Annotated in this window: 54 protein-coding genes and 1 tRNA gene (2 of these 55 running past the window's edge); 34 read left to right on the top strand and 21 right to left on the bottom strand. The window is 58.3% G+C overall.

Going from position 1 to position 57,671, the window contains the following annotated elements; all coding sequences use genetic code 11:
• From acpS to EUU25_RS13140, 14 genes are all read left to right on the top strand, one after another.
• A protein-coding gene (gene acpS / locus EUU25_RS13205; RefSeq protein WP_158901685.1) for a holo-ACP synthase crosses the window boundary here: on the top strand, positions 1–99 show its 3' end. It extends 312 nt beyond the left edge of the window; the window shows 99 of its 411 coding nt (coding positions 313–411); its start codon lies beyond the left edge, outside the window; it ends in the stop codon at positions 97–99.
• Entirely contained in the window at positions 96–1,040 is a 945-nt protein-coding gene (gene lepB / locus EUU25_RS13200; RefSeq protein WP_158901683.1) for a signal peptidase I, read from the top strand. Before acpS ends, lepB begins: the two co-directional genes overlap by 4 nt.
• Positions 1,033–2,157 (top strand): AI-2E family transporter, encoded by a 1,125-nt coding sequence (locus tag EUU25_RS13195; RefSeq protein WP_158901681.1) that lies wholly within the window; start codon positions 1,033–1,035, stop codon positions 2,155–2,157. Before lepB ends, EUU25_RS13195 begins: the two co-directional genes overlap by 8 nt.
• Positions 2,158–2,167: 10 nt before the next feature.
• Positions 2,168–2,437, top strand: a complete 270-nt coding sequence (locus EUU25_RS13190; RefSeq protein WP_158901679.1) for a hypothetical protein — start codon at positions 2,168–2,170, stop codon at positions 2,435–2,437.
• 49 nt (positions 2,438–2,486) lie between these two features.
• On the top strand, positions 2,487–4,298 hold the full coding sequence (locus EUU25_RS13185) for an ABCB family ABC transporter ATP-binding protein/permease (protein ID WP_425505185.1): 1,812 nt from the start codon (positions 2,487–2,489) through the stop codon (positions 4,296–4,298).
• Positions 4,299–4,475: 177 nt separating this feature from the next.
• Positions 4,476–6,254, top strand: coding sequence for a DNA helicase RecQ (gene recQ / locus EUU25_RS13180; RefSeq protein WP_158903418.1), 1,779 nt, complete (start codon positions 4,476–4,478; stop codon positions 6,252–6,254).
• 46 nt (positions 6,255–6,300) lie between these two features.
• Positions 6,301–6,732 carry a protein tyrosine phosphatase family protein gene (locus EUU25_RS13175; protein ID WP_158901675.1) on the top strand — a complete coding sequence of 144 codons (432 nt, stop codon included), beginning with the start codon at positions 6,301–6,303 and terminating at the stop codon, positions 6,730–6,732.
• Positions 6,729–7,139, top strand: coding sequence for a hypothetical protein (locus EUU25_RS13170; RefSeq protein WP_158901673.1), 411 nt, complete (start codon positions 6,729–6,731; stop codon positions 7,137–7,139). Before EUU25_RS13175 ends, EUU25_RS13170 begins: the two co-directional genes overlap by 4 nt.
• Positions 7,136–8,038 carry a sterol desaturase family protein gene (locus EUU25_RS13165; RefSeq protein ID WP_158901671.1) on the top strand — a complete coding sequence of 301 codons (903 nt, stop codon included), beginning with the start codon at positions 7,136–7,138 and terminating at the stop codon, positions 8,036–8,038. Before EUU25_RS13170 ends, EUU25_RS13165 begins: the two co-directional genes overlap by 4 nt.
• Before the next feature lie 64 nt (positions 8,039–8,102).
• Positions 8,103–9,689 (top strand): GMC family oxidoreductase, encoded by a 1,587-nt coding sequence (locus tag EUU25_RS13160; protein ID WP_158901669.1) that lies wholly within the window; start codon positions 8,103–8,105, stop codon positions 9,687–9,689.
• A gap of 41 nt (positions 9,690–9,730) precedes the next feature.
• Positions 9,731–11,137, top strand: coding sequence for a threonine synthase (thrC, locus tag EUU25_RS13155; protein WP_158901667.1), 1,407 nt, complete (start codon positions 9,731–9,733; stop codon positions 11,135–11,137).
• A 31-nt stretch (positions 11,138–11,168) separates the two neighbouring features.
• Positions 11,169–12,047, top strand: coding sequence for a class I SAM-dependent methyltransferase (locus EUU25_RS13150; RefSeq protein WP_158901665.1), 879 nt, complete (start codon positions 11,169–11,171; stop codon positions 12,045–12,047).
• An 8-nt stretch (positions 12,048–12,055) separates the two neighbouring features.
• A complete protein-coding gene (locus EUU25_RS13145; protein WP_158901663.1) occupies positions 12,056–12,424 on the top strand; it encodes a dihydroneopterin aldolase in 369 nt (122 codons plus the stop codon).
• The gene (locus EUU25_RS13140; protein ID WP_158901661.1) at positions 12,421–13,182 is read left to right on the top strand and encodes an SDR family oxidoreductase; all 762 of its coding nucleotides are present in this window, start codon (positions 12,421–12,423) and stop codon (positions 13,180–13,182) included. The genes EUU25_RS13145 and EUU25_RS13140 overlap by 4 nt, the downstream gene beginning before the upstream one ends.
• A gap of 11 nt (positions 13,183–13,193) precedes the next feature.
• On the opposite strand, the gene EUU25_RS13135 is transcribed toward EUU25_RS13140, so the two are convergent.
• From EUU25_RS13135 to EUU25_RS13120, 4 genes are read right to left on the bottom strand one after another with little or no spacing between them, the layout of a single operon-like run.
• On the bottom strand, positions 13,194–14,969 hold the full coding sequence (locus EUU25_RS13135) for a hypothetical protein (protein ID WP_158901659.1): 1,776 nt from the start codon (positions 14,967–14,969) through the stop codon (positions 13,194–13,196).
• A 20-nt stretch (positions 14,970–14,989) separates the two neighbouring features.
• Complete coding sequence (locus EUU25_RS13130) at positions 14,990–16,372, bottom strand: sulfatase-like hydrolase/transferase (protein WP_158901657.1); 1,383 nt, start codon at positions 16,370–16,372, stop codon at positions 14,990–14,992.
• Positions 16,369–16,779, bottom strand: coding sequence for a GtrA family protein (locus EUU25_RS13125; protein WP_158901655.1), 411 nt, complete (start codon positions 16,777–16,779; stop codon positions 16,369–16,371). The genes EUU25_RS13130 and EUU25_RS13125 overlap by 4 nt, the downstream gene beginning before the upstream one ends.
• A 5-nt stretch (positions 16,780–16,784) precedes the next feature.
• Positions 16,785–18,377 (bottom strand): NAD(P)/FAD-dependent oxidoreductase, encoded by a 1,593-nt coding sequence (locus tag EUU25_RS13120; protein ID WP_425505184.1) that lies wholly within the window; start codon positions 18,375–18,377, stop codon positions 16,785–16,787.
• A gap of 399 nt (positions 18,378–18,776) precedes the next feature.
• Between EUU25_RS13120 and EUU25_RS13115 the strand changes: the two genes are divergently transcribed.
• Positions 18,777–20,318 carry a DEAD/DEAH box helicase gene (locus EUU25_RS13115; RefSeq protein ID WP_158901653.1) on the top strand — a complete coding sequence of 514 codons (1,542 nt, stop codon included), beginning with the start codon at positions 18,777–18,779 and terminating at the stop codon, positions 20,316–20,318.
• 75 nt (positions 20,319–20,393) lie between these two features.
• Here the strand turns inward: EUU25_RS13115 and purH are convergent, their stop codons facing one another.
• The 6 genes from purH to htpX form a co-directional block, all read right to left on the bottom strand.
• Positions 20,394–21,983 (bottom strand): bifunctional phosphoribosylaminoimidazolecarboxamide formyltransferase/IMP cyclohydrolase, encoded by a 1,590-nt coding sequence (gene purH / locus EUU25_RS13110; protein ID WP_158901651.1) that lies wholly within the window; start codon positions 21,981–21,983, stop codon positions 20,394–20,396.
• A gap of 4 nt (positions 21,984–21,987) precedes the next feature.
• Positions 21,988–23,706 (bottom strand): heparinase II/III family protein, encoded by a 1,719-nt coding sequence (locus EUU25_RS13105; RefSeq protein ID WP_158901649.1) that lies wholly within the window; start codon positions 23,704–23,706, stop codon positions 21,988–21,990.
• Positions 23,703–24,365, bottom strand: a complete 663-nt coding sequence (rpe, locus tag EUU25_RS13100) for a ribulose-phosphate 3-epimerase (protein ID WP_158901647.1) — start codon at positions 24,363–24,365, stop codon at positions 23,703–23,705. The genes EUU25_RS13105 and rpe overlap by 4 nt, the downstream gene beginning before the upstream one ends.
• A 60-nt stretch (positions 24,366–24,425) precedes the next feature.
• Positions 24,426–24,959 (bottom strand): GNAT family N-acetyltransferase, encoded by a 534-nt coding sequence (locus EUU25_RS13095; protein WP_158901645.1) that lies wholly within the window; start codon positions 24,957–24,959, stop codon positions 24,426–24,428.
• 5 nt (positions 24,960–24,964) lie between these two features.
• Positions 24,965–26,236, bottom strand: a complete 1,272-nt coding sequence (locus EUU25_RS13090) for an RsmB/NOP family class I SAM-dependent RNA methyltransferase (RefSeq protein ID WP_158901644.1) — start codon at positions 26,234–26,236, stop codon at positions 24,965–24,967.
• A 73-nt stretch (positions 26,237–26,309) separates the two neighbouring features.
• Positions 26,310–27,194, bottom strand: a complete 885-nt coding sequence (gene htpX / locus EUU25_RS13085) for a zinc metalloprotease HtpX (protein WP_158901643.1) — start codon at positions 27,192–27,194, stop codon at positions 26,310–26,312.
• A gap of 65 nt (positions 27,195–27,259) precedes the next feature.
• Here htpX and EUU25_RS13080 point away from each other — a divergent pair, with 65 nt between their 5' ends.
• The 5 genes from EUU25_RS13080 (at position 27,260) to EUU25_RS13060 (ending at position 31,736) form a co-directional block, all read left to right on the top strand.
• A complete protein-coding gene (locus EUU25_RS13080) occupies positions 27,260–27,424 on the top strand; it encodes a DUF1674 domain-containing protein (RefSeq protein WP_158901641.1) in 165 nt (54 codons plus the stop codon).
• Positions 27,425–27,776: 352 nt separating this feature from the next.
• Positions 27,777–29,207 carry a circularly permuted type 2 ATP-grasp protein gene (locus tag EUU25_RS13075; RefSeq protein ID WP_158901639.1) on the top strand — a complete coding sequence of 477 codons (1,431 nt, stop codon included), beginning with the start codon at positions 27,777–27,779 and terminating at the stop codon, positions 29,205–29,207.
• A 3-nt stretch (positions 29,208–29,210) separates the two neighbouring features.
• The gene (locus tag EUU25_RS13070; protein ID WP_158901637.1) at positions 29,211–30,152 is read left to right on the top strand and encodes an alpha-E domain-containing protein; all 942 of its coding nucleotides are present in this window, start codon (positions 29,211–29,213) and stop codon (positions 30,150–30,152) included.
• The gene (locus EUU25_RS13065) at positions 30,152–30,952 is read left to right on the top strand and encodes a transglutaminase family protein (protein ID WP_158901635.1); all 801 of its coding nucleotides are present in this window, start codon (positions 30,152–30,154) and stop codon (positions 30,950–30,952) included. The genes EUU25_RS13070 and EUU25_RS13065 overlap by 1 nt, the downstream gene beginning before the upstream one ends.
• Before the next feature lie 37 nt (positions 30,953–30,989).
• Positions 30,990–31,736 (top strand): proteasome-type protease, encoded by a 747-nt coding sequence (locus tag EUU25_RS13060; protein ID WP_158901633.1) that lies wholly within the window; start codon positions 30,990–30,992, stop codon positions 31,734–31,736.
• On the opposite strand, the gene EUU25_RS13055 is transcribed toward EUU25_RS13060, so the two are convergent.
• Both EUU25_RS13055 and EUU25_RS13050 read right to left on the bottom strand, forming a co-directional pair.
• The gene (locus EUU25_RS13055; protein ID WP_158901632.1) at positions 31,718–32,128 is read right to left on the bottom strand and encodes an acyl-CoA thioesterase; all 411 of its coding nucleotides are present in this window, start codon (positions 32,126–32,128) and stop codon (positions 31,718–31,720) included. The genes EUU25_RS13060 and EUU25_RS13055 overlap by 19 nt on opposite strands.
• On the bottom strand, positions 32,125–34,209 hold the full coding sequence (locus EUU25_RS13050) for a S9 family peptidase (RefSeq protein WP_158903414.1): 2,085 nt from the start codon (positions 34,207–34,209) through the stop codon (positions 32,125–32,127). Before EUU25_RS13050 ends, EUU25_RS13055 begins: the two co-directional genes overlap by 4 nt.
• A gap of 126 nt (positions 34,210–34,335) precedes the next feature.
• Between EUU25_RS13050 and EUU25_RS13045 the strand changes: the two genes are divergently transcribed.
• Positions 34,336–36,144, top strand: coding sequence for an aminopeptidase P family protein (locus tag EUU25_RS13045; protein WP_158901630.1), 1,809 nt, complete (start codon positions 34,336–34,338; stop codon positions 36,142–36,144).
• 476 nt (positions 36,145–36,620) lie between these two features.
• On the opposite strand, the gene EUU25_RS13040 is transcribed toward EUU25_RS13045, so the two are convergent.
• Complete coding sequence (locus tag EUU25_RS13040; protein WP_158901628.1) at positions 36,621–37,301, bottom strand: crotonase/enoyl-CoA hydratase family protein; 681 nt, start codon at positions 37,299–37,301, stop codon at positions 36,621–36,623.
• A gap of 157 nt (positions 37,302–37,458) precedes the next feature.
• On the opposite strand from EUU25_RS13040, the gene yghU reads away from it, so the two are divergent.
• The 3 genes from yghU to EUU25_RS13025 are packed head-to-tail and all read left to right on the top strand — an operon-like array spanning position 37,459 to position 39,190.
• Positions 37,459–38,337, top strand: a complete 879-nt coding sequence (gene yghU / locus EUU25_RS13035; RefSeq protein WP_158901626.1) for a glutathione-dependent disulfide-bond oxidoreductase — start codon at positions 37,459–37,461, stop codon at positions 38,335–38,337.
• 55 nt (positions 38,338–38,392) lie between these two features.
• On the top strand, positions 38,393–38,761 hold the full coding sequence (locus EUU25_RS13030) for a VOC family protein (protein ID WP_158901624.1): 369 nt from the start codon (positions 38,393–38,395) through the stop codon (positions 38,759–38,761).
• Positions 38,762–38,788: 27 nt separating this feature from the next.
• A complete protein-coding gene (locus EUU25_RS13025) occupies positions 38,789–39,190 on the top strand; it encodes a cupin domain-containing protein (protein WP_158901621.1) in 402 nt (133 codons plus the stop codon).
• Between the two features lie 22 nt (positions 39,191–39,212).
• On the opposite strand, the gene EUU25_RS13020 is transcribed toward EUU25_RS13025, so the two are convergent.
• The gene (locus tag EUU25_RS13020; RefSeq protein ID WP_158901620.1) at positions 39,213–40,481 is read right to left on the bottom strand and encodes a hypothetical protein; all 1,269 of its coding nucleotides are present in this window, start codon (positions 40,479–40,481) and stop codon (positions 39,213–39,215) included.
• Between the two features lie 38 nt (positions 40,482–40,519).
• Positions 40,520–40,612 (bottom strand) — tRNA-Ser (locus EUU25_RS13015).
• A gap of 233 nt (positions 40,613–40,845) precedes the next feature.
• Between EUU25_RS13015 and EUU25_RS13010 the strand changes: the two genes are divergently transcribed.
• Positions 40,846–41,559 (top strand): DUF1134 domain-containing protein, encoded by a 714-nt coding sequence (locus EUU25_RS13010; protein WP_246162732.1) that lies wholly within the window; start codon positions 40,846–40,848, stop codon positions 41,557–41,559.
• Here the strand turns inward: EUU25_RS13010 and EUU25_RS13005 are convergent.
• The 5 genes from EUU25_RS13005 to EUU25_RS12985 form a co-directional block, all read right to left on the bottom strand.
• Complete coding sequence (locus EUU25_RS13005) at positions 41,556–42,164, bottom strand: riboflavin synthase (RefSeq protein WP_158901618.1); 609 nt, start codon at positions 42,162–42,164, stop codon at positions 41,556–41,558. The genes EUU25_RS13010 and EUU25_RS13005 overlap by 4 nt on opposite strands.
• Before the next feature lie 18 nt (positions 42,165–42,182).
• Positions 42,183–43,127, bottom strand: coding sequence for a bifunctional diaminohydroxyphosphoribosylaminopyrimidine deaminase/5-amino-6-(5-phosphoribosylamino)uracil reductase RibD (ribD, locus tag EUU25_RS13000; RefSeq protein ID WP_158901616.1), 945 nt, complete (start codon positions 43,125–43,127; stop codon positions 42,183–42,185).
• A 23-nt stretch (positions 43,128–43,150) separates the two neighbouring features.
• A complete protein-coding gene (locus EUU25_RS12995) occupies positions 43,151–43,558 on the bottom strand; it encodes a hypothetical protein (protein WP_158901614.1) in 408 nt (135 codons plus the stop codon).
• A gap of 59 nt (positions 43,559–43,617) precedes the next feature.
• The gene (locus tag EUU25_RS12990; protein ID WP_158901612.1) at positions 43,618–44,277 is read right to left on the bottom strand and encodes an energy transducer TonB; all 660 of its coding nucleotides are present in this window, start codon (positions 44,275–44,277) and stop codon (positions 43,618–43,620) included.
• Positions 44,278–44,428: 151 nt separating this feature from the next.
• Positions 44,429–46,084: an NAD+ synthase gene (locus tag EUU25_RS12985; RefSeq protein ID WP_158901610.1), complete on the bottom strand. Its 1,656-nt coding sequence runs from the start codon at positions 46,082–46,084 to the stop codon at positions 44,429–44,431.
• A gap of 109 nt (positions 46,085–46,193) precedes the next feature.
• Here EUU25_RS12985 and EUU25_RS12980 point away from each other — a divergent pair, with 109 nt between their 5' ends.
• The 7 genes from EUU25_RS12980 (at position 46,194) to pheT (ending at position 53,065) form a co-directional block, all read left to right on the top strand.
• A complete protein-coding gene (locus EUU25_RS12980) occupies positions 46,194–47,129 on the top strand; it encodes a ribose-phosphate pyrophosphokinase (RefSeq protein WP_158901608.1) in 936 nt (311 codons plus the stop codon).
• The gene (locus tag EUU25_RS12975) at positions 47,129–47,908 is read left to right on the top strand and encodes an inositol monophosphatase family protein (RefSeq protein WP_158901606.1); all 780 of its coding nucleotides are present in this window, start codon (positions 47,129–47,131) and stop codon (positions 47,906–47,908) included. The genes EUU25_RS12980 and EUU25_RS12975 overlap by 1 nt, the downstream gene beginning before the upstream one ends.
• Positions 47,896–48,783, top strand: a complete 888-nt coding sequence (locus tag EUU25_RS12970; RefSeq protein ID WP_158901604.1) for a helix-turn-helix domain-containing protein — start codon at positions 47,896–47,898, stop codon at positions 48,781–48,783. The genes EUU25_RS12975 and EUU25_RS12970 overlap by 13 nt, the downstream gene beginning before the upstream one ends.
• 142 nt (positions 48,784–48,925) lie before the next feature.
• Entirely contained in the window at positions 48,926–49,126 is a 201-nt protein-coding gene (rpmI, locus tag EUU25_RS12965; RefSeq protein ID WP_143777146.1) for a 50S ribosomal protein L35, read from the top strand.
• Positions 49,127–49,160: 34 nt separating this feature from the next.
• Entirely contained in the window at positions 49,161–49,526 is a 366-nt protein-coding gene (gene rplT, locus EUU25_RS12960; protein ID WP_158901602.1) for a 50S ribosomal protein L20, read from the top strand.
• Positions 49,527–49,607: 81 nt separating this feature from the next.
• Positions 49,608–50,684, top strand: a complete 1,077-nt coding sequence (pheS, locus tag EUU25_RS12955) for a phenylalanine--tRNA ligase subunit alpha (RefSeq protein WP_158901599.1) — start codon at positions 49,608–49,610, stop codon at positions 50,682–50,684.
• On the top strand, positions 50,681–53,065 hold the full coding sequence (pheT, locus tag EUU25_RS12950; RefSeq protein ID WP_158901597.1) for a phenylalanine--tRNA ligase subunit beta: 2,385 nt from the start codon (positions 50,681–50,683) through the stop codon (positions 53,063–53,065). Before pheS ends, pheT begins: the two co-directional genes overlap by 4 nt.
• 59 nt (positions 53,066–53,124) lie before the next feature.
• Here pheT and EUU25_RS12945 read toward each other — a convergent pair whose 3' ends face one another.
• Positions 53,125–55,479 (bottom strand): TonB-dependent receptor, encoded by a 2,355-nt coding sequence (locus EUU25_RS12945; RefSeq protein ID WP_158901595.1) that lies wholly within the window; start codon positions 55,477–55,479, stop codon positions 53,125–53,127.
• 102 nt (positions 55,480–55,581) lie between these two features.
• Between EUU25_RS12945 and EUU25_RS12940 the strand changes: the two genes are divergently transcribed.
• Both EUU25_RS12940 and EUU25_RS12935 read left to right on the top strand, forming a co-directional pair.
• Positions 55,582–56,205 carry a TetR/AcrR family transcriptional regulator gene (locus tag EUU25_RS12940; RefSeq protein WP_246162730.1) on the top strand — a complete coding sequence of 208 codons (624 nt, stop codon included), beginning with the start codon at positions 55,582–55,584 and terminating at the stop codon, positions 56,203–56,205.
• A gap of 64 nt (positions 56,206–56,269) precedes the next feature.
• On the top strand, positions 56,270–57,671 hold the 5' portion of the coding sequence (locus EUU25_RS12935; RefSeq protein ID WP_158901593.1) for a peptide chain release factor 3. 161 nt of this gene lie beyond the right edge of the window; the window shows 1,402 of its 1,563 coding nt (coding positions 1–1,402); its start codon is at positions 56,270–56,272; its stop codon lies beyond the right edge, outside the window.

The following is a 57,671-nucleotide window of genomic DNA, read 5'->3' as shown; positions in this document are numbered from 1 at the left end:
AGCGGCTATGAAGCGCATATTCATCTGACGCTCACCGATGACCATCCATGGGCGCAGGCATTTGTAATCATAGAGGCGCTTCCAGCACAAAAGGTATGAGCAGTTTGACAACCGAAAACAGCAATCCCGCCACTCCACCCGCTTCGACACCAGAGAAGCGGAGCTGGGCGGCATCGCTTTGGGCCGAAATCAAGGGTATGTTCTGGCTTCTTATCGCGGTACTCGCTTTCCACAGCTTCATCGCCAAGCCTTTTTACATTCCGTCGATTTCGATGATGCCGACATTGCTTGTGGGCGATCGCCTGTTCGTGTCGAAATATCCCTATGGCTGGAGCCATGTTTCCCCGACTATTCCCAACCCCGTTGCTATATTTCGCTGGCTTGTGCTGCGTGAAGAGGTCGAGGCGCTTGCCGTTCCCCTCCCTGAGAGCAACACACGGGTTTGGGGCAAGTTGCCTGAACGCGGTGATATCGTCATCCTCACCCCCAAGGGCAAATATCAGGACTGGATCAAGCGGGTCATCGGCCTGCCGGGCGATGTGGTCGAGCTGCGTGAGGGGCAAATTTTTCTGAATGGAAAGCCCGTCAAACAGGACACCCAGCCCAATCTGATATTACCGGTGGACGCCAACAGCCCCTGCAATGATTATGATTTTCCCGGCAGACTGACCCGTGAAGCCGATGGCAAAATGACATGTCATCTGCCGATCATTCGCGAAACGCTGCCCAATGGTGTCCAGTATGACACGATCGATGCCCGCCGCCGCGATACGGACAATATGGGGCCGGTTAAGGTTCCGGCGGGTCATGTATTCCTGATGGGTGACAACCGTGACAACAGCTCGGACAGCCGCGTCGCCTCTGAACTGGGGGGTTTAGGCGGCCCTGTTTCCTGGGACCGTCTGGGTGGCCGGGCTGAAATCATCACCTTCTCGGTCGATGGTAGCACCACACTCAATCCCGCGACATGGGTGAGTTCACTTCGGGGCGATCGCGCCGGAACCAGCCTGCGTCCGCAAAAGGCAAAACCGAATGAATGACGCTGTCGCCGCAAAGCCGCGCAAAGCCCGCGCGCCGCGCAAGGCGGAAGCACCAGCCACCGACACCTTTCGCGAAGAGGTCGGGCCAACCGAACTATATGATCCGCTCGTCCGCAGCGAGTTGAAGAAGGCAGCCGTGTGGATCGGCATGGCAACTTTGGTTGTCGCGCTGATCTGGCTGGCACAGCCCATATTGCTGATTATCGGCGGGCTTGTTTTGGCCGCCATGTTTGATGGCGGCGCGCGGCTGTTAGGCCGGGTTCTGCCTATTCCGCGCGGTTTTCGCCTGACAATCGTCGTGCTCGCCGTATTCGGCTTCATTTACTGGACCTTTGTTTTCACGGGGTCCGAACTGGCATCGCAAGCGGCCAGTCTCCAGGCGATTGTCGAAAAGCAAATCGAGACCATCGGCAACCAGATTGCAGCGGCAGGCTTCAACATCTCGGCCGACGATGTCAAAGGTTTCGGCACGCAGATTTTGAACTCGGTCGGGCGCGTGACGGCCGCCGTATCTTCGGTTGTCGGTACGCTGACCAACATGGCCATGATGCTGGTGCTCGCCATCTTTATTGCTGCGGAGCCTCGGATGTACGAACGCGGTGTAGCGTGGATGTTGCCACTTGCCGAACGCGAGCATTTCTATGGGACTGCCGAGAAGATCGGGCGTGTGCTGCGCCGGCTGATGGCCGGACGCTTGCTCGGCATGGCGGTCGAAGGTTTCGGCACGTGGATCCTGTTAAGCCTCGGCGGCGTGCCTATGGCCGCGTTGCTGGGCATACTTACCGGCTTGCTGGCGTTTCTTCCGAATATCGGTGCCATCGTATCGGGCGCCCTCATCATACTCGTCGGCTTTTCCGCAGGGGTTGATGTCGGCCTTTATGCCATTTTCGTCTATTTCGTGGTGCAGATGGTGGATGGATATCTGATTGTCCCGATGGTCGCCAAGCGTGCGGTCGATCTTGCGCCGGCGCTGGTATTGGGAGCCCAGATATTGTTCGGTGCCTTATTCGGCGTGTTGGGACTCGCACTTGCCGATCCTATCATCGCGATGATTAAGGTTGCGCTCGAACGGCAATCGGAACGGAACGAGGCGCGGGCTATCCGCCAAGGGCCGTGAAGCCGTACCCATGTTGCTGATCATCGGTTTTCTCTTGGGCGTCGCAAATTTTGCGATGCACAAGGCTGTGGTGGAATCGGGACATCCCTTTGTCGAGGATACCAAGCGCTATTTTGGCAAGCATATCGGTCCCTATGGCAGCTATGCCATTGAACTGGCGTTGCTGATCGGGGCGTTATGGCTGGCGAACGAGGGATCCGTACTAATCACCCTTTTTTACGCCGCCTATACGGGCATGAATGTGATCGCGACCTGGCTGTTGCTGACGGGCAGGGGCTAAGGCACCAAAGACCCTTTGTTATTGGCCGCCGCCTGCCTATATGGCGCGGGTGCCGCCTTTAGAAACTCCGACCGATACCAAACCCGATTTCGCCGTCATGCGGCGGTTCCTGCCCTATTTATGGCCAAAGGACCAATTCGGGCTGCGTGTACGCATCGTCGGCGCTCTTCTTCTAGTCGTTCTTTCCAAGCTTGTGCAGCTGAGCATGGCGTGGCTTTATGGCGCTGCGGTCGACCGCATGGTTCCGGGCATGGAAGATGGCGTTGCCATCGCCATTGCTCTGGTCGCGGCCTATGCAGGGGCGCGTTTTAGCGGCGTATTATTCGACAATTTACGCAATGTCGTTTTCGAACGCGTCGGGCAGGACGCCACGCGCCGACTTGCCGAAAATGTCTTTGGCCATTTGCATAATCTGTCGATGCGGTTCCATATGAACCGGCGGACAGGAGCCGTCACCAAAGTCATTGAGCGCGGTACCAAGAGCATCGATATCATGCTCTATTTCCTGTTGTTCAATATTGCTCCGACGCTGCTCGAGTTGATTCTTGTGTCCGCTTATTTCCAGATTGAATTTGGCTGGGGCCTTGTCGCGGCGACATGGGTGATGGTGGTCGCCTATATCAGTTTTACCGCGGTCATCACGAACTGGCGCAACAAATTGCGCGAGGAGATGAATGAACTGGATACCCAGACGGTCGCCAAATCAGTTGACAGCCTATTGAACTATGAAACCGTCAAATATTTCAACGCTGAAAAGCGTGAGGCCGCCCGCTACAACCAGGTTGTCAGCCAATGGGCCGATGCGGCGGTAAAATCGGAAAATTCGCTGGCTATCCTGAATATCGGCCAATCGCTGATTACAAATCTGATGATGGCAGGTGCCATGGGCTATGTCGTTTGGGGCTGGTCACAGGGGCAGTTTACAACTGGTCATGTTGTGACGGTCAACACGCTGCTCGCGCAACTTTTCCGGCCGCTGGATATGCTCGGAATGGTGTATCGCACCATCCGCCAGGGCCTGACCGATATGGCGGCGATGTTTGATCTGATCGATACAGCGCCGGAAATAGTCGATGCCCCGGGTGCTCCATCGCTGGTCATCAGGGGCGGCGCACTCGCCTTTGAAAATGTGCAATTCGGCTATGAGGCAAATCGCCCGATCCTGAAAGGTGTGAGCTTCGAAATTCCGCCGGGTGGCCGGCTTGCCGTTGTTGGACCATCGGGCGCGGGAAAATCGACGATCGCGCGGCTGATCTATCGCTTTTACGACGTCACCGGTGGACGGATCACGATTGATGGTCAGGACATCCGGCAGATTACGCAAAGCTCGTTGCGTTCCCAAATCGGAATTGTGCCGCAGGACACTGTGCTGTTCAACGACACTATAGGCTATAATATCGGTTATGGCCGCGAAGGAGCCGATCAACCGGCCATCGAGGAGGCCGCCCGCGGTGCCGCGATCCACAGCTTTATCAACTCCCTGCCCGAAGGTTACGAGGCCAAGGTTGGCGAGCGTGGGCTAAAATTGTCCGGGGGCGAAAAGCAGCGTGTGGCTATCGCCCGAACACTCCTCAAAAATCCGCCGATCCTGATCCTCGACGAAGCAACCAGCGCCCTGGACAGCCGGACCGAGGCAGAAATCCAGTCGACGCTCGACCGTATATCGGTACGCCGCACCACGATCATCATCGCACACAGGCTTTCTACAATTGTGGATGCAGACCGCATACTTGTTCTGGAAGCGGGGCAAGTTGCCGAACAAGGCACCCATTTCGAGCTGTTGGCCAAGGGTGGGCTCTATGCCGAGATGTGGGCACGGCAGCAGAATGAGGTCGAAGAGGAAGCGGTTACAGCCAGCTAGACCTCTCAACGCGCCTTTATCGACCGATGGTCAGAAAACCCAATCACGCACTCAATCATTTACAAAAGCAGTTCGCCCATTATTTCTTCTACCGCGACCCAACTATCCACAGCGGAGTCGCCTATGGTCGAAGCACGGTCTATCCTGGGCGAGATATCGGGGTTAGAGCCTAGCGCGATGGCCACCGCCCCTGCACCGATCAAAGCTGCCGATATATTGCACCGAGTGTTCGGCTTTCCCGCCTTTCGCGGGGTTCAGGAAGACGTCGTCGCCCGCGTGCTTGACGGTCGGAACAGTCTGGCCGTGATGCCGACGGGTGCAGGCAAGTCGCTCTGCTATCAATTGCCGGCGGTGATCATGGACGGCACAACCATCGTTATTTCCCCGCTCATCGCCCTTATGCATGACCAGATGCGGGCGGCCGATGCGGTTGGTATAAGGGCAGCGACGCTGACTTCGGCGGACGATAATCGCGCCGAAACGATGGACCGCTTCCGGCACGGGCGGCTCGACCTTTTATATGTCGCGCCGGAACGGGCGAACAGCTTCGAATTCCGGGGGCTGCTCCGTGAAAGCAAAATCGCGCTTTTCGCGATTGATGAAGCGCATTGCGTGTCCGAATGGGGGCATGATTTCCGTCCCGACTACCGGCTCTTGCGGCCGTTGATGGATGATTTTCCGAATGTTCCCCGCCTCGCCCTGACCGCGACAGCCGATGCCCATACGCGTGAAGACATTGCCGAACAGCTTGGCATTGCGCCCGACGGGATCATCGTCTCCGGCTTTGACCGGCCCAATATCCGCTATGCCATGAACGGCGGGGGCAAGGGCGGGGTCGCGTCGCTTGTGCGCTCCCTGAATGGTGCGGGCATTGTCTATGCGCAAACGCGGGACCGGACAGAAAAGATTGCAGCGCAGATCGCAGCGACCGGACGAACCGCGCGCTTCTACCATGCAGGAATGGAGCCGCGCGTGCGGGCAAAAGCGCAGGCCGATTTCGTCGCGTCCGAAGATATGATCATGGTCGCCACGGTTGCGTTCGGCATGGGCATCGACAAGCCCGACGTCCGCTTTGTCGTTCATGCAGGGCTGCCGAAATCGATCGAATCCTATTATCAGGAAAGCGGACGTGCCGGGCGTGATGGCGACCCGGCGGTTGCGCATATGCTGTGGTCTGCAGGCGATTTTACGCGCGCGCGCGAACGCCTGGCAGAGCTACCCGAAGAGCGGCGCGATGCGGAGCGGGTGCGTATCGATGCCCTGTCGCGCCTCGTCGAAACCCATGGCTGCCGACGCGCGATCTTGCTGCGGCATTTTGGCGAAGATCCGCCGGAGACCTGCGGCAATTGTGACAATTGTCTGGAGGCTCCCGCTGTCAAAGACGCGACGGAGCTGGCGCAAAAGCTGCTATCTGCTGTCTTTCGTACAGGGCAATTGTTTGGCGTCGGCCATTTGGAAAAGGTGCTGACCGGCAAAAGTGATGAGCGGGTTCTGAAATTCGCGCATGACCAATTGTCTGTGTTCGGCATCGTCGATGACCAGGAAGCAACGTCGCTCAAGCCGTTGGCGCGGGCGTTGCAGGCGCGGGGTAGCCTTGTTGCCAATGAACATGGCGGGCTCAAGCTGGCGGGTGATGCACGCCAGATCATGCGCGGCGAAAAAAAGGTCGAGATTGCGCTTGTGCCAACCGGACGTAAGCGGCGTGAACGCGGTGGCGGCAACCCGCTCGGCGATCCGCTGTTCGACGCGCTGCGCGCAAAGCGGCGGGAACTGGCTGAAGAGGCGGGTGTGCCGCCCTATGTCATATTCCACGATAGCACGTTGCGCGATATGGCGATGCTGAAACCGCGCAACCGGTCGGACATGGCGCTGGTCAACGGAGTCGGCGCACGCAAGCTGGATGCCTATGGCGACGCGTTTCTGGATGTGGTGCGCGAGTTCGCGGCGATCGCATGATGCAGGCCGCTTGTGCTAAATGCGCGATTAAAATATGGATCGAACCATGTTCAGAAAATTGACCGATATAATCTATGTAGCCCCGCAAATTGGCGTCGCCGACGTCAGCGAAGCGGCGGCTTTGGGCGTTACCCTTATCATCAACAACCGGCCGGAGGATGAGTCTGCCGACCAGACACCCGGTGCCGACGTCGAAGCCGCTGCCAATGCGGCAGGGCTTGCCTATGTAGCGATCCCGGTGACACATGCAGGTTTTGCCGAATGGCAGGTCACCGCCATGGCGGATGCGCTGGAAAAGGCCGAAGGCAAGGTGCTTGCTTATTGCCGGTCCGGCACGCGTTCAACTTTGCTATGGGCCCTCGCCCGGGCGTCCCGCGGCGACCATCCCGCCGTCTTGAGCGAACAGGCGGCGGATGCAGGATATGATCTGTCGCCCGTGACGGCGATGATGGATATGGTCCGCGGTCGCGCTTCATGACACCGGCAGTCGTCGAGATATTGAAGTTGGCAGGGTCAGTCGCAGCCATCCTGTTTCTGGCCTGGTTCGCGCGGAAATTGGGGCTCGGCGGCGATGTCCGTATCCGCAGCGAAGAGCAGGCCCGCGCCATCGCCGATGAAATCATCTGCGGATTTGATCCGGTCGATATCGCCATCGACAAGGCAGGAATCGGCGCATTGATGCGCGATGCCCAAGGCCGCCATTTGCTGGTCCGCCGCCATGGTGCACATTTTGCGGGCCGCTTGCTCGACAACCATAGCGAGACACGGCTGGACCAGAATTTCCTGACCGTCGGCACCGGCGAACGGACATTTGGCCGGGTCACGCTCAACCTTGGTAAAGAAGCGCAATATTGGGCCTCGGGCCTCAGGCATTTACGCACATGACCGAAAAACTGTTCAGCCCTGTCGACTATGCCGTTCCCTTCTTCATCCTGCTCGTCATTCTGGAAATGCTGTGGGTTCGCCGGAATGCGCCTGAGAAATATGAACCGCGCGATACGCTGACATCGCTGGCGCTGGGCACCGGAAGCACGGTTGCCGGCGCGCTCTTTGGCGGAACGATGTTCGCCATTGCTATGTGGGGCTATGGCTTTCGCATCACGACCATTCCCTGGACCTGGTGGGCATGGATTGCCTGCTTCGTTCTGGATGACTTTTTCTATTATGTTTTTCACCGGTCCGCGCATCGCGTCCGCTGGTTTTGGGCGGCACATGTCAACCATCACAGCAGCCAGCATTATAATCTGTCGACCGCGCTGCGGCAGACCTGGACCGGCTTTTTCGCCTTCACATTTCTTTTTCGCCTACCCCTGGTCTTTATCGGATTCCATCCGGCGATGATCCTGTTTGTCGGCGCGATCAACCTGATCTACCAATTCTGGATTCACACCGAGGCCATCTACAAATTTCCGTGCTGGTTCGAATTCATCATGAACACGCCGAGCCATCACCGCGTCCACCACGCCACCAATCCGCGCTACCTGGATCGCAACTATGCCGGGGTGTTCATCATCTGGGACCGGATGCTCGGCACCTTCACCGAAGAGGTCGAAGGCGAGAAAATCCGCTATGGCATCGTCAAGCAGCTCGGCACATTCAACCTGCTGTGGTCGGTATTCCATGAATGGGTTGGCATTGCACGCGACATCTGGTCCGCACCGTGGAAACATAAGTTATCCTATGCGTGGCGGCCACCGGGCTGGAGCCACGACAACAGCCGCGACACGTCGGACACGATCCGCCAACGCTGGCTGGACCGGCAAACGCAGCAGCCTGCAGAATAGCCTTATTTACACTCTTGCCAGCAGTTAATCGTCCGATTAAACCCACTCCCGAAGAGGAGATGGCATGGACGAATTTGACATCATCGTGGTTGGCGGTGGCTCGGCTGGCAGCGCGGTGGCCGGACGTCTGTCCGAGGGCGGCCGCTATTCCGTCTGCCTGATCGAAGCCGGCGGGACCAATAATAATATGCTGGTCAAAACGCCCGGATTCATGCCCTTCATTCGCGGCGCGTCTAACTGGAAATATGAAACTGTCCCGCAAAAGGGGCTTAACGGACGCACCGGTTACCAACCGCGTGGCCGGGGCCTTGGCGGGTCCAGCGCCATCAACGCGATGGTCTATATTCGCGGACATAAATGGGACTATGACAATTGGGCCGAGCTCGGCTGTGACGGTTGGTCCTATGATGATGTTCTGCCCGTCTTTAAACGGTGCGAAGACAATGCCCGTGGCGCCAACCCCTACCATGGCGCAGGCGGACCTCTCTCCGTTATGGACCAGCACTGGCCACAGGCAGGCAGCCTTGCCTTTGTAGAGGCGGCAGCAGAATTGCAGTTGCCCCGCAACTCCGACTTTAACGGCGCAAGCCAGGACGGCTTCGGCCTGTATCAGGTGACGCAGAAAGACGGCGAGCGCTGGACGGCAGCCCGCGCATATGTGGAACCGGCGCGAGACCGGATGGAAATCATCACCGGCGCCCTTACTGAAAAGATCTTAGTCGAAAATGGTCGCGCCACCGGCGTCGTCATCGCGCAAGGCTGGGGCCGCAAGCGCACGGTCCGTGCGCGCGGCGCAGTGGTCCTTTCGGCGGGCGCCTTTGGCAGTCCACAGATATTGCAGCTTTCGGGCATCGGCCCTGCGGCGCATCTGCAAAGCCTAGGCATTGACGTTGTCCACGACAAAGCTGCGGTCGGTGCGGATTTGCAGGACCATATCGATTATGTCTCCAGTTTCGAAACCACGTCGAAAGAGGATTTCTTCGGCGACTCACTGAGCGGCACCGTCCGCATGGCGAAAGCCTTTTTCGAACACCGGCGCAAGCGGACCGGCATCCTGACCACCTGTTTCGCCGAAGCCGGTGGCTTCTGGCGCTCCACGCCCGAAGCGCCTGCTCCCGACATCCAGTATCATTTTGTACCCGCAATGCTCGAAGACCATGGGCGCACCAAGGTCAAAGGCCACGGCTTTAGCTGCCACGCCTGTGTCCTTCGCCCCGAAAGCCGCGGGACGGTGCGCCTTGCCTCGCCCGATGCGCGCAAGGCGCCGTTAATCGATCCTGCGTTTCTGACGGACGAGCGCGATATGGCAACCTTGCGCCGTGGTGTCCGCGAGATGCACCGCATATTCAGCGCGCCGGCACTTGCTGCCTATGGCGGCAAGGACAGGCACCCCGTCAACATCGACAATGATGCCGAACTGGATGCCCTGATCCGTAGCCGCGCCGACACCGTTTACCACCCTGTCGGCACCTGCCGCATGGGGCCTGATGCCGATGCCGTGGTCGATCCACGGCTGAAATATCGGGGACTCGATGGCCTCTATGTTGCCGACGCCAGCATCATGCCGCGTCTGGTTTCGGGCAATACCAATGCGCCCAGTATCATGATCGGAGAGCGTGCCGCCGAATTTATCCGTGCCGATTTGCAATAATCTTGCGGAAAGCCGCCCGCACCGCTAACGGCGGGCGCGCTATGGGCAACAACAGCACAGAATATTTCAGCACACGCGGAAATGCGGATATCCTGGATTTCGCAGGCGTCACTCTCACCGGCCTTGCGGGCGACGGCGGGCTCTATGTGCCAACGCACTGGCCCCGTTTCACGCCGGAGCAGATTAAGGCCATGCGCGGGCTGGACTATGTGGCGCTTGCCGCGCGTGTCATGGCCCCGTTCACTCAAGGCGTTCTGAGCGAAGATGAGCTGCAGGGTCTGTGCAAAGCCGCCTATGGCAGTTTCGCGCACAGCGCGATTGTCCCCCTGAAACAGCTTGATAGCCAGCATTTCCTCCTCGAACTTTTTCACGGCCCCACATTGGCGTTCAAGGATGTCGCGCTGCAGTTGCTGGGCCAATTGTTCGAGCGATTCCTGTCGGGAACCGACAAGAAGCTGACGATTGTCGGGGCGACGTCGGGCGATACCGGCTCCGCGGCCATTGATGCCGTGGCCGGACGCGACCAGATTGAGATTTTCATGCTGCACCCGCACGACAGGGTATCGGATGTGCAGCGCCGACAGATGACGACCATCCTTGCCCCCAATGTGCATAATATCGCCATTGAAGGCAGCTTTGACGATGCACAGGCCATGGTGAAACGCATGTTTGGTGACCGCGACGTCAATGGGCCACTGACGTTATCGGCGGTTAACTCAATCAACTGGGCCCGGTTGATGGCGCAAGTGGTCTATTATTTCGCCGCCGCCTTACGCCTCGGTTCGCCAGACCGGACAATTGCCTTCTCGGTTCCAACCGGAAATTTCGGGGACGTTTTTGCAGGCTATGTCGCCGCGCAAATGGGTTTGCCGATCGAACGGCTGATCGTTGCCACCAATGTAAATGACATATTGCACCGCGCCTTGGCCAATGGCGATTATTCGGTTTCGGGCGTCACGCCGACCGCAGCTCCTTCCATGGACATTCAGGTGTCGAGCAATTTCGAACGCCTGCTGTTCGATCTCGAAGGGCGCAATGGCGCGGCTACATTGGCGCGGATGAAGGCGTTTGAAGCCAGCGGCCAAATGCAGATCGGTCCCGAAATGCGGTCCGAGGGCGATATTTTCATCAGCGCACGGGCTGATGCGGATGATATGGCGCTGGCAATGCGCTGGGCCTATGAACATTGCGGGGAAGTGCTCGATCCGCACACTGGTATCGCGCTGCACGCCGCGCGGGCCGAGATGATCGCCCCGCACATTCCGGTAGTGACCCTGGCCACCGCGCATCCGGCAAAGTTCCGCAACGCAGTGGAACGGGCCACGGGTGTTCGCCCTGCCCTTCCCCAGCGCCTTGCCAATCTGTTTGAACGCGAAGAGCGGTTTGACATTTTGCCGGGCGATTATGACGCGGTGCGGGACTATGTCCTTGCCAAGGCTGTGCGATGACCTTTGGCCTGAACACACAATAGCGCCTGTCATGGAGCCTCATTTCGTCACCCTGATCAGCGAACCGCGTCCGGATTATACCCTGATCGACAGCGGTAATGGCCGGAAATATGAAAGCTACGGCGACCGCCGTTTCATCCGTCCCGAACCACAAGCCATGTGGGCCCCGGCGATGGAGGAATGGGATGCGGACGCCGAATTTGTACCCGGTTCCGACGAAGATGGCGGCGGGCGGTGGTACAATAACCGTCCGGTTCCCATGGACGGCTGGCCGCTCGTCTGGAATGACGAAGTCACCTTCAACGCGCAATGCACGCCCTTTCGGCACCTTGGGTTCTTCCCCGATATGGACCCTGTGTGGCGCTGGATGCGGGGCGAGATTGCGGGCGTTGCGGATCCGGTGGCGATGAACCTGTTTGGCTATACCGGTGTCGGAACCTTGGCATTATCCGCCGCAGGTGCCCAAATGGTGCATGTCGATGCATCGAAGAAGTCCGTCGCGCAGGCCCGCGCCAATGCGGAAATGTCGGGTATGAGCGATCGTCCGATCCGCTGGATTGTCGATGACGCGGCAAAATTCGTGGCGCGCGAGGTCCGACGGGAAAAGCGCTATGATGGCATATTGCTGGACCCGCCCAAATATGGACGCGGACCCGAAGGAGAAGTCTGGCGGCTTGAGGAAGATTTGCCGGGTCTGATCGCCAATTGCCGCAAATTGCTCGACCGAGATTCGCGATTCCTGTTCCTGACAGTCTACGCGGTACGCATGTCGGCACTCGCACTAGGCGGTTTGTTGAATTCCCATTTCGCGGATTTGGGCGGCAAGGTGGAGTTCGGAGAACTCGCCGTCCGGGAGCAGGCACGCGGCCTGTTGCTGCCCACTGCAATATTCGCGCGCTGGTCGCAATAAGGAGCATTATGGCCGACTCCCTCATACTTGAAGTGCATGATCTTGTCGTCAATGTCCTGACGGGCATTTACAGTCAGGAAACGCATCTGCCGCAGCCGCTGAAAATCTCGATCAGCGCGACGCTCGATATTGCCGATCGCTACACACCCGATACTCCGCTCGACGCATCGAAAAACTATATGACGTTGAAGGAGGCGGCGACGCACCTTCCCGAGGGCGTCCATTTCACCTTGATCGAAGCGGTTGCCGATCACATCATCGAAAAACTGTTCGATGATGATGCGCGGATCAGCCATATCAGCGTCAAGATAGTGAAGCTGGCGATTGCCGAAGACGGTGAAGCCATCGGCATTACAATGGCACGGAGCCGCAAGTGACAACACAGGCGCCGCTCGCATTAGTCACGGGCGGCAAGCGCCGCTTGGGCGCGGAAATTGCCAAAACATTGGCGAAGGCGGGCTATGCCCTTGCACTTGTCAGCCATGTCGACAAGGCACCCGATGCGGACCTGCTCCAGATAATAGCCGAGCAGAACAGTGAATGGCATGCGTTCACATGCGACCTTGGAAACCCTGAAAATGCAGGGAAGCTGGTCAGCGAAGTGACCGCACATTTCGGTCGACCTGTTGATTTGCTGGTCAATAACGCTGCCATGTTCGGGCAGGATGACTGGCACGGCATGGATGTCGATACGCTGGAAGCGCATTTCCGGCTGAACCTGTTCACGCCGCTGCTTTTGGCAAAGGAAGTTGCGCAGGCGGCAGTTGGCGGCCCGCGACCCGCTATTATCCACATTCTCGACCAGCGCATCACCAATCCGCATGGCGACCAGGTCAGCTACACATTGTCCAAACAGGCGCTGGCGGCGTCGGTCCGGTCGATGGCCGCATCTTTCGGATCTGCAGCACGGGTGAACGGCGTTGCCCCCGGTCTTGTCATTTCAACGGATGATTATGATGCGGTGCTAGAGGATCGCCTTGCCCAGATGATGCCTTTGGGAGCCTTGCCATCGCCTACTGCGGTGGCCGAAACCGTGCTGTATCTCGCGCGGGCGACTGATGTCACGGGGCAGACTATTTTTGTCGATGGGGGGGGCCATTTGAAAAGCTTTGATCGCGATTTCATGCACCTTTGAAAGGCGCAAGGTTAGCGCACACGCCAGACCTTGATACCCTCGCCCCGCGATCCCAGCGGCTCGAGCCAAGCCGGAATCTTGCCCTTGGCCATCTGCGCCCATAATCCACCCGGATCCTTGCGGGCATAAATGGCCAGTTCGGTTTCTGCTGGGCATAGGGCAAGATAATTGATGCCGCGGGCCTTCAGCAATTGATGGGCAGCATCGGGCGATGACCGGAATATCTGGATATGGTCGTGCATCGCCTGCTCGTTACGATGATGGCTGCTGGCAAGGACGCTATGCGGTGTTTGCGCCAATATGGTCGGGCCCATGTCGAAGGTCGAAAGGAAATTCCCTTTGGGAAGCGAGCCAAGCGACCGGATGGAGAGCGCCGACTGGCACAGCACATCAGCAGCCTTGGTTTTGGCCTTGGCCGTGCTCACATTCCCGCCGTCCGGCAAGGCCTTGACCAGCGAGGATATTGCAGCTCCCGGAACCAGAAGGATAAGGATCGCAGCGATCAGACCGATTCTGCGGGCTGGAATTTTAGCTTGGCGATAGGCGCGGAAGAGCACGGCGATGAAGCTCGCAGTCACTGGAATGGCGAATGCGGTTGCGACCGAAATGGTGCGGACAACTAGCAAGGACAGCAGCACGCCGAAGAAGACGAAAAAGCCGATGGTCAAAAGCTGACGCCGGGCGTCACCCCGTAAACGGGCGCTCAAAAGGAACCAGCTGATTGCGCCGGCCACCAGACCGGCCGACAGGTTCAGCGCGACACGCCATGGCTGGTGCCAGATGGGCAAGCCTTCGGTGACGTTGCTATACCAATAGGTGCGGACCAGCGGGTCCATTCCACCGAAGGCACCGCCGACACATTGGGGCGCCATCGCCAGCAACAGGGCAAGCGCCAGACCCCCGGCCAAAGCCGCCGCGCCAAGCCGTATTTCCCAACGGTCCGGATGTACATAAGTCGCAGGGACCATGACGAGCGCGGCACTGGCTATGCCAAACATATGAGGCGGCGAGATCGTGTCGCAATAAGTGGCGGCGTAAAGACCCTGCGCCTGTGTTCCGAAGAAGAGCAGCACGGTGCAGACGGCAAAGCTGGTAATTGTCCAGAAAAGCCGCCCCTGCACGGCGGATCCCCGCACCCAGCCGATGCCGAGAAACAGGAAAAAGGCCGCCGTCATTGGCGCGCCTTCCAGCGAGATATGCAACCACACCGCCAGAGCGAGACCCAGCACTATGCCCGCCCTTCGCACGTCGGTCCGGAATAGGGTCGAGAGGGCAAGAACGGCCATGGCAATCTGCCAGCCATGATGGTCGATGCGCATGGGCCGAAGCTGCAAGAGCAAGGCACCCGACGACAGCGTGATCAGCGCCGCCGCCACGCCCGCTTCGCGCGACGCGATTTTCGTTGCGATCCCTGCAAGCATGTAGCTGATCCAGCCGAGCAGCAGTAAGGGAACCGCAATCCCGGCAAGAATCTCTGCCCACATCTGCCCCGTCAGCGGACGAAGAATCAGGATGAGTAACGCCAGCGGTACTTCGACCAGCCGCGACCAGTGCATGGGTGCACCGTCGGGACGGTTCATGCGGTATTGGGTGGTATCAAACCAGCTTTGACCGTTCAGGAAATCGCGCAACTGCACAAGCCGCAGGGCATCATCCGGGTCCCATCCCGCCAAAGTGCCGATCTGTGGCCAGCTCGACCAGATCAAAGCGGCGCTTACCAAAAGCCATAATAGCGCCAGCAGCCGAACCGGCATTGTCTCGCGACCAGATTGCGCCCCAAAATTCATCGGATACCCCCGCCGCCGGTTTAACGCGACGCAGCGCTTTTGTCTGCCTCATCTTTACGGCGGAGATAGAGCCATGGCACCTGGCCGGGATCGAACTGGGTCCGGTGATGCCGGTCAAAATAGGGCGGCATGTGGTCACCAACCAGCAGGATGTCCGCATCGGGAAAATCAGAGGCCGAAATCTCATCCGCCAAAGCGGTCTGGATGTCGTGATAGATGGCAAACTGGCGGCAAATCTGCGGAAACTCAGCCTTCAGCAACGGGGACACGCGTTCGCAATTGTCGACGTTCAGATTAAGCCCCGACGGCACCGGCAAATGCGAATTCAACGTCAGCCAGTATAGAAATGTCGGCTTTTGCGCAGCTTTCAGCTTTGCCGCAATTTGCTGCGGTATCTGCCGGTCACAAGCGCCCGGAAATACGCCGCCGCATTTTTCGGCGCCGGCCTTCATCATATCTTTGCCGAATTCGCGCTTGGCAAAGCCGATATTAGGATACCATTGCTCCCGCTTGAAGAAGGAGCCGGTGAAGCTGTGCATGGCCAGCGTGTCATAGCCCTTCTTCGCCAGAACATTGGGCAGGCATCCCGAATCCTTCCGGTCGAGAAGATCATAATAATCGCCCCACCGCCCACATAGTTCGCGGATTTCGCCGGCGGTGGTGCTGTTATAATAAGGCGCGGTTCCACGCTTGAAATCGTAACGGGCCTGAATCGCTGCATTATCCACCAGCGGAGCAAACAGCAGCTTTGCCATTTCGGGATTGTCTTTGGGAACGCCCATGGCCTCCACCACGATCAAAACCAGATGGCGTTTACCATCGGCGCGCGCGGCAAAACCGCTGTCACCGGTTGCAGAACCAAAGACCGCACCCTCTGGCGCAGCGCGGAAATAATGTCCGCGCATATCTTTCCCCATCCACAGGTCGACAGCAGCAAGCGAGATAAAGGCGACCGCGGCTGCAATGATCAGCAACGGACGCGCAAAATCAGTATCGCGGCGCAAAAGCTTGTACGCCGCAATCATGACGCCGATGATTGTCACCGCCCCCGCAATATAATCGAACGAGTTTGAAGGCTTTATCTCGGCAAAAAACTGCAGCGAATAAAAAAGCGACGACATGTCGAGGTTGAACAATCCACCGACAAATTTCAGGGTCGAAAATGTAAGTATGCCCACAAAGGCGAGATAACGGATCGCAAAGGGCATACGCTTGACCACAAGCCCGATTAGCCCGGCATAGACTATTTCCATATGCCGCGGGGGCGCGCCGGAAAACCACATGGCGGCAAAGCCGATATTGGCCAGCACGACCCAAACAAGAACCCAGTTTCCGAATTTCCGGACTTCGTCGTCAACCTGCCAGAGGGCAGGTTTTTCCATGTCGGCTGTCAGCGCGGTCACCGGAATACTCCCCATTTACGCATGGCATAGACAGCGACAAAACTGATGCCGATCGCCACCGCTTTCGAAGCAATTGGTTCGATACCCAGGCGACCGAGCAGTTCGACCGTCGTGACAGTGATCCCCAGGCCCACCAACGCAGACCCCGCAAACAGCGCCCGTTGCACATGAAGCGCCGAACCGTCGCGGGTCTTACCCGTAAAGACAATATTGGCGCTCACCATCCAATGGATGATGATGCCCACGCAATAGCCCGCCGCCGATGCAATCGTCGGGTCGACCGCCACGGCCACAAGGCCGGAGAACAGCGCAACGTCAAACAGCAGCGCAATGATGCTGGCGGCGAGATAGCGCGTGATCGTAAACCGGTGCCAAAGCACCAGTGCCGAGGCGATAGCACGATCCATGGCGTTTAAGCGGCCTGGCCGATCTTGCGACCTTGACCATCACCGTCCTTATCCTTGACGATACGGCGTGGAACTTCCCGTTCGGACTCGAGCGCAGCGGCTTGATCCTCGGTAACTTTCGCAACAATGACCTGCTGGGCACCTTCGTCGCCAGCTTCGTGATATTCGGCGTCTTCGTTGACGTTCCAGATATTGTAGACGCGCGATCCCGCGACGATATTTTCGACCGTCAGCATGGCCGTCATCATCGCATGATCCTGGTTGTTATACCGGTGCATCCCGTTGCGGCCTACCATGTGCAGGGTCGGGTATAGCGTTTCGAGTTCCGCACGCATGACTTCGACATTGGCGGCATAATCATCGTCATATACCGGATAGGCTTTTTCCTGACGGACAACGGCACCGCCCACAACATCCTCGGCCTTGCAGAGCCCGAGGATCGCCATTTCCTTTTTGGCCAGCTCGATCAGGTCCGCATCGCTCGACGACCAAAGGCCATCATTTTCAAAGCAGAAATATTCAAGACCAACGCACGCAATCGACGGATCGGGAACCATCTCGGGCGACCAGCTGCGGAAATTCTGCACGCGGCCAACCTGCACCTTGCTGTCATGGATATAGATCCAGTTGTCAGGGAACAGATCGTCCGACTTGATCATCAATGCGACGGTCAGAAAATCGCGATAGCGCAAGTTCATGGCGGGCATGGAGCATTGTGGAAGCGGATGGATACGGGCCGACAGCTCGCGCATCGGCGCGCTGCTGATGACATGCTTGGCACAAATCAGTGCTTCGGTTCCATCGGTCCGGGTTGCCGACAAGCGCCAATCGCCGTTGCTGTCCTGTGCCAGTTGTTTGAAGCGGTGGCCCATCAATACCGTGTTGCCTTTCGACACCACAAAGTCGCGCGCCGCGTCCCACATCATGCCGGGTCCCAGACGCGGATAGCGGAAGGTTTCCAGCAAGGTCTTGGTTTCCATGCCGTCATTCGGCTTTTTATTCAGGCCGAAAGACCGTTTGAGGCCATCGACCACCGCGGCGCCCAGGCTGAGGCCCTTGATGCGCTGTGCGGCCCAGTCGGCAGACATTTCATTGCAGGGCATTCCCCACACTTTTTCCGTGTAGGTTTTGAAAAAGATCGAAAACAGCTTTTCACCAAACTGGTTTATCGTCCAATCCTGAAAGCTGCGCACATTTGTGTTGGGATAGAGCTTGGCCTTGGCATAGCTGATCATGCACTGGGTCGAACGAACGATGCCCAGGTTGAACAGGGCTTCAAACGCACGCAAGGGATAGCTGTAGAATTTGCCTTCATAATAGATGCGGCTCATGCGCGGGCGCTGGATAAAGTCGTTCGGCAGGATTTCATTCCACAGATCGACGACCTCTTTCGACTTTGAAAAGAACCGGTGTCCGCCAATATCAAAGCGATAGCCGTCGACCTCAACGGTCCGGCTGATGCCGCCGACATAACGCTCGTCCTTCTCGATAACGGTGACGCTATATCCCTTTTTGGTCAGGAGATAGGCCGCAGTCAGGCCAGCAGGCCCCGCTCCAATAATCGCCACGTCAACTGAGTTCTGGCCCTGAGCAATCACTTGTAATCCCCCGTAGATATGTATCGGGGAAATCTGTGAACGAAATGCCCTAATAGATGGTTAACGAGGGGTTACAGAATCGCCAAAACGCGGCAGATTGCGTTACCGAATATTGCGACCAGCTAATATTATCTTGCTTTTGGCGCCGCCGGGGAGCATAGGGCCGCCAAGCGTATGAGGCGAGCGGACGAAACCGCCGCAGTATTGGCAGCGTGAGGGCTCGGACGATCCGGCTCCGCCAATCGAACAAGATACGTAAAGCTTAGAGGCTTCCCATATCACGCAGGGTTGTTTCCAACGGGTCGGCATAAGCCGCTCCCGAACACCTGCTGTTGCGCCCGTGCGGTCCTGTTTGAAGGGCACGCGCTTTGGGGCGCGACGACCATTGAAAGTAATTTTATGTCTTTTTTCCATGACTTGGGCCTTGCCCAACCTATCCTGAAAGCGCTCGAAGCGGCGGGATATGACACCCCCACGCCGATCCAGCAGCAATCGATCCCGCCTTTGCTGCAGGGCCGCGATTTGTGCGGTATCGCGCAGACCGGAACCGGCAAGACCGCAGCCTTTGCGTTGCCGTCGCTCCACCATTTTGCAACCAAGCCCAAGGCGCGCCAGCAATATAGCTGCCGCATGCTTGTGCTTTCGCCAACACGCGAACTGGCCGCGCAGATTGCGGAAAGCTTCCGCACCTATGGCAAATTCCTCGGCCTCAAGATCGATTGTGTTTTTGGCGGAATGCCGATTTTCAGTCAGAAAAAGCGTCTTGCAGGCGGTGTCGATATCCTCGTTGCGACGCCAGGCCGTTTGATCGATCTGATCGAACAGCGCGCGATCACCCTGAAGGATGTCGAAATCTTCGTTCTCGACGAAGCCGACCAGATGATGGACCTTGGCTTTATCCATGCCTTGAAGCGTATCGATCAATTGTTGCCGAAACAGCGCCAGACGCTGTTTTTCTCGGCCACGATGCCCAAGGCGATTGCCGAGCTTGGCAACCGCTTCTTGAATAACCCTGTCCGCGTATCGGTTGCCCCTGCGGCCACCACGGCGGAACGCGTTGAACAATTTGTGACCTTTGTCGAGCAACGCGAAAAACAGACGCTGCTGACGCTCAAGCTGCAAAGCGAAGAGATTGACCGTGCACTGGTCTTTACGCGCACCAAACATGGTGCCGACCGGGTCGTACGCGGTCTTGCGGGTGCCGGTATCCAGGCTGCTGCCATCCACGGCAACAAGAGCCAAGGCCAACGTACCGCAGCGCTTCAGGCGTTTCGTGACGGCAAGATCAAGATTCTGGTTGCAACCGACATCGCCGCACGCGGTATCGATGTTCCCGGTGTCAGCCATGTGTTCAACTTCGAACTGCCCAATGTGCCGGAACAATATGTCCACCGCATTGGCCGGACCGCACGTGCAGGCCGCGAAGGCGTTGCGATGAGCTTCGTTGCCGGCGATGAGCGCGGCTATATGAAGGATATTGAACGTCTGACCGGTGTACGCGCCATGACCTTGGGCTTGCCCGAGGGCTTCCGCGCTGCCGTTGCAGCATTGCCGCCGCCCGTCGCCGACAAGAAACCACAACAGTCACGTGGTGGCCGTGGTGGCGGACAACCCGGTGGTGGTCGTACCAACTATGCCGGCAAAAAGCTGGGTGGGAATAATGGCGGCATCGGACGCAATGGCGAAACCCGCCAGCGCACACATGCCCCGCAAGGTGGCTGGCAACCGGCCATCGGTCCCAAGGACGGCAGTCGTGAAGGCGGTGCGGATGCCCGTCCGCGCAACGACAATGCCGCATCGGGTGACCGCCGTCCAACCGCCGACCGCGCATTTGCTGCCCGCAAGGAAAGCCGTCGCGATCCCGGTGCACCGGCCCGCAACTATGGCCCGAAAAAATCCGGCCCGGGTAAATTCCGCGGTGCGGTAAAGCGCGCCGGATAATCTTCTGTTACCCCGCCGTCCTGAACCAGTGTCAGGGCGGCGGACAACATTTATCCAGAGATTTGCGCCGCCTGTTTAGTGGCGGAAGTGGCGCATGCCCGTAAAGACCATCGCCAGGCCAGCTTCGTCTGCGGCCGCAATCACTTCATCGTCGCGCATCGAACCGCCCGGCTGGATCACAGCGGTCGCCCCCGCTTCAGCCGCCGCAAGCAAGCCGTCTGCAAAGGGGAAAAAGGCGTCCGATGCGACCGCAGAGCCAACGGTTCTGGGGCTTTCCCACCCGTAGGTTTCAGCAGCTTCGCGCGCCTTTATGGCCGCAATCCGCGCACTGTCGCGCCGGTTCATCTGGCCTGCGCCAATGCCCGCAGTCGCACCATCCTTGGCATAGACAATTGCGTTGGATTTGACATGCTTGGCAACGGTCCAGGCAAAGCGGCAATCGGCCAGTTCCTGCGCCGTCGGGGTGCGCTTGGTCACCACCTTGAATTCGCTATCCGCGACATGGCCATTGTCCCGCGACTGGACCAGTAACCCACCGGTGATCGGCTTGATCGCAAGACCCCCGCGTTTGGGATCGGGCAAATCGCCTGTCAGCAGAAGGCGCAGATTCTTTTTCTTCGCGAACACCGCCTTGGCCGCATCGTCGGCAGACGGGGCGGCAACCACTTCGGTGAAGATTTCGGTTATGGCCTCGGCTGTCGCGCCGTCCAGCGGACGGTTGACCGCGACGATCCCACCAAAGGCCGAAATGCTGTCGCATTCCAGTGCGGCGCGATAGGCGTCAATCAGGGTGTCTCCGCTGGCGACACCGCAGGGGTTGGCGTGCTTGACGATTACCACCGTCGGCGGGCCATCACGAAATTCGCTGACAAGCTCAAGCGCGGCATCGGCGTCGTTGTAATTATTATAGGACAGCTCTTTGCCCTGCACCTGCTCGGCCTGCGCAATTCCGGAACCATGAGGGCCGACCGGCACATAAAGCGCGGCACGCTGATGCGGGTTTTCGCCATAGCGCAATTCTTCGATGCGGTTTCCGTTGACCGCCAGCATATCGGGAAACAGCTGCTGCTGGTCGGCAAAGGCGAACCACTGGCTGATCATGCTGTCATAGGCAGCGGTCGCCGAATAGGCCTTGGCCGCGCATTTCCGGCGGAAATCGTAGCTGGTCTTGCCGTTGCTTTCCTCAAGCTCGGCTACCAGATTGTCATAGTCGGCAGGGTCGGTGACGATGGTGACATAGGCGTGGTTCTTGGCCGCGCTGCGCACCATCGAAGGGCCGCCAATATCGATATTTTCGATAATCTCGTCGCGGCTTGCGCCCTTCATGACGGTTTGTGCAAAGGGGTAGAGGTTGACGACGACCAGATCGATCGCGCCGATGTCATGTTCTTTCATCGACGCCGCATGTTCCGGATTGTCGCGCACGGCCAGCAGGCCGCCATGCACCTTGGGATGCAGGGTCTTCACGCGGCCGTCCATCATTTCGGGAAAGCCGGTCAATTCGCTGATATCTTTCACCGCCAGACCGGCGTCGCGCAGGGTCTTTGCCGTGCCGCCTGTCGACACCAGCTCGACATGCCGCGCCGCCAGGGCATGACCCAATTCGACAAGGCCGGTTTTATCCGAAACCGACAAAAGGGCCCGTTTGATTACGACGTCTTCCATGTACTTATCCTAAATGGCGCAATTGCCAGCTGAAGGTGAGGCCGCCTTTACCGGAATCGGCACCGATCACAAGTTGATGCGTGGGATGCGGGCGACCTTCTTCGTCGACCCAGAGGCTTTCGTCGACCGCCAGCGTTCCGCCTGCGGCGGCAAAGGCCCAGTTGCTGCCGTCTGCCATGCGCAGCAAGGCAGTCTGTTTGTTTTCGGTCGGCATGATTTCGATATCGGGACCAAGGTGAAAACGGACGTGCACCGGCGTGCCTTCCTTTGACTTCCCCTTGGGCAGCAGCGTATCCTCCCCGCGCAGTTCGAGGCCGTCCGACCGCAAAATCAAAAGCCGCGAGTGGATATAGCCATAGCCGCGCACATAGCCGTCGTGGCTCGCCTCGATGCGCGTTGCCTTGTCGACGTCCCGCCGTTCAAGGCCGACTTCGGCCACGCCCTTGCCCAATTGCCCGCCCTGAAGGATCGCGGTCGAATTTGTGTCGTTGATGCAGAGCGTCGAATGCGCCGCTGTCGTCCGCAAACCCCGCGCGAGAGCGACAGGGATTGACGAACCGACCAAGGCCGCCCCGCCACAATTCACGATAATCCGCTGGCGCCCGTGCGACAGTTCGAACGCAAGCGTCGATGCGCAGCCCGATGCCGATTGCCGCGCCAGAGGTGGCGGGCCTGCATCCAGCAGCAGGACCGACTTGCCCGCCGATACCCGTTGATAGCCCCAATCCAGCGCCTGACGGTGCGGACGGGCGCGCACTTCGCTCGCCGCAACGAGCGCCTCGATGCTTTCGGCAGCCATATGGGCCGAGCCTTGCCACGCCCCCAGACCGCCATCGGCGTGCGTCAGGCCGAGCAAAGCCGGAACCGCGCGTCCGATCGCATCGGACAGGAAGGCCGGCACCATTTCCTTGCGGGCATTATAGCATTGTTTCAACAGGCTCAGCAGACCGATCAGCTCGATCAACTGCACCGGCGAGCGGGAAATCACCCCGCCATCGGGGAATATCGTTGCCTGCAAGGATGCCGCCAGCCCGTCTTCCCCAACAGCCCGCCGCGCCTTGCCTTCGGGCAGCAACAATGACGCCGCGACGACGCCGGCCCAACCCAGACTTTTGGTGAAATGGCTTTGCGCACGCGGGGCCGACTGGTCGAGATGCCGCGCGACACGGGCAAAATGGTTTATGACACGCGACCGGTAAACCGGATCATTGCTGCTGAGCAACAGGGGCGAGCCTGCCGCCATGTTCAGCAACCGCCACGCGCAATTGTCCACGCGCCAAGCAGGCTCGCGCGTCTTCATGCCATTGGCGATCAGCCAGTCGTCCGCAATCGCCGCCGCAATTGGCGCCCCGTCGCCGCGGTTCGTCGCCGCCGCCAGATCGCGCAGCCAGCCGAAACGGTGGATATAGTCCGTCATGGTGGGCGGCAGCGCCAGCTTCTGGTAGTCGAGCCCGCTAAACGCCTGCTCAAACCCCTGATGGTAGAATTTGCCCATCCGCAGCGCCTGCCCGCGCGCGGCATCGCCCTTCAATATATCTTCGGGAACCGTAATCAGGCGGAGGGGCACTTTGCCCTTCAGCCGTCCGCTGTGCAGGGGCGTGCGCCAAGTGAGTTTGTAAAATTGCAACGACAGACGTTCGAAAAGATTCTGACCCACACCCGTGGGCCTGACGATCAATGCCGCCTGCCTTACTCCTTCACCGCCTGCGTCATTTTCCGTCATCCACCCCTCAATGCGTGGATGTTGGCGGCATATTGGTCAGGGCCGCCCTTGAAAGTGGCCGTCCCCGCGACGAGCGTGTCGGCCCCGGCGGCAATGGCCAGCGGCGCGGTTTCGACGGTGATACCGCCATCGACTTCCAGCCGGATATCACGGCCTGTCTTGTCGATCATTTTGCGGATCGCTTCAATCTTGCGCAGCTGGCTGGAGATGAAGCTTTGTCCGCCAAAGCCGGGGTTCACGCTCATCACAAGGACCAGATCCACATCGTCGATCAAATAGTCGAGCATCTTGGCCGGTGTTGCCGGGTTCAACACGACGCCGGCCTGCTTGCCGAGGGACTTGATCAGCTGCACCGTCCGGTGCGGATGCGGGCCGGCTTCGGGGTGGAAGGAAATGATATCCGCGCCCGCGTCGGCAAAATCTTTCACATATTGGTCGACCGGCGAAATCATCAGATGCACGTCAAAAGGCTTGCTGCTGTGGGGGCGAAGCGCCTTGACCACGGCCGGACCTATGGTGATGTTCGGCACGAAATGACCATCCATCACGTCAACATGGATCCAGTCACAGCCCGCTGCGTCGATCGCGCGCACTTCATCGCCCAGCCGAGCGAAATCGGCGGAGAGGATGGAAGGCGCAATGCGGATGGCGCGGGTCATGAATGGCGCTTAGCGGCCTGACACGCCAGCGGCAAGGCGAGCCGTTGCGTTATGCACAGCTTATCGCAGACCGAGACTCGGTTCGCGGCGGTAAATGAACAGGTCACCGATGACGTCGTGCGATTCGGCAAATTTGACGAAACCCAACTTGCCCGCGACATTGTGCGATGCAGTGTTGCCGCGATCTATGATGCAGCGGATTTCGCCGAGGCGCGCTTCGTGATCTGCCCAGTGCAAAATAGCGGTCAGGGCTTCGGTCGCATATCCCTTACCCCATGCGTCGGGAACAAATGCCCAGCCAGCTTCGGGATAGTCCACCAGCTCGGGCAGGCCACGCTCAAAGCTCGCAAGACCGCCATTCCCCACAAAAGCTCCTGTCGCGCGCTCTACAAATGACCAATAGCCATAGCCCAGAAGGGACCATAGCCCGATCCCGCCCAAAAATTTACCCCAACTGGTGTTTCGGTTTCGCGGATCGCCGCCGATAAATTCGGTCATGCGTGGATCGGCCCATGCGGCGGCATATGCCTCCCAATGCGACAGCGCCATGGGTTCGATGCGGAGCCGTTCGGTTGTCAGCGTTGGTGCAATCATAAATTTCAGGCACCCTTTCGAATGAACCGCGCAATGAAAAATCCGTCCATACCGCCCTTGTCTGCAAGCATGTGCGGCATGGTCCGGACATCACCCTGCGCATTGGCCGTGACCCCTTGGGGTAGTTCGCCTTCGGTCGCGGGGAGGGACGAAAAATCGGGATGTTTGGACAGAAACAACTCCGCCTGCGCCTCGCCTTCCTGCGGCTCCAGCGAACAGGTGGCATAGACCAGCATGCCGCCGGGTTTGACCCAGGCCGCCGCGCGATCGAGCATAGCGCATTGCAGCGCGGCCAGATTGTTGATCTGCTTGATATCGATACGCTGCAATACATCGGGATGGCGGCGCATGGTGCCGGTCGCGCTGCACGGCGCGTCGAGCAAAATGGCATCATATGTGCCCGAAGGCTCCCATTCCATCACGTCGGCCGTGACCCGATCGGCGTTGAGCTGTGTTCGTTCCAGATTGGCCATCAACCGGTCCATACGACGCGCGCTGTTGTCCAGCGCGGTGACGGTAAAGCCGGCAGCCGAAAGCTGCATCGTCTTGCCACCCGGTGCGGCACACAGATCAAGCGCCCGCTTGTCCGAACCATTGCCCAGAAGCCGTCCGGGCAGGCTTGCGGCCAGATCCTGTACCCACCACGCGCCTTCATCATAGCCCTGCAATTCTTCCACCGCCGTGCCGCGCGGCAGACGGACATGGCCCGGCATCAGGCTTTCCCCGCCCAATATCTCGGCCCAATGCGCGGTCGATGCGGGATCGCGCAACGCAAGATCCAGTGGTGGTGGTTCCGACAGGGCGGCTTGCGCGCCTGCAACCATGTCGTCGCCCCATGCCGGATGCCACCGCATCATAACGGATTCGGGCAAGGACGGCAGTTCGGGTAGGGCCGCATTGGCCCGCAACAAGGATCCCAGCACGCCATGCACCAAACGGCGGGGGCCTTTGTCGACCAGTGGCAGGGCCGTTGCGATCACGGCATGGGGCGGCGTGCCGAGCCGCAAAATCTGCGCCAGTGCCAGCCGCAAAACCATGCGCGCCTTGCTATCGTCGGGCAGCGCCTGCTTCGTCTTGCTGTCGATCAGGATATCAAGATCGACCGACCATCGCAGGCTTTCCTGTGCAATGGCGATTGCCAAGGCGCGGTCTGGCGGCGAGAGGCCCTTGGTCGCATTCGCCGTTGCCTGGTCCATGGGCGTGCCCATGCGCATAACCGCATCAAGCAGGCGCAAGGCAGCGCGGCGGGTGGGAAGGCCGGAAATTTCTTCGTTCATGAACGCCCGTTAGGCCGTCGCCCGACGAACCTCAATCAGATTGTCCTTTCCCGGCCTTGGCTAACGGCGGTCCTTATTCGCGGCCCAAGGGATCGAGTGCGCTGCGGCGTGGCTTTGGTGGCATTTCGCCGGTGCGAATTTCACCCGCCAGATCCTGCAAGGCGGCAATCCGGTTTTCCGTCGCCGGATGGGTCGAGAAAAGCTCCGACACTTGCGTGGGCACAATGTAAAGCTGCGCCGCCGACGGATTGGCTTCACTCACAGGATTGCGGATTGCCTGCGCGGCACCCGAAATTTTGGCGAGGGCAGAGGCCAGCGCCATCGGATTGCCCGAAATTTCCGCCCCGCCGCGGTCGGCACCATATTCGCGCGTGCGGCTGATCGCCATCTGTACAATCATGGCAGCAAAGGGAGCCACGAGCACAGCAGCCAGAGCCGCCAAACCACCGCTGCGATCATCGCCGCTGCGGAAGAACAGTCCGAAATTGGCGAGCATCGAGATAGCCCCTGCAATTGTTGCGACCATGGTCATGATCAACGTGTCGCGGTTTTTCACATGCGCCAGTTCGTGCGCCATAACCCCTTCGACCTCATCCCGGTCGAGCATGTTCATCAGGCCTGTGGTGGCGGCAACTGCCGCATTTTCCGGATTGCGTCCGGTCGCGAACGCATTGGGATGGGGGCTGTCGATGATATATACTTTGGGCATGGGGAGTTCGGCCCGCTGCGCCAATTTGCGCACCATGCTGTAAAATTCCGGCGCGCTATTTATGTCGACCTCGCGTGCGTCGTGCATCCGCAATACGATCTTGTCGGCGTTCCAGAAGGTGAAAATATTCATGCCGAATGCGACGAGGAGCGCAATCATCGCGCCGCCCGATCCGCCCAGCATATAGCCCAGCGCCATGAACAGCGCGGTCAGTCCGGCCAGTAACATTGTGGTTTTGAGCATGTTCATCTTGCAAATACTCCTGTTGCACCCAATGTGGGAACTATCCGAAAATCCTTCAAGGAGCATCCGCCATGGGCCAGCGCCCACCCCATGTGAAAGCGCCCGCTTATCTGTCGAAAAGCCCGCCGGTGCCCGAACCCAAAGCCGTCGCACGGGAGCCGGAGCCGGATTCGGAACGGCCAGACCCTGTGCGCTATGGCGATTGGGAACTTAAGGGCGTCGCCATCGACTTCTGAACCGCGCCATCGGGTCGAAATCTGCCCAAAATTTGTGCATGTGCGAAGTTACTTGTTCTCTGCATTATTTTTGTGCAGACATGGGGTCAGGACCTGCTCAATGCACTTGCGAGGCGTCAAAATGGCAAAGATATCGGACCAAAATGCGCGACGTCAGGCAGTTATTCTGCCTGCAAGCGTGTTTTGGTTCGAGATCAAAGCCATTTTGACGTCCGAAGGATTTGACCCATTTTGCCCATGGCTGCGTCAGAAAGCCTTGAGATATGTCTATATCCCCGCGGCTTCCTTCCTTGCCCTGAGCAAAATGGCCTCAAACCTCGCAAGCGCATTGAGCAGGTCCTGACCCCAGACAATGGTATCTAAACCGCCCTGCTTTGATGAAATGCTAAATGAGGACGGCACGCCGCGCGCGGCTTATGCAGCCTATCATAAATGGTTCACCGAGCAGGACAGCACCCATTTGAAGCAAAAGGCCCGCGATGCGGAGGAGTTTTTCCGCCGCACAGGTATCACCTTTGCAGTCTATGGCGATGACGAGGCCGAAGAACGGCTGATCCCGTTCGACATCATCCCGCGCATCGTCACGGCTCGGCAATGGACCAAATTATCGCGCGGAATCGAACAGCGTGTCCGCGCCATCAATGCCTTTTTGCAGGATATCTACCACCGGCAGGAAATCGTCCGCGCCGGTCGCTTGCCGATTGATTTGCTGGTCAAGAACGAAGCCTTTGTATCGCAGATGATTGGCTTCACACCCCCGGGCGGGGTTTACACCCATATCGTCGGCATCGACCTTGTGCGCACCGGGCCGGATGAATTCATGGTGCTGGAAGACAACGCCCGCACCCCGTCGGGCGTGTCCTACATGCTCGAAAACCGCGAAACGATGATGAACATGTTTCCCGAACTGTTCAGCACCATCCGCGTCCGTAACGTCAGCGATTACCCCAAAAACCTGCGCGCCTCGCTCAGCCGCGTCGCGCCGCCGGCCTGCACCGGCGATCCTGTTGTCGCGGTGCTGACGCCCGGTATCCATAACAGCGCCTATTTCGAACATGCCTTTCTGGCGGACCAGATGGGCGCTGAACTGGTCGAAGGCCACGACATCCGTATCGTCAACGGCCGGGTCGCCATGCGGACGACCCGGGGTTACCAGCCGATCGATGTGCTCTACCGGCGGCTCGATGATGATTATCTCGATCCGTTGATTTTCAAGCCGGATTCGGTGCTCGGTATACCAGGTGTTTTCGACCTTTACCGGGCGGGCAAGATCACCATCGCCAATGCTCCCGGCACAGGGATCGCGGACGACAAGGCGATTTACAGCTACATGCCCGACATCGTCGAATTTTATACCGGCGAAAAACCCATTTTGAAAAATGTCGATACCTGGCGGTGTTCAGAACCTGATTCCCTTGCCTATGTGCTCGACCATCTGTCCGAACTGGTCGTCAAGGAAGTGCATGGATCGGGCGGATACGGCATGTTGATCGGGCCTGCGGCCAGCAAGAAGGAGTTGGCTGCCTTTACGGCAAAACTGAAGGCCAAACCGGCCAATTATATTGCGCAACCGACGCTCGCCCTGTCGACCATCCCCATTTTCGCCAACAGCGGCCTTGCCCCACGCCATGTGGACCTGCGGCCTTTCGTGCTGGTATCACCCGACAAGATCGACATCACGCCCGGTGGCCTGACCCGCGTGGCCCTGCGCAAGGGATCGCTGGTGGTCAATTCAAGCCAGGGCGGCGGCACCAAGGATAGCTGGGTGATCGAGGATGATTGAGCCATGCTAGGCAAGACCGCTTCCGGTATATTCTGGATGTTCCGCTATCTGGAGCGGGCGGAGAATATTGCACGTCTGATCGAGACCGGACACCGCTTTACCCTGACCCGCAACCGTGGTCGACAGGACGAATGGCGCTCCATCCTCTCGGCGCTGGGCATGGATGCCGCCTATCGCGCCAATCATGAGGAATATAACGCGGCGCAGGTCGTCGACTATCTGCTGCGCGACAAGGCCAACCCCGGCAATTTGCGCAACCTGATCGACAGCGCGCGGCAGAATGCGCGGACCACCCGCACCGCGATAACCCGTGAATTGTGGGAAGCCGTCAACGAATGCTGGATCTGCGTCAATGACGCCCTGAAACGGCAAGTGCGCGAGGCCGAACTTCCCGCGACAATCGACCTGATCGAACGGCAGACGGCGCAGGTGCGCGGTGCGCTGGAAAATACGATGTTGCGAAACGACGGGTATAATTTCAGCCGCGTCGGCAACTTTATCGAGCGTGCGGACAGCATGGCGCGACTTCTTGACGTCAAATATTATGTGCTTTTGCCGTCGGTATCCTTTGTCGGTTCCTCGCTCGACAATATCCAGTGGGAAACGATCCTGCGGTCGACCTCGGCCTATAGCGCCTACCGTTGGCTTTACCCCGGCCGGGCAAGCGCGCTCGGCATTGCCGACTTTCTCATTCTCGACCGCCGTTTCCCGCGCAGCCTTGCCTTCTGCTATGGCAAGCTGACCGACAATCTGCGCCACCTTGCCATGTCCTACGGCGTCCAGTCGGACAGCCTGACCGAAGCCGAACGCATCTATGCCGGGTTCGCGTCCATGACCGCCGCCTCGATACTGGAAGATGGACTGCATGAATTTCTGGTTGATTTTCTGACGCAGAACCGCAGGCTGGCGGCGATGGTGGAGCAGGAATATAGGTTCAACTCCTGATGCTTTTGTCCATCCACCACCTCACCGAATATCAGTTTGACCAGCCGGTCCATTACGCGCTGCAACGGCTGAAGCTGCGTCCCAAAGACGGGGCGGGGCAGCAGATCATCGGCTGGACCCTGACCGTCGACGGCGGCAAGGTCGAGGCCGAGCATGATGACCCGCACAACAATCATGTGACGCTGATCTCGGTGGAAGAAGGCCGAACGTCCATCACCATCAGCTGCCATGGCCAGGTCGAAACCACCGACAACCACGGCATATTGGGCCGCCACCGCAGCCATGTGCCGCTCTGGGCCTATTGCCGGCCTACAAAGCTGACCACGGCGGGGCGGGGAGTGCAAAAGCTGGTGGCCGGTGTCGACCGCGAACAGTCGGACAAGCTCGCTTTGCTGCATCAGTTATCCGCGCATATCCTGGGCTCGGTCACCTATCAGGGCGGGGCGACGGGTGTGGACAGCAGCGCGGAAAATGCCATCGCCGCAGGGGCAGGGGTGTGTCAGGACCACGCCCATATCTTCATCGCCGCCTGCCGGTCCATGGGCATTCCTGCACGCTATGTGTCGGGATATCTGATGATGGACGGGCAGGTGGAACAGTCCGCAAGCCATGCCTGGGCCGAGGCGCATGTCGATGCGATTGGCTGGGTCGGGTTCGATATCTCGAACGGCATCAGCCCCGATGGCCGCTATGTCCGCGTCGCCACCGGCTTCGACTATCGCGACGCCGCGCCCATATCGGGCATGTCCTTTGGCGCGCGGGATAAAAGCATGGTTGTCAGCTTGCGGGTGGAACAGTAAGCGAATCAATATCAAGGGTCGGGGGACTTTTCGGATAATGACATATTGCGTGGGAATGTTGCTGGATAAGGGCATGGCGTTCATGTCCGACACGCGCACCAATTCGGGTGTCGACAACATATCGACCTTCCGCAAGATGTTCAGCTGGTCCGTCCCCGGTGAACGTTTCATCACCATGATGACCGCGGGCAACCTCGCCACCACACAGGCGCTGATCAGCCAGCTGGAAGAACGCACCAAGGCCCCGAGCGAGCGCAAGCCGTCGATATTGGAAGCGCCGACCATGTTCCAGGTGGCCAATATCATTGGCACCACCCTGCGCGACACGATCGCCGCGCGGGCCCTCACCGGACCCGTCGCGGCCAGCCCTGCCCCCAATTTCAACGCCAGTGTCATCGTCGGCGGCCAGATCGCGGGCATGGAGCCGCGCCTCTACCTCATCTACCCCGAGGGCAACTTCATCGAGGCGAGCCCCGAAACGCCCTTTTTCCAGATCGGCGAAACCAAATATGGCCGACCCATATTGGTGCGCGGATTTGAATCGCACATGTCCTTTGCCGACATCACCAAGCTGCTGATGGTGTCGTTCGATTCCACGTTGAAGGCAAACCTGTCGGTGGGTCTGCCGCTGGACCTGATGCTCTACCGCAACGACGACTTTGCACCGTTCCACGAACGCCGCATCACCGCCGATGACCCTTATTTCGAGAAAATCTCCGACAGCTGGAGCGAGGCGCTACGCAACGCGTTCCATTCGCTACCGGATTATGAGCTGGACGCCTGATCGCCGATAAAGGGTGCGGCGATTTCCGGTCGTACACGGGCCAGCCTTCCGCTTTCGCGGTCAATCATCGCCCAGGTGGTATTGGCCCGCACGATAACTTTCCCGGCCGCATCGACAAAATCGACCCGCCGGTCAAATTGCGCACCCTTTGGGCTGCTCTCGATCCATGTCCGGCCCGTGACGCTTTCGCCTGCAGCAATGTTACCGCGATAGTCGATCTCGTGCCGGGTCACGACCCAGATATAGGCCGCGATATGCTCGGGCGCGGCAACCGCCTGCCAGTGCGAGGTCGCCATATCCTGAATCCACCGCACCCACACCGCATTGTTGACATGGCCAAGCTCGTCAATGTCGGCGGGGATAGCGGTAAAGCTTTGCGCGAAGGGCGTCATGATCCGCTTTTGGCCATCCCCATCTGCCACAGAAGGAAGGCCGCTTCCTCCGCATTTTCACGTAAGCGTTCAAAGCGCCCCGACTTGCCGCCATGCCCTGCGCCCATATTGGTCTTGAGCAAAAGCACATGGTCGTCGGTCTTCATCGCGCGCAGCTTGGCGACCATTTTCGCAGGTTCCCAATAGGTCACGCGCGGGTCATTGAGGCCCGCCGTCCACAACATGGGCGGATAGGCCTTTGCTTCGACATTGTCGTAAGGCGAATAGCTGCGGATATAGTCGAACGCAGCCTTGTCGGTGATCGGATTGCCCCATTCGGGCCACTCGCCCGGCGTCAGCGGCAGGTCCTTGTCGAGCATCGTGTTGAGCACGTCGACAAAGGCAACATGGCTGACCACCGCGCCAAATAATTCAGGCGCCTGATTGACCACCGCACCCATCAGTTCGCCGCCCGCCGAGCCACCGCTGGCGGTTACCTTGCCCTTGCCGGTGAAGCCCAACTGGATCAGGCCCTTTGCCGCGTCGACAAAATCGTTGAAGGTGTTGGTCCGCTTGGTCAGCTTTCCGTCGAGATACCATTGGTAGCCCAAATCATCGCCGCCGCGAATATGCGCGATGGCATAGGCAAAGCCGCGGTCCACCATGCTGAGCCGGTTGGCCGAGAAACCCGGCGGCACAGCATAGCCATAAGCGCCATAGGCATAGAGATGCAGCGGCTGGCTGCCATCTTTCTTGAAGCCCTTTTTGTAGAGCACCGACACCGGAACCTTCGTTCCGTCGCGTGCGGTGATCATGACGCGCTCGGTCACATATTGGGCCGGATCATAGCCACTCGGAATTTCCTGAACCTTCAGCGTTTCGAGCCGTTTTTCAGCGATATGATAGTCAAATACCGTATCGGGCGTGACCATCGATTCATAGCCGAGGCGCAATTTCGTCACATCATATTCGGGATTGTCGCCAAGCCCGGCTTCATAGCTTGCCTCGGGGAAGGTGATGGGCTGGATCTTTTTCGCATCCGCATAATCGCGAATTTCGACCTGATCGAGGCCATCGATCCGCCCTTCTGTGACGTAGAAATTCTTGAACAGCGCAAGTCCCGTCAAATAATGCCTGTCCGACCCGCCAATCAGTGTCTCCCACTCTCCGGGCTTTTTCAGGCTCGCGGTCGCTATGCGGAAATTCACATGGTCGTCGTTGGTCAGGATGTAGAGCATGCCGTCACGCACATCGACGCTATACTGGCGGCCGACCTTGCGCGGGGAAATCATGATGGGCGTTGCCGTGGGGTTGTTGGCGGGAACCAGACGGACTTCGCTGGTCACATTGTCGCCCGTTGCAATGACGATCCAGTCTTCTTGCGCGGTCAGTCCGACGCCAACGCCAAAGCCGATATCCTGTTCCTTGTACAGCAGCTTGGCCGCCGTCAGTTCTTCGCCCAAGCGGTGATACCAGGCATTGTCCGTGCGCCAGTTTTCATTGGCGAGGCCATAGACCACACCCTTGCTGTCGGATGACCAGACGATACCCGACAAGGTGCCGGGAATCACATCCTTCAGATTTTCGCCTGTCGCCAGATTCCGGAAGTGCAGGTCGAACCGTTCGGAACCGTTGTCGTCATAGGCATAGGCAAGAATTGTACCGTCGGGGCTCACTTCGGCGGCGCCAAGGCGGAAATAATCCTTGCCCTTGGCGAGCTCGTTTTCGTCCAGAATCAACTGGTCCGGTCCACCTGCAACGGGCTTGCGGTAATGCTTGCGATATTGCGCGCCTTCTTCAAATTTGGACCAGTAGATATAGTCGCCATCCTTTTGCGGGACTGAACTGTCATCTTCTTTGACGCGGCCCTTCATCTCCTGAAAAATGGTTTCAGTGAGCGCGGCCTGTGGGGCCATCTGCGCGTCGAAATAGGCGTTCTCGGCCTTCAGATGCTCCAATATTTCCGCGTCATCGATGGTGGGATAGCTTTGATCCTTGAGCCAGTAATAGTCGTCGGTCAGCGTCACGCCATGATAGGTTGCGCTGTGCGGACGCGTGGCCGCGACAGGCGGCTTGATTTCGGCGGCGGATTTTTCGGTCATATTTTCTTTCTGGGCAAATACAGGCGAAGAGAGTGCGCCAATCATGACAAACAGGGGGAGCAACGCTTTCATGAGAAGACTTCCTCGCTTATAGGGGTGGTGTAACCATATGAACGGAAGTCCGATATGTCCACCTATGAAGCCCGCCTAGGCGCCTTGCGCGCGCAATTGAAGAAAGACCAGCTCGACGGCTTTGTCGTGCCGATCTGCGATGAACATATGTCCGAATATGTCGGCGACTATGCGCAGCGTCTGGGATGGTTGACGGGCTTTGGCGGGTCGGCAGGATCGGCCGTTGTGCTGAGCGAGGAAGCAGCCATCTTCACCGACGGTCGGTATACGCTGCAGGTGCGCGAACAGGTCGACGGACAGAATTGGCAATATGTCGGGGTGCCGCAAACCAGCATTTCGGACTGGCTGAAGGAACATGCACCGGCGGGCGCCCGTATCGGCTATGACCCATGGGTTCATACCAAAGGCTGGGTCGAGAGCGCCAGCCGTGCACTCAAAGCCAAGGGCGCCGAACTGGTCGCTGTCAAAAGCAATCCGATTGATGCGGTATGGGCCGACCAACCGGAGAAAAGCGACGCCAAGCTGATGGTACATGAGGACCGCTATGCCGGCCAGAACAGCGCGGAAAAACGCGCGGCGGTGGCGGAGTGGCTGGCCGAAAATGGCGTGGACAGCACGGTGATCTCGGCACTGGATTCGGTCGCATGGCTGCTGAATGTGCGCGGGTCAGACGTGTCGAACACACCTGTTGCGCTGAGCTTTGTGCTCGCGCATGCCGACGGCACAGCGGACCTGTTTGTCGCACCGGAAAAAGTGGACGAGGCGGTGCAAGCCCATCTTGGCAACGCGGTCCGGTTGCGGACACCGGAGGAATTTGTTCCCGCGCTCAAGGCCATGAATGGCAAGCGTATAGCCGTCGATCCCGATCGCGCCGTCGCCGCTATTTTCGGCGCACTGAAAGATGGCGGCGCCACGATCGTGGAGGCGCGCGATCCCACCATCTTGCCCAAGGCCATCAAAAACCCTGTCGAGCAGGATGGCCATCGCGCAGCGCAAGCACGCGATGGCGCGGCCTTGAGCCGCTATCTGCACTGGCTCGCCCAAGAGGCGCATAAGGGCGAACTGACGGAATTGTCGGCTGCGGCCCAGCTCCGCGCCTTCCGCGAGGCGACCGGCATGCTAAAGGATCTGAGCTTCGATACCATCTCGGCCGCCGGACCAAATGGAGCCAGCCCGCATTATAAGGTCGAAGAGAAATCGAACCGGCGTATTGACCCCAACAGCATCTATCTGGTCGACAGCGGCGGTCAATATCTGGACGGGACCACCGACGTCACCCGCACCATCTGGGTCGGGCCGGGCGAGCCGACAGCAGAAATGAAGGACCGCTACACCCGCGTTCTCAAGGGCCATATCGCGCTTGCGCTTGCCGTCTTTCCGGAAGGCACGCGCGGGGCGCAACTCGACACATTGGCGCGCGCGGCGCTGTGGCAGGCAGGCGTCGATTACGCCCATGGCACCGGCCATGGCGTGGGCAGCTTCCTTGCCGTGCACGAAGGCCCGCAACGCATCGGCAAATTCTCCGGCGGACAGGCCGGAACGGATGAGCCGTTGCAAGCGGGCATGATTTTGTCGAATGAGCCCGGCTATTACAAGCAAGGTGAATTTGGCATCCGGATCGAGAATCTCATTTTGGTGGAAGAGCGGGAAATCGCTTGCGCAGAGGGGCGCTATTTCGGATTCGAAACCCTCACCTTCGCGCCGATTGACAAAGCCTTGGTCGACACCAGCCTTCTCACCCGCGACGAATTGCGGTGGTGGGATGATTACCATGCCAAAGTTCTGGAAATCGTCGCACCGCAGTTGGACGGCGATGCGCTCGCATGGGCAACCAAAGCCTGCGCACCCTTGGCTAAGGGATAATACCCGCTCCTCCAGGAAGGTGGTGATAGGGAGCGCGTTATCGTTAGCGCACAACCCCTCACCGCTGCGACTAGCGATCACAGATCGCAAGTCTCGCTGCCTCTCCCAAGGGGAGAGGGGGTTTAGGCTGATTGCTGCCGCCTCCGCGTTCTCCGCGCACTCTGCGTGAACCTTGTACGCGTCCGTTCTTGGTTCACGCAGAGAGCGCAAAGTTCGCAGAGGCTGGAATTGCCTGACTCCAGATAGAGTGTATTTGAGCCATATTCTCGCACCCGTCACCCTGAACTTGTTTCAGGGTCTTAGTTTCCAAGTCGCATTACTAAGACCCTGAAACAAGTTCAGGGTGACAGATGTTGTGATCAGATGTCGGATGAACGCCCCCTCTCCCCTTGGGAAAGGATACAGCCTTATGAGCGCAGCGAATGTGGCGAAGTTGGTGAGGGGTTGTGCCCTGTCCGCCCGGAACTAGTTGGATTTCAAAGCTTGTGATGCGCCCCGATGCTGGACCGGATCCGGTCGAGCGTCGTCTTGCGGATCGATTTCTTGTTCCAGGCATAGGATGGTGCGGGGAGCTGCGCCAATTGTCCGGCCACGGCCAGAGCGGTCGCCTCCACCTTTTCCAGATCAACGAGCATGTCGAGATAGCCGGCTTCCAACGCGCCGGCAGGATCATAGATGAAACCCTGAATCATCGCGCGGGTCATATGGGTGGGATTCAGCCGGTCGCGCGCGAGTTCCATCGCAAAAATGGGAAGCTGCATCCCGGTTACCGCTTCATTCGCGCCGATCTTGAACGCGCCCGATGCACCGACGCGGGTGTCGCAGGCATGGAGCAAAAATGTCCCCATCGCGATCGCATGGCCGGTGCAGGCCGCCACGACTGGCAAAGGTCCGCCATAAAGGCGAAGCAAAAGTTCGGCGCCTGCGTCCAGTAATTTATACACTCCATCGGCGCCGAGCGTCGCAAAGGCATTGAGGTCGAACCCGCCGGAAAAACGGCCTTCGCGTCCCGCGAGAACGATTGCCTTTGCCTCCGCCTCTGCCTTGTCGAGCGCACTATTGACCGCCGCGATCATGTCGAAATTGATCGCGTTCGCCTTGCCATCATCCATCCGGATCAGGGCAATATCATTGGCGATTTCGACAGTGGCGGACATGGCTTTTCTCCCTCAGGCTTTAACCACCCGATTAAACTCGCAGTTTACGTAAACGTCAAGCGCTATTGATAGTCGCACCGTGCGCGTGCGATTCTTTTGGTGTGGCGTTCGGGACGGCACCCGCTAATATCAGCCCAACATCATTCAGGAGTTCAGTATGACGCAGACATTTTCCGATTATACCCCGCCCAAAATCTGGGAGTGGAACAAGGAAAATGGCGGGCAGTTCGCCAATATCAACAGGCCCATAGCCGGTGCGACGCACGATAAGGATCGGCCTGTCGGCAAGCATCCGCTGCAACTCTATTCGCTGGCGACACCGAACGGGGTGAAGGTGACCGTGATGCTCGAAGAGCTGCTGGCCCTAGGCCATGAAGGCGCCGAATATGATGCGTGGCTGGTAAACATTCGCGACGGCAATCAGTTTTCGAGCGGATTCGTCGAGGCCAATCCCAATTCGAAAATCCCCGCTTTGTTCGACCATTCGACACCCGAGCCCACCCGTGTTTTCGAATCGGGATCCATATTGATCTATCTGGCCGAGAAGTTCGGGGCCTTTTTGCCAACCCAACATCACAAGCGCACGGAAACCATGAACTGGCTGATGTGGCAAATGGGCAGCGCGCCCTATCTGGGCGGTGGGTTCGGCCATTTCTACGCCTATGCACCCTTCAAGTTTGAATATGCCATTGACCGTTTTGCGATGGAGGTGAAGCGGCAGCTTGATGTGCTCGACCGGAACCTTGCGGATCGCGAATATATGGCCGGCGACGAATACAGCATCGCCGACATGGCGATCTGGCCCTGGTATGGCGCGCTCGTCAAAGGCCTCATTTATGAGGCTGGCGAATTTCTGTCGGTGCACGAATATACCAATGTGGTGCGCTGGACCGACCAGATTGCCGAACGGCCTGCGGTGAAACGCGGACGGATGGTGAACCGCGTCATGGGTGACCCCGCCAGCCAGTTGCACGAGCGCCATGATGCCAGCGATTTCGACACGAAAACACAGGACAAGGTCTCAAAACCGGGCTGATTGACTCTGTTGGAATGTTCTCTTAATGTTCTCTTCTTCTTTTGGGAGAGATTCGATGATTGGATATGTTACCTTAGGTACAAATGACCTCGCGCGTGCGGCTGTTTTCTATGACGCTCTGGCGGGGGAACTGGAAACACCCCGGATGATGGACTTTGACGGCTTCATCGCCTGGGGCAAGCCCGGCGGTGCGGCGGGCATTGGCCTGACCAAGCCCTTTGACGGGAACCCGGCAACGGTCGGTAATGGCGTGATGATTGCGCTTGAGGCCAGGGACAAGGAACAGGTGGACCGGCTACACGCACTTGCGCTTGCCAATGGTGGAACCTGCGAAGGCCCTCCAGGACCGCGTGGCGATTCCTTTTATGCCGGCTATTTCCGCGACCCCGACGGGAATAAGCTGAACGCCTTTATCATGACCTGAAGTCCCCACAGCTTGGAGGAGAGCGCCATGGCCCAAGATGCATATAATCTGGAAACACACCCCCTGCATCTCGGGCTGGGCGCAACGGCGCAGCCACAACCGCCTTTTACCGGCTTGGAATGGTATCAAAGCTATGCCGCCCGCACCGCGCAGGACGGGGCGGAAGGGCGGCTGGTGTCCATGCACCGCTTCAGCGAAAACTGGGACAGTTGGGAAATGCACCCCCTCGGCGATGAGGTGGTGCTTTGCCTCAGCGGCTCGATGACCCTGCATCAGGAGCATGCCGATGGCGCGACGGCGGTCGTGACACTTTGCCCGAACGAATATGCCGTAAACCCGCCAGGAACCTGGCACACAGTCGATGTGGAAGGAGAAGCGGTAGCCCTGTTCATCACCGCCGGAACCGACACGAAGCATAAGCCACGTTAACAACGGCGGCTGAAATTAGCGCTTACGGCGCGCGGACGATATCCACCGAACGCAGGACAAACTCCGCGCCCAACTGTCCACTTCCGCCCGCCAGTTGAAGCTGGAGCAGCTGGTGCGGGCAGTCAGCGCCAAGCGTGAAGCTCTGCACGTCGCCGCTACGACCCGTTTTCACCGCGCGAGAAGTGAACCATTTGCTGACATTCCCCTTTTGCGAAGCGCAAAAAAGGTCCCATCTGATTTCCGAATCCGGAGCGCTCGACTGGGCCTCATATTGTGCCGCAAACCGGTAGGTGCCGGGCTTGAGGAACAGCAATTTTCGCATCAACTCACCCCGTTCGCCCGATCCGGCAAAGGCAGAAAGGGTGAAGGCGCCGCTTTTATCAGGTTCGGAAAACGCCCCGCCGATCACGGAGTTTTCGGTTAGTTGCCACCCGGCAGCGGGGTAGCGCAGGTTGATCGTGTCCTTATTCAAGGCTGCTGTTTGCAGCGCTTTTGATCGCACTGAGGGCAGACTGGAATAATAGCGCTGGAATGCGGAAAACTGGCCTTTGTTGGCGAGCGTCGACAGCAGATAATTGGATTGTTCGCGATATTCAGGGCGATCTGGCAGAGGCCCCGCTTTCAGCAACACGTCGGCAAGATAGGAGGGGTTTTCGCTGGTCCCGATGGCATGGGGCAGGAACGGTAGGAGCCATTCGGGCGCAGCCTTCACATAAGGTGCCAATCCGGCGCGCACTTCGGGATCGTCCAGCGCACCGGTCAATGTGGGAAACAGAAGCGGAAAACTGCTGGGTGTGGTCCGCATGGCAATATCATAATGGTAGAGGGCCTGTTTCTTGTCATTCCGCTTGACCGCATCTTCGATCAACCAAAGCTGCGTTCCGAAATCCCGCCGCGAGACCTTCTGGGACAGCAGCATTAATTCGCGGGCCTTCTTCTGATCTCCCCGTGCATCGGCGACATAACCCAAAAGACGGATCGCCACGGGGTTCAACGCACCCCCGCGGAGCGACTGCTTTGCCATCGCCTCGACCTTGGCCAACGTCGCCGGATCCTGCTTGGCCGCAAACAGCTCGTCCGCTTTACGCGACAGGGCCAGAGGATGATCGGGCACAAAGCGCAGCGCCATATCGGGATTCTGTTGCCACGTAATATTAGCAACGGCATGGATGAAGGAAAACCATGCAAGAGTGCAGGTGACGGCAGCGATACTGACCAACTTGACCCAGAATACGGGCGGCTTTGCCCGAAGGGCGGCAAAACGCGGGGGAGCTTTACGTTTCCTGGACATATTTTAGCGCGGTTTCACCTGTCAAAGGAGCCACAAACTGGCGGAGACGGAGGGATTCGAACCCTCGGTACCGGATTTACCAGTACGACGGTTTAGCAAACCGTTGGTTTCAGCCACTCACCCACGTCTCCTGCGCGCTTGGCATCGGGGGCCTATAGCGTCGCAATTCAGGGGCTGCAACGGTTATTGATGGGAGAATGGCAGCAGCATCAAAATTGCGTCCCGAGATTCGCTCTGGCGCAAATAGGACTCGGGTGGTCGCCCGTTCATTGTGCGCTCATCTACAAGATTCATATGTTTAGGCCATTTTTGACGGGAGGTGTGCATCATGCACAATCGGGCACATAAGCAGGGAATAGCAGCGATGGCAAAACAGGCATTGCTGATGATGGCATTGGCGCTTTTTGTAGCCGCCCCGTCGAGCGCCCAGATTACGTCGGTTGATCCGAATGAGGCGATCGATGCCGATCTCGGAACTCCGCCCGCAACCGCGCCCTCTGAAACAAATGTGACCGTGCAGGACGGGATTCCGACCGAAGCACCGATGCCCGCGCCTTCCGATACGATGATCACGCCCGCACCAGCGGCGGACCAGAACACCTACCAGGAAGACGACCTGATCGGCGCTGCCGAAGGTGTATTCGGTAAAGGCGCCCAAGGCTTGGGTAAGCTGATCGAAGACATATTGAAAAAGCAGGGCCGTCCCAACGGCTATATTGTCGGCCGCGAAGGCGGCGGTGCGCTGGTCGTCGGCCTGCGCTATGGCTCGGGAACATTGAACCACAAGGTCGAAGGCCAAAAGCCTGTGTACTGGACGGGCCCATCAATCGGATTTGATGCCGGCGCTAACGCGGGCAGCACGTTCGTGCTCGTCTATAACCTCTACGATACCGAAGATATTTATAAGCGCTTCCCGTCCGGCGAAGGCGTTGCCTATCTGGTCGGTGGATTCAACGCCAGCTATCTGCGGCGCGGCGACGTGGTCCTCATTCCGATCCGCGTGGGCGCAGGGCTCCGGCTGGGTGCCAATGTCGGCTATATGAAATTTTCCAAAAAGCAGCGTTGGCTGCCCTTTTAACGGGCGCGCAAATCTTCCATCCGCTTGAGATAGCGGGCGAGGACATCGATCTCCAGATTCACTTCTCGACCGACGAACAGGCTATCCAGCGTGGTCATCTCGGCCGTGTGTGGAATGATATTGAGCGTGAATTGTGCCGTCTGATCGGATTGATCGGTAATTTCATTGACGGTCAGGGAAATGCCATCAACGGTGATCGAACCCTTGGCCGCGATATAGGGGGCAAGCGCGGCGGGCGCTGAAACAACGACTTTCCAGCTATCACCCACGGGATCGCTGGCAACAATATGACCAACGCCATCGACATGCCCGGTCACAATATGGCCACCCAATTCGTCCCCAACCTTCAACGCGCGCTCGAGGTTCAGACGCGCACCCGACTGCCACAAACCGCTGGCTGTGCGCGATACTGTTTCGGCAGAGGCGTCGATGGCAAACCAGCCTTCGCCCTTGTCCACGACCGTCAAGCATACCCCCGAACAGGCAATTGAGGCACCGATGGCAACACTATCCATGTCATAGGTGCAGGAGATAACCATCCGCAGGTCGCCCCGCTGTTCGACAGAAGTCGCGGTGCCGATATCGGTAATAATGCCGGTGAACATTTTAATTGAGCCTTTGAATTAGATAAGGGCGTCGTAGACTTCGATGCTATCCTTGCCAAGACGGCGCGATAGGGAAATCTGCCACCGGCCATGCGCCACATCGAGATTATCAAGGCCGATATCGCCGAGGCACGCCGTCCCGGCACCGATCAGGATGGGCGCGCGATATAAAAGCAAACGGTCCACAAGACCGGCGCGCAAAAAAGCCGAGGCGGTCATGGCGCCACCTTCCACAAGCAGTGTGTTGCACGCGAGAGATCCAAGTTCCTCCAGACTGCGCAGAACGTCCCAGCCCTGCGGTGCATCGCCACTGCCCAGCATGATTTTGCGCGGACTGCGATGCTCCAGCCCGGCGAGACGCACATCCAGCCGGGGGGCATCGATCCGCACCGTGCCGGCGCCTACCAAAATCGCATCGCATCGCGCGCGCTCGACATGGGCATGGGCACGCGCAAAGTCGCCGGTGATCCAGCGGCTTTGGCCATTTGCCATGGCTATCTGACCATCCAGCGATGTCGCCATTTTCAACGTTACAAAGGGACGTGACCGTTCCAAGCGACTGAAAAATCCGGCTAATTGTACCCGAGCCTCTGACGCCATGACGCCGGTTTCAACCTCTATGCCTGCTTCGCGCAGCCGAGCGAAGCCCTGTCCCGCCGTGCGCGGGTCCGGGTCTGTCACAGCGCCCACAACCCGCGCTGGTCGCGCATCGTATACCAAATGCGCACAGGCAGGGCCGCGTTCGGACGGATGCGCACAGGGTTCAAGCGTGACGTAAATGGTCGCGCCCGCGGCTTTTGATCCGGCTTGCGCCAGCGCCATCGCCTCGGCATGGGGACGGCCACCATATTGTGTCCAGCCTCGCCCGACGATGATGTCATCCTGGACAATCACGCATCCGACAGATGGATTGTTCCCGGTCTGGCCAACACCGCGCTCGGCAATTGCCAAGGCAGCGGCCATATAACGGTGGTCGGCGGGCGTTGCTATTTGACCGCTCCTGCGTCCTGCTTTTCCTGTGCAGCCTTTTGCGCAGCCTGTTCGGCAAGAGCCTCACGCTCGATACGGTCGACATCCATTCCTACCGCGCGGCCAAAGGCTTTGTACGCCTCCTTCTCACGCGCAATCATCTCGTCTTTCAGCTTTTGCCTCTCGGCAATTGCGGCTTTCGATTCCTCGATCGTGCGTGTGGCGGGCCAGCTTTCCACATAGATAATCTCGCGTGGCGGCGGCTTTCCCTTTTGCAGCGTGTCTATATAGAAGGTGTATATGATGATGGCAGTCGGAACACAGGCTGCGAGAAACAACCACGGACTGTGGTTGCCCGACGTTCGCAAAAACCCGATCAGGTCGGAACCGGCGCTTTTCAGCGAGACATCTTTAAAGAAGGACATATCCGCTCAATAGGCGGGGTGCGGCCTGATTTCCAGTGCCCGAATCAGGCCGCACCAAATCAGTTAATGTCGAAGCGGACAGTCAGCGTTTGCCAGTCTTCAACCGGAACACCGTCACGTGTCGCCGGCTTGAAGCGCCAGGCCTTTAACGCCTGTTTTTCGGTCGCACGGGCAAAGTCGGGATCGGTCGCGTTCAGAATCTGGACCTGCCGAACGCGTCCATCGGTGCCGACCAATATGCGAACCGTTACGCTGCCTTCAATTTCCAGACGCAATTTGCCGACCGGGTATTCCGGTTGGAAAGCCCTGGCGAAGCGTGGATCGCGTAAAGCCGCTTTAAATATCGGCATCGGTATTTTGGGAATATTCCCAAGTGTCGAACCCGCCTCGTCATCGCCGCCCGCGGTGGTTCCTATGGATCCAATGTCCGTCCATTCATTGGTCGTTGACGGCCCAAGATCCGGTGGCGTTTTTGTTTCAATGATCGGGTCGGGCGCAAATATCGGCTTTATTGGCTTTGCGACATTGTCGTCCGGTTTGGGATCCTTTTTGACGGGTTTCTGTTCCGGAATATTGGTGCCCTGAATGATAGTCGGAATTGGCACTCGTTCGGCAATGATCGGCGACAGCGCCACAGCTAATATAATGGATCCATTGACCAATATGGCGGCTCCCATCCCCAAACTATTGGTGCGCCGCGTTTCTTGTACATAACTCATATCGGGTCTCCTCTCTCCCAGTTATGGCGAGAGGGCCGGAGCCAACTGTGTCAACGAACCACTCCGGACTCGTCTCGCATTAGTTATGTTATATTATATCGTTCTGATTGCAATCGAAAATTTTCGGCGGCCATGCACGCCTCTGCAGGGCTCAAGCGCTGCGGAAAGCGTTGGTGATGGGATAGCGCCGGTCGCGCCCAAAATTGCGGGTGCCGAGTTTGACGCCCGGGGGCGCCTGCCGACGCTTATATTCGGCGAGATACAGCAATCGTTCGATCCGGGTCACATCGGCCCGGTCAAAACCGCGTGCCACAACTTCATCGACCGACAAGTCCTCTTCCACCAACGCGTGCAGCATTTTGTCGAGCACCGGATATTCGGGCAGGGAATCGCTGTCTTTCTGATCAGGCCGCAGTTCTGCGCTGGGCGGTTTGGTGATGATCGATTCCGGCATGACGGGCCCGTCCGGACCGAGGCCAATGCGTGGCTTATGGCTGTTCCGCCATTTGGAAATGGCAAAGACCGTCATTTTATAGGCGTCTTTAATCGGATTATAGCCACCGGCCATATCGCCGTAGATGGTGGCATAGCCGACGCTCATCTCGCTCTTGTTCCCGGTCGTCATCAGCATGTGGCCAAATTTGTTGGACAGGGCCATCAACGTCACGCCGCGGATACGCGATTGCACATTTTCTTCCGTGATATCGACTTGGGCATCGGCAAAGCTGTCTGAAAGCATGACGTCAAAGGCATCGACCGCGGGCGAAATCGCAATGGTGTCCAGCCTGCAGCCGATCATGCGCGCGCATTGTCCGGCATCATCCAGGCTCGATTGGCTTGTGTAGCGGCTTGGCAGCATCACGCACCAGACTCGGTCAGGCCCCAAGGCATCGGCCGCAATGGCCGCGCAAATGGCGCTGTCGATGCCGCCCGACAAGCCCAATACCACGCCGGGGAAGCGGTTGGTGTCGACATAATCGCGAAGGCCCGTCACCATCGCGCTATAAATGTCGGCAGGATGGTCCTCCCAGACCGCCAGCTCACCTGCTTCACATATCCAGCCTGCACCCTTGCGGGTCCAGTGGGTAACACGCAGCTCTTCGGTCCAGTCGGGCAAACGGTGCGCGGCGATTCCATCGGCGTTGAGGATGAATGAGCTGCCGTCGAAGACGAGTTCATCCTGCCCACCGACGCGGTTCAGAAACAATAGTGGCAAACCCGTTTCGGCGACGCGGGCGGCAAAGACCTGTTCCAGCCGGCGGTCATCCTTGTCGATTTCATAGGGGCTGCCATTCACCGAAATCAGGATTTCGGCGCCCTGTTTGGCAAGATGTGTTGATACAGGCTGCAGCCAGCCATCCTCGCAAATGGGCAGGCCCAGCTTGACCCCCTTGAACTCCACAGGTTCAGGCAAGGGACCCGGCGTGAAAATGCGTTTCTCGTCAAAGGTGCCATAGTTGGGCAGCTCATGTTTGTAGCGCACGGCAGCGATGCGCCCACCGTCGAGCAGCGCGAGCCCGTTGTAGAGCGCGCCATTGTCTGCAAATATGGAGCCCACCAGCATCGCAGGTCCGCCATCCGCAGTCGCAAGAGCTAATTCGGCGAGCTGTGCCGCCGCTTTGGCAGCAAAAACGGGTTTCAGAACAAGATCTTCGGCCGGGTAACCGATAAGTTGCTGTTCCGGAAATACAATCAGGTCCGCGCCCGGCGCTTTGGCACGCCACGCCAGCATCGCCGCTGCATTGCCGGACAGGTCACCGACCCGCTGATTGATTTGCGCCATGGCGATTGTGAGCTGGTCTGTCATTGCCCCTGTCTATTGTCCACAATCTAAGGGGGCAAGCCGATTGTCAGGTTGCTTTGGTGTCGCTAGAGCGACCGGAAAACCTGCAAGGTGCTTTTCGGGGAACGCGCGCATGAAATTGATGACAGGAAACAGCAACCTGCCCTTGGCCAAGGGCATTGCCGAATATATGGGCTTGCCCCTTACCGATGCCAGTGTCCGCCGTTTTGCCGACAATGAAATTTTCGTGGAAATCCATGAGAATGTGCGCGGCGAAGATATGTTCGTGATCCAGTCGACCAGCCACCCCGCCAACGACAATCTGATGGAATTGCTCATCATGATCGATGCGTTGCGGCGCGCCTCGGCCAAGCGAATCACCGCTGTGCTACCTTATTTCGGCTATGCCCGGCAGGACCGCAAACCTGGTCCGCGCACGCCCATTTCCGCCAAGCTGGTCGCCAACCTCATCACTGAAGCTGGGGCTGACCGCGTGCTCACGGTTGACCTGCACGCCGGGCAAATTCAGGGCTTTTTCGATATTCCGACGGACAATCTCTATGGCGCACCGGTCATGAGCGCCGATATCTTGTCGCGCCATGCCGACAAGAATATCACCGTCGTTTCGCCCGACGTCGGCGGTGTGGTCCGCGCCCGCGCGCTGGCCAAGCGGTTGGAAGATGCACCGCTCGCCATCGTCGACAAGCGCCGTGAAAAGGCCGGTGTGTCTGAAGTGATGAACATCATCGGTGACGTTAAAGACCGGTTCTGCATCCTGATCGACGATATTGCCGACAGCGCGGGTACGCTTTGCAACGCTGCCGACGCGCTAAAGGCCGCAGGCGCATCGGATGTTGTCGCCTATATTACCCATGGCGTGCTTTCGGGCGAAGCGGTCAACCGCGTCAATGCGTCGTCTTTGCGCAAATTGGTGATTACCGATTCGATATTGGCCTCCGATGCCGCCAACGACAGCGAAAAAATCCGGCAGCTTCCGATCGCGCCGCTCTTGGGCGAAGCGATCAAGCGCATCGCCGATGAAAGTTCGGTCAGCTCTCTTTTCGATTGATGACGCCCGCAGATATCCTTCTTGCCAACAGGCTGGCTGATGCAGCGGGTGAGGCGATTCGGCCATTTTTCCGCTCTGGCTTTACGCATGAGGCCAAGGAAGATTCGTCTCCGGTGACGGAGGCGGACCGTGCGGCAGAGGCCGCGATAAGGCGCATATTGGATGCCGAATGCCCGCGCGATGGCATTATTGGCGAAGAATATGGGGAAAAGGCAGGGACATCCGGCCGCACTTGGGTCATCGATCCGATTGACGGCACGGTCAGCTTCATGGCGGGTAGGCCGATTTTCGGTTCGCTTCTTGCCCTGCTGGAAGAAAACTGGCCGGTGCTGGGCGTGATTGACCAGTGCATCAACCGTGAACGCTGGGTCGGCGCAACCGGCTATCCGACAACCCTGAACGGTAGTGCGGTGAAAACCAGGACCTGCCGTTCGCTGTCGGACGCGACGCTGGCCACCAGCGGACCCCAATATTTTACGCAACATGACGGGGAGCATTTCATGGCTCTCGCTGCCAAAACGGCACATAAGCGCATGCTGTTCGGTGGTGACTGCTACAATTACGCCCTCCTTGCCAGCGGCCATATCGACATCGTGGTGGAAGCTGGCTTGAAGCTGCACGATTTTGCTGCTTTAGTACCTGTAATAATAGGATCGGGTGGCATGATGAGCGATTGGTCAGGAGAACCGCTTCACGCGGATTCTAGTGGGCATGTTATCGCCGTAGGCGACCCCGCACGCTTGGAAGACGTGCTGGAGGCCGTCCAGTGCGATCATTGAAGCGCATCAACCCGGTTCATTTCATCCTGCCCGCCCATGCGCTGCGGCGCTATGTGTCGACCTATTATTTCTTTGATTTCACGAGTGATTCCGGAGAACTTGAAGATTTGCTGCACCCGGAATGGGCCAGCGTCCATTATACGGTTTCTGGATCCTCAAGAGGCAGTATTGTCGGCGAACCGCCATTGCCGACGCCTGATGTAAATATGACGGGTCCGACCGGCAAAGCCGCGCGAATCTTTTTCGAAGAACTAAAACTCATCGGTATCGGCCTTCTTCCGCTCGGCTGGTACCGACTCGTGGGTTGCCCTGCAGAGCGCTGGGCGAATAAAGTCGGCGAGTTGGAAGATGCGCCCGAATTTGCCTTATTCCAGAATATCTGGACCGAATTGAAAAGTCTGAACGATCCGCAGCAGATTGCTGCCCTGTTCGACCGGATGCTGCTCGAAAAGATCACCGTTGCCGATCCGCTGGAAATGGAGATTGAAAATATCCACGAAGCGCTGGCGAATCCCGACATCAGCAGCGTTGCCGATCTGGCGGACGTAGCCGGTATCGGCCAACAGCGTTTAGAACGTCTTTCGCGGCGGGTATTCGGCTTTCCTCCGAAACGGCTTTTAAGGCGCCAGCGGTTTTTGCGCACGTTAGGCAGTGTTATGATGGATCCGGAACTAAAATGGTCCGCCGCACTTGATGACCAATATTTCGATCAGGCCCATTTTAACCGCGATTTCCAGGAATTTATGGGCATGTCCCCCGGCCAGTATCTCGCCATGCCAAGGCCAATCAGCATTGCTGCGACTTTGGCGCGCGCCGAACATGTCGGCCATCCCTTGCAAGCTCTGCAAGGGCCAGGATTGTCCGACGACCATTAGGGTCGGGTCTCAGGTTCGAACTCTATCCCTTCTTTGCTTGCATTCGTGCCCGAATCCCGCTAGGCGCGCGCCTTCCGAATAAGCAGGCTGGCCAATAGGGCTGCCATGTCGGCTTGATACGGACTCAACAAAGGAGACCAAAATGCCCAAGCTCAAGACCAAGAGCGGTGTGAAGAAACGCTTCAAACTCACCGCAACCGGCAAGATCAAACATGGCGTCGTTGGAAAGCGGCACCGTTTGAGCAGCCATAATGCAAAATATATCCGCCAGAACCGTGGCACCAGCGTGATCTCCGATCCCGATGCCAAGACAATCAAGAAATGGGCGCCTTACGGTCTCTGAGACCGGCGATCATTTGCACGAAAGGATATAGATTATGGCACGCGTCAAACGTGGTGTGACCACCAAAGCCAAACATAAGAGAATTTTGGAACAGGCGAAAGGCTATTATGGCCGTCGCAAAAATACCATCCGCGTCGCGCGGCAGGCCGTCGAAAAGGCTGGCCAATATGCGTATCGCGACCGCAAGGTAAACAAGCGCAATTTCCGCGCGCTCTGGATTCAGCGCATCAACGCTGCTGTCCGCGCCGAAGGCATGACCTACGGCGTGTTCATGCACGGTCTGAAGCTGGCCGGTGTCGAACTGGACCGCAAGGTGCTTGCCGACCTCGCCATGAACGAAGGCGCCATGTTTAGCACCATCATCGCGCAGTCGAAGGCGGCGCTGGCGAAAGCGGCTTAAACCTCCAACTTCGAATAATGCGCAAAAGGGCGTGGGCGGCACTTGCCGTTCGCGCCCTTTTGCTTATGCAGGCGAACCGAGATGACAGACATAGCAACCTTACAAAGTGAACTGACCGCCGCCATTGAGGCCGCCGAGTCGCCCGAAGCCCTTGAAGCCGTCCGGATCGCCGCGCTCGGCAAACAAGGAAGTGTTTCCGCACTGCTGAAAACCATGGGCAGTATGTCGCCCGAAGAGCGCCAGGTTCGCGGTCCGTTGATCAATGGCCTCCGCGAAACGGTATCTGATGCGCTTACGGCAAAAAAGGCGACGCTCGACACCGCGGTTCTGAACGCCCGCCTTGCGACAGAGCGGCTGGATATGACTTTGCCTGCCCCGTCTGCGCCTCAGGGATCGGTGCATCCGGTCAGCCAGGTCATGGACGAGCTTGCCGAGATTTTCGCTGATATGGGCTTTGCCGTAGCGGAGGGTCCGGAAATCGAGGATGACTGGCACAATTTCACGGCGCTCAATATTCCGGAGACCCATCCCGCGCGCGCCATGCACGACACATTCTATTTTCCCGCAGGCGCAGATGGAACGGCTAAGCTGCTGCGTACGCACACATCCCCTGTGCAAATCCGCACCATGACGTCACAGGAACCACCGATCCGGATCATCGCACCGGGGCGCGTCTACCGCAGCGATAGTGACGCGACGCACACCCCGATGTTCCACCAGATTGAAGGGCTCGTCATCGACAAGGGCATCCATCTCGGGCATCTAAAATGGACGCTGGAAACTTTCCTCAAGGCCTTTTTCGAACGTGATGATCTGACCATTCGTCTACGGCCAAGCTATTTCCCCTTCACCGAGCCTTCGGCCGAAGTGGATGTCAGTTTCTCACTGGAAAATGGCAAGCGCATCCTAGGCGGGACTGGGGGATGGATGGAGCTGCTGGGCTCCGGCATGGTCCATCCCAAGGTGATTTCGGCCTGTGGGCTTGATCCGGACATTTACCAAGGCTTCGCCTTCGGGGTCGGTGTCGACCGCCTGGCAATGTTGAAATATGGCATGGACGACCTTCGCGCATTCTTTGACGGTGATCTGCGTTGGCTGAAGCATTATGGCTTTGCTGCATTGGATGTTCCAACTCTGAGCGGAGGAGTATCGGCATGAAATTCTCGCTGAGCTGGCTCAAAGATCATCTGGATACCGACGCCGACGCCCAAGGCGTTGCCGATGCATTGAATCGCATCGGCCATGAGGTCGAAAGTATCGATAATCCCGCCGAGAAACTGTCGGCATTCCGTATCGCACGCGTCCTGACCGCTGCCCCGCATCCGCAAGCGGACAAATTGCAGGTGCTTTCGGTCGACGCCGGTGGCGAACCGCTTCAGGTAGTCTGCGGCGCGCCTAATGCTCGGGCAGGCATGCTGGGGGTTTTTGGTCCCGCCGGCGCGGTCGTGCCTGCCAATGGCATGGTCTTGAAAGTTGCGGCCATACGCGGTGTGGAATCCAACGGCATGATGTGCTCCATCGCGGAACTGGAGCTGGGCGATGATCATGACGGTATCATCGAGTTAGCCGAAGATGCTCCGGTAGGTCAGGTATATGCTCAATGGGCAGGCCTAGATGATCCCGTAATTGATGTCAGCATCACGCCCAACCGGCAAGATTGCATGGGCGTGCGCGGAATTGCCCGCGATCTGGCCGCGGCAGGCCTTGGCAAGCTGCGTCCGCTACACGACGTGTATCGCATGGACTCGCTCGCGCCGATATCGGGCGAAGGTCCTGCACCCGACATTGCCACGCACGATCCAGAAGGCTGCCCCGCCTTTTACGCGCAAGCTGTTTCGGGCGTGACCAACGGGCCTGCTCCGCAGTGGATGCGCGACAAGTTGCACGCCATTGGTCAGAAACCGATTTCGGTCCTCGTCGACATCACCAACTTTATCTCGATCGATCTGGGCCGCCCGTTGCACGTCTATGATCGTGCAAAACTAAACGGTCCCCTTGTCGCGCGAAAAGCGACTGACGGGGAAGAGGTGCTAGCGTTAAATGGCAAGACCTATACGCTGGATAGCAGCATGACCGTGATTGCCGATGACGGCATGGTCCACGATATTGGTGGAGTCATGGGAGGCGAGCATTCGGGCGTGTCCGAAAGCACCACTGATGTTCTGATCGAATGCGCCTATTTCACCCCCGAACATATCGCCCGTACCGGGCAGAAGCTTACCCTGACTAGCGATGCCCGTCAGCGGTTTGAGCGTGGAGTCGATCCGGAATTTCTGGATGATGGCCTCGCCATCGCTACCAAATTGGTGATCGACCACTGCGGGGGCCTGCCCAGTGCGATTACGCGCGCCGGCTCGCCACCAGTTGCGCCGCGCAACATTTCCTACGACCCCGGTCACTGCCTTCGGCTCGGCGGCGTTGATGTTCCAGCAAATGAACAGCGTAACATTCTGGAAAGACTCGGCTTTTCACTGACGCCAGAGTGGCAGGTCACGCCACCTAGCTGGCGCCGCGACGTCGAAGGCTCGGCAGACATTGTCGAAGAAGTGGTCCGCATGGTTGGGCTGGACAATGTTCCCTCCACTCCACTGCCCCGGGCCGAAGGTGTGGCGAAGCCGACCGCGACCGCCATGCAAAAGATTGAGCGCAAGGTTCGCCGGACCGCCGCAGCGCGTGGTTTGAACGAAGCCATCAACTGGTCGTTCCTTCCCGAAAAGGAAGCGAACGCCTTTGGTGGTGGCCATTGGTCGCTCGCCAATCCGATCAGCGAAGATATGAAGGTCATGCGGCCGTCATTGCTGCCTGGGCTGTTATCCGCTGCGCAGCGGAACATGAATCGAGGCGCTTCGTCCGTCCGGCTTTTCGAAATCGGCCGTCGCTATTTGGCGGAAAGCGAACATTTGACCGCTGCCTTTGTCCTCGCCGGGGAAAAAGCGCAACGCAACTGGGCCAGTGGCAAGGCAACGCGGTTTGATGCCTATGATACCAAGGGCGAGGTCCTCGCTTTGCTGGCCGCGGCTGGCGTGGCTACCGAAGGCTTGATGCTCATGGGCGAAGCCGGGGCACATTATCACCCCGGCCAATCGGCAACTCTGCGCATGGGGCCAAAGAATATTCTGGCCGCATTTGGTACGTTGCATCCGGTGACGGCCAAGGCTTTCGACCTTGACGGTCCGGTTGTTGCGGCCGAGATTTTTCTCGATGCCATCCCGCACAAGAAAAGTGCAACTTTCATGCGAACCGCCTACACGCCACCTGCATTGCAAGCGGTGACCCGTGATTTTGCCTTCCTCGTGCCAGCCGATATGCCCGCTGGCGATCTGGCCCGTTCTATCAAAGGTGCCGATAAACAGAATATTGTCGATGTCCGTTTGTTCGACCAGTTCAGTGGACAGGGCGTCCCGGAAGGCCAGAAATCATTGGCATTCGAAGTGACGCTGCAGCCGGTTGAAAAGAGCTACAGCGACGAAGATTTGAAAGCGATTTCCGACAGGATTATCGCCGCAGCGTCCAAGCAGGGTGCGCAGTTAAGAGGCTAAAGAAAAAGGCCGGAGCATCACTGCCCCGGCCTTTTTTATTTTCCGTTGATCGGGCGAGGTTAGAATTTCAAACCAGCCGTCAAAAATACCTGACGCGGGTTGCCATAAAATGCGGTCAACGTTCCTTCTCTACCCAAAGAGGCAATCGGCAGGCCATTGACGCCAAGCGTCGGAACGCCCGTTGTCGCATTGCCGGCAATAAAGCTGTATCCCGAAGTCTTATACTGCTTGTCGGTCAGATTCTTACCGTGGATGCCGATACTCCATTTATCATCAGGCGACGTGTAGACGATGCTAGCGTCGAGCAACGCATAACCCGACTGGTCGATATAGGGATTGGGGATCTCGAACTGGTTGGTGCTGCTGCGATAGGACAGAGTTGTTCCGAGATTCAACCGCCCTGCACCAACAGGTGTCATATAAGCTAGGGTCGCACTTGCGGTCCAATCCGGGGTGTTCTGGATTTGGCGGAATTGGGCGACATCAGTCGGTACGTTCGCAATGTTGGTGATATATTCGTCGAACTTGGCATCGATATAGCCGACTGCGCCGAGCAGATTGAACCGGTCACCATCGGTAGCAAAATTTTCACCAAGCCGTGCGTTGAATTCCAGTTCGACGCCCTTGAACGTTGCCTTGCCCGCATTTGATGTCACACCACAGAACGACGGCAAGCCACCGACGATGCAGGCAACCGAACCGGGGATCTGGACATCGGTATAATCTGCATAAAAACCGGCCAAGGCAAAGGTCAGGCCGCCATCGAACAGATTGCCCTTATAACCAACTTCATAGCTGTCGACGCTTTCAGGACGGAAGCTGAGGAATGCGGCAACTTCGTCATTTTCGCCCCGGATGCCATTTCCATTGAGATCGGGAGCATTTGCACCAACACCACGGGGGTCGAAGCCACCGCCTTTGAAGCCTTGGCTATAGCTGGCGTAGATGTTGTGCTCGGGGGTCGGCTTGAAGCTGACCGACACGCGCGGCGTGAACTTGTTGAAGCTGCGCTTCCCACTGAAGTTCGTGCTGGCCGCCCCGAATGGTACGCCTGCGCCGCCAAAGAATGGCGACCCGCCACCCAGATAATTCTGGCGCAGGATATTCGCGGTGCGCGTATCCCATGTGTAGCGGCCGCCGACCGACAGGCTGAGCTGGTCGGAAAAGTCATAGGTGAAATCACCGAACACGGCGTAGGTTTCCGTATCCACCGCAGCATTTGTAAACGCCGTCAATCCGTTCAGTGTCGTAAACAGACGGACGTCGAACAGTGTATCGGCGGTCGCGTCGAGATAGTAGGCGCCGATCATACCGTTCAGCGGGCCCGCATCGACGAGCAACTGCACCTCCTGGCTGATCTGTTCGTTGAAATAGCCACCCGGTACGTCGACGTCGACAGCGGGAAGCGCGTCGAAATCGATCGGGGTAAAGGTATCGTCCTTGCGCCAGGCGCTGATCGAACGAAGGGTCAAACTTTCGGACAGATCGACCGAAATATTCATCGCGAGACCGTACGCCTTGATATCCTGCTTCGGATCGACGAGGCCGCCACGGGTGTCATAGACATCGTCCAAGACGGGTGCACCGGACAATAAGCCAGGGATCAGGCGATGGCCGCCGCGCGGGTCGCTCTTGTCCCGGCTATAGTCGCCGCTGATACGGACCGACACAGGCGCGCCATAGCCGCCCAGTTCGATGGTGCCGCGGGCTGCCCAGACATCCTTGTTGTAATTTTCAAGGCCCGTGGTCAGATTGTCACCAAAGCCGCCCCGCGACAGGCGAGCGAAGCTGCCGCCAACGCGCACGATATCGCCAATGGGTGCAGAAGCTGTGATCACGCCGTCTGCCTGACCGTAGGTCCCGACGGTTCCGCGCACCGCAAAAGACACCTCTTGGGGAAGCCGCTTGGTAACATATTTTACCGCGCCACCGATGGTGTTGCGTCCATAAAGCGTGCCTTGCGGGCCACGCAGAACTTCGATGCGTTCCACGTCGTAAATATCGAGAACGGCCGCCTGCGGACGGTTTAGATAGACATCGTCAAGATAGATACCGACACCGGGTTCAAAACCGGACACCGGATCCTGCTGCCCAATGCCACGAATGAACGCAGACAAAGTCGAGTTGCTGCCGCGCGACGTTTCAAGTGTGGTGTTTGGCGTGATGTTGCCGATATCGGTCAGGTCGAGTGCGCCACGCATTTCAAGGGCTTCACCGGAAAAGGCGCTGACGGCGATCGGCACATCCTGAAGACTTTCTTCGCGGCGACGGGCGGTCACGATGATTTCATCACCTCCTGATTCGGCTTCATCAGCAGCATTCTGCGCTAACACAGGCGCGGCTACCAAAAGGCCAGGTGCAGCAATGCCAGCCAGCAAAGCGGCGCGAACGAAAGAGATTTTAGGGGATTTCATATGTCACTCTCCTGCAGAAAAGCGGGTCTTTACCCGTTCTGGAAATGGGCTATAGTGAAAGTTGAACCATGTTTCAACTTGAAGTGAGAGGAAAGCTGGAGAATGCCCGCAGAACGTGGCATATCAGCAACAATGACGCCCGCTGGCAAAACCCCCCGCACCGAACGTGGGCGCAAAACCTTGCGTCTGCTGCTCGATGCCGCTGCGGCTGAATTCGGGGAAAAGGGTTTTCACGAAAGTTCGGTAGTCAGCATTACGCAGCGCGCAGGGGTCGCTCTGGGAAGCTTTTATACCTATTTCGATTCGAAAGATTCGCTGTTTCAAGCGCTGGTCCGCGACATGTCGGCACAGGTGCGCAATACTGTCGGTCCCGTCATGGCTGCGGAACCGGACCGCCTCGATGGCGAACGCAAGGGCTTGGCAGAGTTCTTGCGCTTTGTGCGCCGGCACAAGGAATTATACCGGATCATCGACGAAGCCGAGTTTGTCGATCCCCCAAGCTACCGGGCGCATTATGAAAACACGGTTGCGGGCTATGTTGCCAGCCTTAAAGTCGCCGCCGAAAAGGGCCAGGTCCGTTCCGACGTCGAAGAAGTGCACGCATGGGCCATTGTCGGCATGAACGTGTTTCTAGGCCTACGCTATGGCGTCATGGGGGAGGACCGCGACGCCAACGAGGTGGCCCAGATTGCCGCCGACTTCCTGACCCATGGATTGAAACGGTAAAGCAGTCCCCCAATCCACTCGGTTACCGGTTCCAATTGCGGCCAAATCCCTCTAAGCGGCGCGCATGACGCTGAACCGCCGCACCTTTGCTATCATTTCCCACCCCGACGCCGGTAAAACGACGCTGACCGAAAAGCTGTTGCTGCAAGGCGGCGCCATTCATCTCGCCGGAGAGGTCAAGGCACGCGGGCAGGCCCGACGTGCACGTTCGGACTGGATGAAGATCGAACAGCAACGCGGCATCTCGGTCACCTCCTCGGTCATGACATTCCAGAAGGACGGCATTGTCTTCAACCTTCTCGACACGCCGGGGCATGAGGATTTTTCCGAAGATACCTATCGCACGCTGACCGCCGTCGATTCGGCGATCATGGTGATTGATGCCGCGAAGGGGATCGAACCGCAGACCCGCAAATTATTCGAAGTGTGTCGCTTGCGTTCGGTGCCCATCATTACATTTGTAAACAAGGTCGACCGCGAAGGCCGCGCGGCATTCGAAACCATCGACGAAGTTGCCGACGCACTCGCGCTGGACGTATGCCCGATGAACTGGCCTGTCGGCATGGGCGGCGAATTTGAAGGGCTCTATGATTTCACGAGCGGACGACTGAGCCAGCCATCGGGCGACAGCAAAGCTTTTGAGGGCAAGGTCAGCACCCACAGCAGCCTTGACGCCACAAGTCTTGACGATGTTTTGACGGCAGCAGGTGCTGCGCGCCTACGCGAAGAGGCCGAGCTCGCACAGGCAGGCTATTCCGAATTCGACCTGACCGCGTTCCGGAACGGTGATTTGACCCCGGTCTATTTCGGATCCGCGCTGAAGGAATTCGGCGTTGTCGAGCTGATCACTGCCATTGCCGCATACGCACCGCCGCCGCGTCCACAGCCTAGTTCGAAAGGGGAAATCGACCCTTCGGCCAAGGAAGTGACGGGGTTCATTTTTAAAGTGCAGGCGAATATGGACCCGCAGCACCGCGACCGTATCGCGTTCATGCGGCTCTGCTCAGGAACTTTCAAGCGCGGTATGAAACTGACCCCTTCGGGTCTGGGTAAGCCGGTTGCCATCCACTCCCCCATCCTGTTTTTCGCGCAGGACAGGGAAATCGCCGACAGCGCGGAACCCGGCGATATCATAGGTATTCCGAACCATGGCACCTTGCGTGTTGGCGACACATTGTCCGAACGGAACGATGTGCGATTCACAGGCTTGCCTAACTTCGCGCCGGAAATCCTTCGCCGCGTCGTGCTGCGGGACCCCACAAAAACCAAGCAACTGCGCAAAGCCCTCGATGATTTAAGTGAAGAGGGTGTCATTCAGGTTTTCTATCCCGAAGTCGGCTCCAACTGGGTCATAGGTGTAGTCGGGCAATTGCAGCTTGATGTTCTCATTTCCCGACTGGAAGCGGAATATAAGGTCGATGCCTTTTTGGAGGCCGCACCCTATGACACGGCCCGCTGGCTCGTCG

The organism is Sphingorhabdus lacus (genome assembly GCF_009768975.1).
In the GTDB taxonomy this organism is placed as follows: domain Bacteria; phylum Pseudomonadota; class Alphaproteobacteria; order Sphingomonadales; family Sphingomonadaceae; genus Sphingorhabdus_B; species Sphingorhabdus_B lacus.
Note: the sequence above shows the minus strand (reverse complement) of the source record. Positions and strands in the feature narration are given on the sequence as shown.

Coding starts and splice junctions, on each gene's coding strand:
- EUU25_RS12940 (WP_246162730.1), top strand. CDS start 55,582: ATGCCCGCAGAACGTGGCATATCAGCAACAATGACGCCCGCTGGCAAA.
- pheS (WP_158901599.1), top strand. CDS start 49,608: ATGACAGACATAGCAACCTTACAAAGTGAACTGACCGCCGCCATTGAG.
- EUU25_RS12980 (WP_158901608.1), top strand. CDS start 46,194: ATGAAATTGATGACAGGAAACAGCAACCTGCCCTTGGCCAAGGGCATT.
- thrC (WP_158901667.1), top strand. CDS start 9,731: ATGGGCAACAACAGCACAGAATATTTCAGCACACGCGGAAATGCGGAT.
- rplT (WP_158901602.1), top strand. CDS start 49,161: ATGGCACGCGTCAAACGTGGTGTGACCACCAAAGCCAAACATAAGAGA.
- EUU25_RS13055 (WP_158901632.1), bottom strand. CDS start 32,128: ATGACGCCCTTCGCGCAAAGCTTTACCGCTATCCCCGCCGACATTGAC.
- recQ (WP_158903418.1), top strand. CDS start 4,476: ATGGCCACCGCCCCTGCACCGATCAAAGCTGCCGATATATTGCACCGA.
- EUU25_RS13010 (WP_246162732.1), top strand. CDS start 40,846: ATGGCAAAACAGGCATTGCTGATGATGGCATTGGCGCTTTTTGTAGCC.
- EUU25_RS13065 (WP_158901635.1), top strand. CDS start 30,152: ATGCTTTTGTCCATCCACCACCTCACCGAATATCAGTTTGACCAGCCG.
- EUU25_RS13090 (WP_158901644.1), bottom strand. CDS start 26,236: ATGAACGAAGAAATTTCCGGCCTTCCCACCCGCCGCGCTGCCTTGCGC.
- EUU25_RS13195 (WP_158901681.1), top strand. CDS start 1,033: ATGAATGACGCTGTCGCCGCAAAGCCGCGCAAAGCCCGCGCGCCGCGC.
- EUU25_RS13060 (WP_158901633.1), top strand. CDS start 30,990: ATGACATATTGCGTGGGAATGTTGCTGGATAAGGGCATGGCGTTCATG.
- EUU25_RS13075 (WP_158901639.1), top strand. CDS start 27,777: ATGGTATCTAAACCGCCCTGCTTTGATGAAATGCTAAATGAGGACGGC.
- EUU25_RS13190 (WP_158901679.1), top strand. CDS start 2,168: ATGTTGCTGATCATCGGTTTTCTCTTGGGCGTCGCAAATTTTGCGATG.
- EUU25_RS13165 (WP_158901671.1), top strand. CDS start 7,136: ATGACCGAAAAACTGTTCAGCCCTGTCGACTATGCCGTTCCCTTCTTC.
- purH (WP_158901651.1), bottom strand. CDS start 21,983: ATGGAAGACGTCGTAATCAAACGGGCCCTTTTGTCGGTTTCGGATAAA.
- EUU25_RS13175 (WP_158901675.1), top strand. CDS start 6,301: ATGTTCAGAAAATTGACCGATATAATCTATGTAGCCCCGCAAATTGGC.
- EUU25_RS13170 (WP_158901673.1), top strand. CDS start 6,729: ATGACACCGGCAGTCGTCGAGATATTGAAGTTGGCAGGGTCAGTCGCA.
- ribD (WP_158901616.1), bottom strand. CDS start 43,127: ATGGCCGCTGCCTTGGCAATTGCCGAGCGCGGTGTTGGCCAGACCGGG.
- yghU (WP_158901626.1), top strand. CDS start 37,459: ATGACGCAGACATTTTCCGATTATACCCCGCCCAAAATCTGGGAGTGG.
- EUU25_RS12985 (WP_158901610.1), bottom strand. CDS start 46,084: ATGACAGACCAGCTCACAATCGCCATGGCGCAAATCAATCAGCGGGTC.
- EUU25_RS13145 (WP_158901663.1), top strand. CDS start 12,056: ATGGCCGACTCCCTCATACTTGAAGTGCATGATCTTGTCGTCAATGTC.
- EUU25_RS12945 (WP_158901595.1), bottom strand. CDS start 55,479: ATGAAATCCCCTAAAATCTCTTTCGTTCGCGCCGCTTTGCTGGCTGGC.
- EUU25_RS13135 (WP_158901659.1), bottom strand. CDS start 14,969: ATGAATTTTGGGGCGCAATCTGGTCGCGAGACAATGCCGGTTCGGCTG.
- EUU25_RS13045 (WP_158901630.1), top strand. CDS start 34,336: ATGTCCACCTATGAAGCCCGCCTAGGCGCCTTGCGCGCGCAATTGAAG.
- lepB (WP_158901683.1), top strand. CDS start 96: ATGAGCAGTTTGACAACCGAAAACAGCAATCCCGCCACTCCACCCGCT.
- EUU25_RS13080 (WP_158901641.1), top strand. CDS start 27,260: ATGGGCCAGCGCCCACCCCATGTGAAAGCGCCCGCTTATCTGTCGAAA.
- EUU25_RS13005 (WP_158901618.1), bottom strand. CDS start 42,164: ATGTTCACCGGCATTATTACCGATATCGGCACCGCGACTTCTGTCGAA.
- EUU25_RS13095 (WP_158901645.1), bottom strand. CDS start 24,959: ATGATTGCACCAACGCTGACAACCGAACGGCTCCGCATCGAACCCATG.
- EUU25_RS13025 (WP_158901621.1), top strand. CDS start 38,789: ATGGCCCAAGATGCATATAATCTGGAAACACACCCCCTGCATCTCGGG.
- EUU25_RS12995 (WP_158901614.1), bottom strand. CDS start 43,558: ATGTCCTTCTTTAAAGATGTCTCGCTGAAAAGCGCCGGTTCCGACCTG.
- EUU25_RS12990 (WP_158901612.1), bottom strand. CDS start 44,277: ATGAGTTATGTACAAGAAACGCGGCGCACCAATAGTTTGGGGATGGGA.
- EUU25_RS13125 (WP_158901655.1), bottom strand. CDS start 16,779: ATGGATCGTGCTATCGCCTCGGCACTGGTGCTTTGGCACCGGTTTACG.
- EUU25_RS13115 (WP_158901653.1), top strand. CDS start 18,777: ATGTCTTTTTTCCATGACTTGGGCCTTGCCCAACCTATCCTGAAAGCG.
- EUU25_RS13040 (WP_158901628.1), bottom strand. CDS start 37,301: ATGTCCGCCACTGTCGAAATCGCCAATGATATTGCCCTGATCCGGATG.
- EUU25_RS13105 (WP_158901649.1), bottom strand. CDS start 23,706: ATGACGGAAAATGACGCAGGCGGTGAAGGAGTAAGGCAGGCGGCATTG.
- EUU25_RS12975 (WP_158901606.1), top strand. CDS start 47,129: ATGACGCCCGCAGATATCCTTCTTGCCAACAGGCTGGCTGATGCAGCG.
- rpe (WP_158901647.1), bottom strand. CDS start 24,365: ATGACCCGCGCCATCCGCATTGCGCCTTCCATCCTCTCCGCCGATTTC.
- EUU25_RS13070 (WP_158901637.1), top strand. CDS start 29,211: ATGCTAGGCAAGACCGCTTCCGGTATATTCTGGATGTTCCGCTATCTG.
- pheT (WP_158901597.1), top strand. CDS start 50,681: ATGAAATTCTCGCTGAGCTGGCTCAAAGATCATCTGGATACCGACGCC.
- EUU25_RS13160 (WP_158901669.1), top strand. CDS start 8,103: ATGGACGAATTTGACATCATCGTGGTTGGCGGTGGCTCGGCTGGCAGC.
- htpX (WP_158901643.1), bottom strand. CDS start 27,194: ATGAACATGCTCAAAACCACAATGTTACTGGCCGGACTGACCGCGCTG.
- EUU25_RS13150 (WP_158901665.1), top strand. CDS start 11,169: ATGGAGCCTCATTTCGTCACCCTGATCAGCGAACCGCGTCCGGATTAT.
- EUU25_RS13030 (WP_158901624.1), top strand. CDS start 38,393: ATGATTGGATATGTTACCTTAGGTACAAATGACCTCGCGCGTGCGGCT.
- EUU25_RS13050 (WP_158903414.1), bottom strand. CDS start 34,209: ATGACCGAAAAATCCGCCGCCGAAATCAAGCCGCCTGTCGCGGCCACG.
- EUU25_RS13020 (WP_158901620.1), bottom strand. CDS start 40,481: ATGTCCAGGAAACGTAAAGCTCCCCCGCGTTTTGCCGCCCTTCGGGCA.
- rpmI (WP_143777146.1), top strand. CDS start 48,926: ATGCCCAAGCTCAAGACCAAGAGCGGTGTGAAGAAACGCTTCAAACTC.